This is a genomic window from Sporacetigenium mesophilum DSM 16796 (assembly GCF_059569055.1).
The window spans coordinates 57672-115342 of record NZ_JCANUR010000006.1 but is presented as its reverse complement, the minus strand read 5'-3'; the positions used below and the strand labels follow the sequence as shown (position 1 = coordinate 115342).

General features: G+C 29.3%; 56 protein-coding genes (2 of these 56 cut by a window edge). 19 read left to right on the top strand and 37 right to left on the bottom strand.

The window, feature by feature from the left end:
• The 6 genes from BS62_RS07225 to BS62_RS07200 all read right to left on the bottom strand — a co-directional run.
• Positions 1-1236 carry the 5' portion of a DUF6179 domain-containing protein gene (locus BS62_RS07225; RefSeq protein ID WP_496490588.1) on the bottom strand. It extends 156 nt beyond the left edge of the window, so only the first 1236 of its 1392 coding nucleotides appear in the window; it begins with the start codon at positions 1234-1236; its stop codon lies off the left edge, out of view.
• A complete protein-coding gene (locus BS62_RS07220) occupies positions 1236-1679 on the bottom strand; it encodes a DUF6323 family protein (protein ID WP_496490587.1) in 444 nt (147 codons plus the stop codon). The genes BS62_RS07225 and BS62_RS07220 overlap by 1 nt, the downstream gene beginning before the upstream one ends.
• A 368-nt stretch (positions 1680-2047) precedes the next feature.
• The gene (locus BS62_RS07215; protein WP_496490586.1) at positions 2048-3979 is read right to left on the bottom strand and encodes an alkyl/aryl-sulfatase; all 1932 of its coding nucleotides are present in this window, start codon (positions 3977-3979) and stop codon (positions 2048-2050) included.
• Positions 3980-4176: 197 nt separating this feature from the next.
• Entirely contained in the window at positions 4177-4437 is a 261-nt protein-coding gene (locus BS62_RS07210) for a hypothetical protein (protein WP_496490585.1), read from the bottom strand.
• Between the two features lie 47 nt (positions 4438-4484).
• Positions 4485-4856, bottom strand: coding sequence for an SHOCT-like domain-containing protein (locus BS62_RS07205; RefSeq protein ID WP_496490584.1), 372 nt, complete (start codon positions 4854-4856; stop codon positions 4485-4487).
• 22 nt (positions 4857-4878) lie between these two features.
• Positions 4879-5244, bottom strand: a complete 366-nt coding sequence (locus BS62_RS07200; RefSeq protein ID WP_496490583.1) for a DUF2089 domain-containing protein — start codon at positions 5242-5244, stop codon at positions 4879-4881.
• 285 nt (positions 5245-5529) lie between these two features.
• Between BS62_RS07200 and BS62_RS07195 the strand changes: the two genes are divergently transcribed.
• Together BS62_RS07195 and BS62_RS07190 are read left to right on the top strand one after the other, a co-directional pair.
• On the top strand, positions 5530-5724 hold the full coding sequence (locus BS62_RS07195) for a helix-turn-helix transcriptional regulator (RefSeq protein ID WP_496490582.1): 195 nt from the start codon (positions 5530-5532) through the stop codon (positions 5722-5724).
• A 2-nt stretch (positions 5725-5726) separates the two neighbouring features.
• A complete protein-coding gene (locus tag BS62_RS07190; RefSeq protein ID WP_496490581.1) occupies positions 5727-6212 on the top strand; it encodes a DUF6773 family protein in 486 nt (161 codons plus the stop codon).
• Between the two features lie 127 nt (positions 6213-6339).
• On the opposite strand, the gene BS62_RS07185 is transcribed toward BS62_RS07190, so the two are convergent.
• From BS62_RS07185 to BS62_RS07155, 7 genes are all read right to left on the bottom strand, one after another.
• The gene (locus BS62_RS07185; protein WP_496490580.1) at positions 6340-6828 is read right to left on the bottom strand and encodes a M48 family metallopeptidase; all 489 of its coding nucleotides are present in this window, start codon (positions 6826-6828) and stop codon (positions 6340-6342) included.
• A gap of 93 nt (positions 6829-6921) precedes the next feature.
• Positions 6922-7716, bottom strand: coding sequence for a GNAT family N-acetyltransferase (locus tag BS62_RS07180; RefSeq protein ID WP_496490579.1), 795 nt, complete (start codon positions 7714-7716; stop codon positions 6922-6924).
• A 13-nt stretch (positions 7717-7729) separates the two neighbouring features.
• Positions 7730-10159, bottom strand: a complete 2430-nt coding sequence (locus BS62_RS07175) for an MFS transporter (RefSeq protein ID WP_496490578.1) — start codon at positions 10157-10159, stop codon at positions 7730-7732.
• Positions 10160-10173: 14 nt separating this feature from the next.
• Positions 10174-10701, bottom strand: coding sequence for a TetR/AcrR family transcriptional regulator (locus BS62_RS07170; RefSeq protein WP_496490577.1), 528 nt, complete (start codon positions 10699-10701; stop codon positions 10174-10176).
• Between the two features lie 135 nt (positions 10702-10836).
• Positions 10837-12003 carry an ABC transporter permease gene (locus BS62_RS07165; protein ID WP_496490576.1) on the bottom strand — a complete coding sequence of 389 codons (1167 nt, stop codon included), beginning with the start codon at positions 12001-12003 and terminating at the stop codon, positions 10837-10839.
• Positions 11990-13138 carry an ABC transporter permease gene (locus BS62_RS07160; RefSeq protein WP_496490575.1) on the bottom strand — a complete coding sequence of 383 codons (1149 nt, stop codon included), beginning with the start codon at positions 13136-13138 and terminating at the stop codon, positions 11990-11992. The genes BS62_RS07165 and BS62_RS07160 overlap by 14 nt, the downstream gene beginning before the upstream one ends.
• A 10-nt stretch (positions 13139-13148) precedes the next feature.
• Positions 13149-14081 (bottom strand): ABC transporter ATP-binding protein, encoded by a 933-nt coding sequence (locus BS62_RS07155; RefSeq protein ID WP_496490574.1) that lies wholly within the window; start codon positions 14079-14081, stop codon positions 13149-13151.
• 168 nt (positions 14082-14249) lie between these two features.
• Here BS62_RS07155 and BS62_RS07150 point away from each other — a divergent pair, with 168 nt between their 5' ends.
• The 4 genes from BS62_RS07150 (at position 14250) to BS62_RS07135 (ending at position 18028) form a co-directional block, all read left to right on the top strand.
• Positions 14250-15656, top strand: coding sequence for a PQQ-dependent sugar dehydrogenase (locus BS62_RS07150; RefSeq protein ID WP_496490573.1), 1407 nt, complete (start codon positions 14250-14252; stop codon positions 15654-15656).
• A gap of 106 nt (positions 15657-15762) precedes the next feature.
• The gene (locus BS62_RS07145; protein WP_496490615.1) at positions 15763-16260 is read left to right on the top strand and encodes a hypothetical protein; all 498 of its coding nucleotides are present in this window, start codon (positions 15763-15765) and stop codon (positions 16258-16260) included.
• Between the two features lie 60 nt (positions 16261-16320).
• A complete protein-coding gene (locus BS62_RS07140) occupies positions 16321-17382 on the top strand; it encodes a sensor histidine kinase (RefSeq protein WP_496490572.1) in 1062 nt (353 codons plus the stop codon).
• The gene (locus BS62_RS07135; RefSeq protein WP_496490571.1) at positions 17294-18028 is read left to right on the top strand and encodes a response regulator transcription factor; all 735 of its coding nucleotides are present in this window, start codon (positions 17294-17296) and stop codon (positions 18026-18028) included. The genes BS62_RS07140 and BS62_RS07135 overlap by 89 nt, the downstream gene beginning before the upstream one ends.
• 59 nt (positions 18029-18087) lie before the next feature.
• On the opposite strand, the gene BS62_RS07130 is transcribed toward BS62_RS07135, so the two are convergent.
• The 7 genes from BS62_RS07130 to BS62_RS07100 all read right to left on the bottom strand — a co-directional run bounded on the left by BS62_RS07130 (position 18088) and on the right by BS62_RS07100 (position 22896).
• Positions 18088-18852: an ABC transporter permease gene (locus BS62_RS07130; protein WP_496490570.1), complete on the bottom strand. Its 765-nt coding sequence runs from the start codon at positions 18850-18852 to the stop codon at positions 18088-18090.
• Entirely contained in the window at positions 18853-19614 is a 762-nt protein-coding gene (locus BS62_RS07125) for an ABC transporter ATP-binding protein (RefSeq protein WP_496490569.1), read from the bottom strand. It lies immediately after the preceding gene.
• A 74-nt stretch (positions 19615-19688) separates the two neighbouring features.
• Positions 19689-19877 carry a cysteine-rich KTR domain-containing protein gene (locus tag BS62_RS07120; protein WP_496490568.1) on the bottom strand — a complete coding sequence of 63 codons (189 nt, stop codon included), beginning with the start codon at positions 19875-19877 and terminating at the stop codon, positions 19689-19691.
• Positions 19878-19909: 32 nt separating this feature from the next.
• A complete protein-coding gene (locus BS62_RS07115) occupies positions 19910-20266 on the bottom strand; it encodes a DUF1048 domain-containing protein (RefSeq protein WP_496490567.1) in 357 nt (118 codons plus the stop codon).
• A 9-nt stretch (positions 20267-20275) separates the two neighbouring features.
• The gene (locus BS62_RS07110; protein WP_496490566.1) at positions 20276-20623 is read right to left on the bottom strand and encodes a DUF1048 domain-containing protein; all 348 of its coding nucleotides are present in this window, start codon (positions 20621-20623) and stop codon (positions 20276-20278) included.
• Complete coding sequence (locus tag BS62_RS07105; protein WP_496490565.1) at positions 20623-20946, bottom strand: PadR family transcriptional regulator; 324 nt, start codon at positions 20944-20946, stop codon at positions 20623-20625. Before BS62_RS07105 ends, BS62_RS07110 begins: the two co-directional genes overlap by 1 nt.
• A 147-nt stretch (positions 20947-21093) precedes the next feature.
• Complete coding sequence (locus BS62_RS07100) at positions 21094-22896, bottom strand: DUF2207 domain-containing protein (protein ID WP_496490564.1); 1803 nt, start codon at positions 22894-22896, stop codon at positions 21094-21096.
• Between the two features lie 155 nt (positions 22897-23051).
• On the opposite strand from BS62_RS07100, the gene BS62_RS07095 reads away from it, so the two are divergent.
• Together BS62_RS07095 and BS62_RS07090 are read left to right on the top strand one after the other, a co-directional pair.
• The gene (locus BS62_RS07095; RefSeq protein WP_496490563.1) at positions 23052-23603 is read left to right on the top strand and encodes a cupin domain-containing protein; all 552 of its coding nucleotides are present in this window, start codon (positions 23052-23054) and stop codon (positions 23601-23603) included.
• 89 nt (positions 23604-23692) lie between these two features.
• Entirely contained in the window at positions 23693-25267 is a 1575-nt protein-coding gene (locus BS62_RS07090; protein ID WP_496490562.1) for a hypothetical protein, read from the top strand.
• Positions 25268-25313: 46 nt separating this feature from the next.
• Here BS62_RS07090 and BS62_RS07085 read toward each other — a convergent pair whose 3' ends face one another.
• The 4 genes from BS62_RS07085 to BS62_RS07070 all read right to left on the bottom strand — a co-directional run bounded on the left by BS62_RS07085 (position 25314) and on the right by BS62_RS07070 (position 28019).
• A complete protein-coding gene (locus BS62_RS07085) occupies positions 25314-25577 on the bottom strand; it encodes a hypothetical protein (RefSeq protein WP_496490561.1) in 264 nt (87 codons plus the stop codon).
• 18 nt (positions 25578-25595) lie between these two features.
• Complete coding sequence (locus tag BS62_RS07080) at positions 25596-26846, bottom strand: DNA polymerase Y family protein (RefSeq protein ID WP_496490560.1); 1251 nt, start codon at positions 26844-26846, stop codon at positions 25596-25598.
• A 146-nt stretch (positions 26847-26992) separates the two neighbouring features.
• Positions 26993-27295 carry an AzlD domain-containing protein gene (locus tag BS62_RS07075; protein WP_496490559.1) on the bottom strand — a complete coding sequence of 101 codons (303 nt, stop codon included), beginning with the start codon at positions 27293-27295 and terminating at the stop codon, positions 26993-26995.
• The gene (locus tag BS62_RS07070) at positions 27288-28019 is read right to left on the bottom strand and encodes an AzlC family ABC transporter permease (RefSeq protein WP_496490558.1); all 732 of its coding nucleotides are present in this window, start codon (positions 28017-28019) and stop codon (positions 27288-27290) included. The genes BS62_RS07075 and BS62_RS07070 overlap by 8 nt, the downstream gene beginning before the upstream one ends.
• Before the next feature lie 123 nt (positions 28020-28142).
• Between BS62_RS07070 and BS62_RS07065 the strand changes: the two genes are divergently transcribed.
• On the top strand, positions 28143-28694 hold the full coding sequence (locus tag BS62_RS07065) for a helix-turn-helix domain-containing protein (RefSeq protein ID WP_496490557.1): 552 nt from the start codon (positions 28143-28145) through the stop codon (positions 28692-28694).
• Between the two features lie 49 nt (positions 28695-28743).
• On the opposite strand, the gene BS62_RS07060 is transcribed toward BS62_RS07065, so the two are convergent.
• A complete protein-coding gene (locus BS62_RS07060; protein WP_496490556.1) occupies positions 28744-30177 on the bottom strand; it encodes a DEAD/DEAH box helicase in 1434 nt (477 codons plus the stop codon).
• Positions 30178-30441: 264 nt separating this feature from the next.
• Between BS62_RS07060 and mntA the strand changes: the two genes are divergently transcribed.
• Both mntA and hepT read left to right on the top strand, forming a co-directional pair.
• Positions 30442-30849, top strand: a complete 408-nt coding sequence (gene mntA, locus BS62_RS07055; RefSeq protein ID WP_496490555.1) for a type VII toxin-antitoxin system MntA family adenylyltransferase antitoxin — start codon at positions 30442-30444, stop codon at positions 30847-30849.
• Positions 30839-31255 (top strand): type VII toxin-antitoxin system HepT family RNase toxin, encoded by a 417-nt coding sequence (hepT, locus tag BS62_RS07050; protein WP_496490554.1) that lies wholly within the window; start codon positions 30839-30841, stop codon positions 31253-31255. Before mntA ends, hepT begins: the two co-directional genes overlap by 11 nt.
• A 118-nt stretch (positions 31256-31373) precedes the next feature.
• Here hepT and BS62_RS07045 read toward each other — a convergent pair whose 3' ends face one another.
• Positions 31374-32003 (bottom strand): flavodoxin family protein, encoded by a 630-nt coding sequence (locus BS62_RS07045; protein WP_496490553.1) that lies wholly within the window; start codon positions 32001-32003, stop codon positions 31374-31376.
• Positions 32004-32054: 51 nt separating this feature from the next.
• On the bottom strand, positions 32055-32555 hold the full coding sequence (locus BS62_RS07040; protein WP_496490552.1) for a nitroreductase family protein: 501 nt from the start codon (positions 32553-32555) through the stop codon (positions 32055-32057).
• Positions 32556-32693: 138 nt separating this feature from the next.
• On the opposite strand from BS62_RS07040, the gene BS62_RS07035 reads away from it, so the two are divergent.
• Complete coding sequence (locus BS62_RS07035) at positions 32694-33068, top strand: winged helix-turn-helix transcriptional regulator (protein WP_496490551.1); 375 nt, start codon at positions 32694-32696, stop codon at positions 33066-33068.
• 77 nt (positions 33069-33145) lie between these two features.
• Here BS62_RS07035 and BS62_RS07030 read toward each other — a convergent pair whose 3' ends face one another.
• A complete protein-coding gene (locus tag BS62_RS07030) occupies positions 33146-33691 on the bottom strand; it encodes an NADH peroxidase (RefSeq protein ID WP_496490550.1) in 546 nt (181 codons plus the stop codon).
• A gap of 375 nt (positions 33692-34066) precedes the next feature.
• On the opposite strand from BS62_RS07030, the gene BS62_RS07025 reads away from it, so the two are divergent.
• Positions 34067-34975 carry a multicopper oxidase family protein gene (locus BS62_RS07025; RefSeq protein ID WP_496490549.1) on the top strand — a complete coding sequence of 303 codons (909 nt, stop codon included), beginning with the start codon at positions 34067-34069 and terminating at the stop codon, positions 34973-34975.
• A 352-nt stretch (positions 34976-35327) separates the two neighbouring features.
• On the opposite strand, the gene BS62_RS07020 is transcribed toward BS62_RS07025, so the two are convergent.
• Complete coding sequence (locus BS62_RS07020; protein WP_496490548.1) at positions 35328-36080, bottom strand: creatininase; 753 nt, start codon at positions 36078-36080, stop codon at positions 35328-35330.
• 372 nt (positions 36081-36452) lie between these two features.
• Entirely contained in the window at positions 36453-36581 is a 129-nt protein-coding gene (locus BS62_RS07015; RefSeq protein ID WP_496490547.1) for a hypothetical protein, read from the bottom strand.
• Between the two features lie 217 nt (positions 36582-36798).
• On the opposite strand from BS62_RS07015, the gene BS62_RS07010 reads away from it, so the two are divergent.
• From BS62_RS07010 to BS62_RS06990, 5 genes are all read left to right on the top strand, one after another.
• On the top strand, positions 36799-37449 hold the full coding sequence (locus BS62_RS07010) for an L-fuculose-phosphate aldolase (RefSeq protein WP_496490546.1): 651 nt from the start codon (positions 36799-36801) through the stop codon (positions 37447-37449).
• A gap of 28 nt (positions 37450-37477) precedes the next feature.
• Positions 37478-38791 carry a Na+/H+ antiporter NhaC family protein gene (locus BS62_RS07005; RefSeq protein ID WP_496490545.1) on the top strand — a complete coding sequence of 438 codons (1314 nt, stop codon included), beginning with the start codon at positions 37478-37480 and terminating at the stop codon, positions 38789-38791.
• A 72-nt stretch (positions 38792-38863) separates the two neighbouring features.
• Complete coding sequence (locus BS62_RS07000) at positions 38864-39916, top strand: S-methyl-5-thioribose-1-phosphate isomerase (protein WP_496490544.1); 1053 nt, start codon at positions 38864-38866, stop codon at positions 39914-39916.
• Positions 39917-39935: 19 nt separating this feature from the next.
• Entirely contained in the window at positions 39936-41168 is a 1233-nt protein-coding gene (gene mtnK, locus BS62_RS06995) for an S-methyl-5-thioribose kinase (RefSeq protein WP_496490543.1), read from the top strand.
• Between the two features lies 1 nt (position 41169).
• Entirely contained in the window at positions 41170-42336 is a 1167-nt protein-coding gene (locus tag BS62_RS06990; RefSeq protein WP_496490542.1) for an iron-containing alcohol dehydrogenase, read from the top strand.
• Between the two features lie 108 nt (positions 42337-42444).
• Here BS62_RS06990 and BS62_RS06985 read toward each other — a convergent pair whose 3' ends face one another.
• A complete protein-coding gene (locus BS62_RS06985) occupies positions 42445-42993 on the bottom strand; it encodes a hypothetical protein (protein WP_496490541.1) in 549 nt (182 codons plus the stop codon).
• A gap of 733 nt (positions 42994-43726) precedes the next feature.
• Between BS62_RS06985 and BS62_RS06980 the strand changes: the two genes are divergently transcribed.
• Positions 43727-44203 (top strand): hypothetical protein, encoded by a 477-nt coding sequence (locus BS62_RS06980; RefSeq protein ID WP_496490540.1) that lies wholly within the window; start codon positions 43727-43729, stop codon positions 44201-44203.
• Positions 44204-45066: 863 nt separating this feature from the next.
• On the opposite strand, the gene BS62_RS06975 is transcribed toward BS62_RS06980, so the two are convergent.
• The 6 genes from BS62_RS06975 to BS62_RS06950 all read right to left on the bottom strand — a co-directional run.
• A complete protein-coding gene (locus tag BS62_RS06975; RefSeq protein ID WP_496490539.1) occupies positions 45067-47865 on the bottom strand; it encodes a tetratricopeptide repeat protein in 2799 nt (932 codons plus the stop codon).
• A 329-nt stretch (positions 47866-48194) separates the two neighbouring features.
• Positions 48195-48320 carry a hypothetical protein gene (locus BS62_RS06970; RefSeq protein ID WP_496490538.1) on the bottom strand — a complete coding sequence of 42 codons (126 nt, stop codon included), beginning with the start codon at positions 48318-48320 and terminating at the stop codon, positions 48195-48197.
• A 105-nt stretch (positions 48321-48425) separates the two neighbouring features.
• Positions 48426-50165, bottom strand: a complete 1740-nt coding sequence (locus BS62_RS06965; protein WP_496490537.1) for an RNA-directed DNA polymerase — start codon at positions 50163-50165, stop codon at positions 48426-48428.
• Positions 50166-50912: 747 nt separating this feature from the next.
• On the bottom strand, positions 50913-53642 hold the full coding sequence (locus BS62_RS06960; protein ID WP_496490536.1) for a tetratricopeptide repeat protein: 2730 nt from the start codon (positions 53640-53642) through the stop codon (positions 50913-50915).
• A gap of 639 nt (positions 53643-54281) precedes the next feature.
• Positions 54282-56600 (bottom strand): DUF2357 domain-containing protein, encoded by a 2319-nt coding sequence (locus BS62_RS06955; protein WP_496490535.1) that lies wholly within the window; start codon positions 56598-56600, stop codon positions 54282-54284.
• Positions 56575-57671: the 3' portion of an McrB family protein gene (locus BS62_RS06950; RefSeq protein WP_496490534.1), read on the bottom strand. It continues 799 nt past the right edge of the window; only the last 1097 of its 1896 coding nucleotides appear in the window; the start codon falls outside the window, past its right edge; it ends in the stop codon at positions 56575-56577. The genes BS62_RS06955 and BS62_RS06950 overlap by 26 nt, the downstream gene beginning before the upstream one ends.

The window sequence follows — 57671 nt, the reverse complement described above, 5'->3', positions numbered from 1 at the left end:
AAATACGTACTTGCCTAACATAGATAATTCTATATCACTTAATGACTTAAATAACTCTATAAATTCTTCTTCAAATAGACAATTGCTTCTTAACATATCCATAAAATCTTTTGTAGAGTTTAGATTTTCCCTAATTAGTTCTATCTTTTTAGATATACTTTTAGATTCTGTTATTTCTTCAATAACAAATTTAAATTCTTCATCAGATAACTTATTTTCTTCATCTATTATAAAACTGCTCTTGCCTACTTCTTTTCTTTCAGTTACCACTAATATATTTCTAAGATTATTTATCTCAAGTGCTGATATAGTTGTAGCTATTATACTATTTTTATATTTTTCTATATAAGCTATTTCACATTTATCTTCTATTTTCATATCATATATTAGCTTATCTACACATGAATTTATTAACCTGTCTATATCTTCCCTGTTTAAATTATTAAGGTTTTCTTCTAGGTAATTATATTGAAATTCACTAATGTCCAATCTTCCACTAGGATTTCTTGCCATAATAGAAAATATAGCATTAGTTATAGTTAGTTCAAAAATATTTATAAGCAAATCCCTATAGTTTGTATCATACATATTCCCATAAAAATCTAATATACTCTCTACATTTTCATCTTTAAAATAACTACAAATCTTATTTTCTATATGCATATTCCAAAGATAGTTTTTGATATAACATAGGCCTTGAATATCCCAATCATCAAAAGCTAAGGGATAATCTATACTTCCAGGTATTTCATGGGGTTCAAATTCAATATTATAGTTTCTAAAGAAATCACCTATACCATTAATTAAAGTATCATTATAAGCTATTAGTTGGGTTTTTAATTTGTTATCTACTATAACATTATAAAGATCCTTAGTTTTATCAAACTCATACTGTAAAATAGTCATTCCCTTTAAATACATTTTTTTAACATCTTCATTTTTTATTGCTTCAATGCTATCTCCTAATTTTTCAAAACTATCTATATAAGCATCTATGGTATACCAGATTGCAATAATAAGTTTTTCAGCAGTTTCAATAGTTACAGAACTACTTTGTCCTCTAGTATACTTCATAATAACATCTTTTAATATTTCGGATATTTTAATTTGGATATTGTAAATAGTACGTTCATCTAAAATTTTTGCTCTTACACATTCCTTAATAAGTGAGATAGTATATTGGCTGTTAACCAAATTTCTAGGATTAAATTCAGTGTTTTCAAGTTGTAAATTCATTATCTATCTCTACCCCTTCCCCATTTGTAATCTTGTGCAAATTTCTCTACCATATTTTGTACGTTATCGATTCTGCCACTACATTCATTATAAAATTCATCTATTATTTCTAATATCTCTATATCACTTATTTCATCCAAAGTTTCATTTTTCAAATAATAAAAAATGTCCTGTAAATCATTTATTAGCTCTACATAATCATCCTTGTCAGTATATTGAGATATATACAAATTCTCTATAAGCTGCTTTGTTACGTTTATATTTAGATCTATTCTTCCATAGCTTTGTAATGTATGATTTCGTGATTTTATTATCTCTTCAATATCATCTTGGCTTAAACTTAATCCATACTGTTCTGACTCACTATTCATTTGTAGAATTTCATTTTTTTGTATTGTATTTAAGTTTGAATTTAATGAACTTAATATAATTGATGAAGCCATTTTTTATCATCCCCTTTTTGAAAATATATATTGACTTTATTTTATTTTTATGTTATACTTAAGTTGATACATATTTTAGATTAATTCTTTGCATAACCTTAATTGTATTACGATTATATATATTTGTCAACACACCAAAGGCATAGGAATATGCTTTTTTTTAATTACAAAAATTCGCTTTGCTCATGTCGCCAACGACCTTGAAGATCAGGTCCGTTGCTCAAGTGTATCAGTTGGATATTATAACTTATCCACAGACCGGATAAATTATAATATCCTGGTAATTTAAAAAAGTTGCCTTAATATTAAAAATTTCTTAATACTAAAACAACCCTTCACTATAAACTTTATTTTCTAACATCGACCAACTACTTTGATACAGGTGTCACAATATTAAACCTTTGATTTATGGTATCTTGTAGAGATAAAAATACATTCCACTTATTGATATCTCCCTTTATTATTATATTTGAACTATCTGGTTTTTTATTAGTTGTTGCTAGATCATATAATATATTCTTTGGCATAGTAACGGTAACAGCAGCATCTTCATCTAACTCATCATTTAAATATCTAAATATCCCTCGCTTGACCTCTGTTGAAGCTACTTCTTCTCTATCTGGAATAACAAAGTTAATTTTATAATCCAAATCCCCAGCTTTTAATCCATCTATTTTTATACTAAGTAAATAGATAACATCTCCTAGAGGTAAATTATTTAATACATCATCTGAAATAAACGAACCGCTAATTGGAATAACGCCATATCGTAGTTCCTGAGCACCCATTAAATATGCATTTCTCCAAGGTCCCGATTCAGCAATATATCCTAATTGCTCTAAAGCATCTGCACACAGCAACTTTGCATCTCTATTATTTGGGTTGGCATATATAACTTGTTTCGTAACCTCTGCAACCCATTGATATTCTCCGTCCATGAATGATTTTCTAGCTTTCTCTAAAACACTATACTCTCCACCCATATATTCTACGTATTTCTTTGCTGATTCTTCTGGAAGTAATTTATTTAGATCCACTGGGTTTCCGTTGTACCAGCCAAGATACCTTTGGTAAACTGCCTTTGCATTATGGATTACAGTTCCATAAAACTCACTGTTGTACCATTCATTTGATAGACTATTGGGAAGTTTAACCATTCTTCCAACTTCTTCTATTGTATAACCTTTATTTATTAGTCTTAAAGTTTGATCATTTATGTATTGATATAAATCTCTTTGTTTCTCCAAATACTCAATACATGATTCATTTCCAAAACGAGGCCAATTATGAACTCCAAACACTGAAGTTAGATTGTCTCCCCATAAATCAATTGTACTTTGGATACTTCTTGCCCAGGCAACTGCGTCTCTAACTTTGGCACCTCTTAAAGTTAGTAAATTATGAAGAGTTGCATTACAATCCTCAGCAATACATAGAGATTTTTCACTTGGTATATATACAAACATTTCTGATGGTGCTTCAGTATTTAAAGCTAGTTTAAATTCCATTTTAACTCCATCAACTACTTTTTCTGTATATTCCTCATTAATTTCATTTATGTTTTTTGTGAAAGTTACAGTTCCAGTTGATGTGCCTTTCCCAATACCATTATCTATCTGCCCTTTCTCATCTTTAGGTAATTCTACACCATACATATATATACCACGTCGAGACATTGCAACGCCAACAGTTACATTCTCCTCTAAAGCGGAATTAATAAAATTTTGAGGAGCATAAATCTCAATATCTTCTTTAGCAAAATTATCTACAACACCTAATATTCCTCCATAATGGTCTTCATGAGAATGTGTTATGATAATTGCACTTATTGGAATATCTCCAAAATAATTATTAACAAAACTTATAGCTGCCTCTGCCGTTTCTTTTGAACTCAAACAATCAATTACAATCCAACCTGTATCTCCTTTAATAAAGGTCATATTTGCAAAATCAAAACCTCTAACCTGATATATATTATCTGTAACCTTAAACAGTCCTGTATTTAAATTTAAGTTCCCATGTACCCAAAGTTTTGGATTAACTGTAGAAGGTATATAGTTGTTAAATAGAAAAGAATATCTTCTTAAGTCCCATGCAGGAATTAAAGAATCTTCATTTTTAATTACGGACAATCCTCCATTAACAAGCATTCCCGCTTTCGCCAAGTTATTTTCGTTTTCTATTTTGCTCCAATTCATTTTTTTGTATGTTTCTTGATTTATTAAGGCTGTTTTGCGTGTTGCATTTTTTCTTAAATCTACAGCTATTTTTTCTTGATTCTTTTTATAATTAAAATTCATAATATCCCCCCGATAATGTGCCCTTCTATTTTTTCTATATATAATAATTTATGCGAGCTTTTAAGTATAAATTATTATATATCAAAAAATAAAAAACCGCAGACTAAGCTACTAATTTCACCTTAATCAGCGGTTATGATTTTATATGATTATACTATCTTACCTTTATTAATTTGCAAATCTATGAAATCCGTCTCCTAAATAACTACTTTTACCTCTGTTCCGTCTCCAGATTTTACATCCACCATAGTTAACCCTTTATACTCTTTTAAAACATCAATACCTTTTCTAAGTTCCTTAAAATCAATACTATCAACATATTGTCTTTGCTCTTTGGGGATATATTTTTTAGCAAATGATACTCCAAAGCCTCCAAGACCAAGAATTGCTTTAACAATACTCATCGGTGCTAGTATTTTAAAACTTCTCCCACTGTCAAGCTTTACATAAATCTTCAAATTTATTCTCCCTTTCATTTAATAGATATGCCACCATTGACAGTTTATTATTCTATAGTAACTTCAACTATATCTCCATTGCTACTTTTTACATCCACTATTTTCCCCTCAAGACCTGAATCAATTGCATCCATAATCATTTTTATATCTATTCCCTCTTGATCTGAAATGCCTGGTATCTTAATATTATTAACAGCATTTCCTATTGCCTTCAAAAATTTAATAGGCACATTTACATGTACAGTATCCTCTGTAGACGATAGTACTCTAACTCTAAGCATTTTGTCACAATTTCCTGATACAGTTAGCTGGTGTGATTCAGCAGACTTGTTAATAGCATCAATAAGTTCTACAGCCTTATCAGAATCAATTTTTCCGTCTTCAACCATTTTAAAAATTCTTTTAATTTCTTCTTTCATTTTTTAGCCATCCTTTCCTATTTTAATTTTCTTTCATCATTTTTATAGCCTGCTCAGCTGAAATTTCTCCTTTTTCAAGAAGATCAAGTATCTCTTTATTATTCGTTGTAGGCTTTTTTACCAAGGTATATCCAAGAGCAGAAATAACTTCATCAAGCTTAGCCCTTACAGTTGGATAGGATATACCCAACTCTTTTTCTACGTCCTTAATATTTCCTCTGCACTTTAAGAATACTTCCATAAAGTTAAGATGGTCTTCTCCTAAGTATTCAAACTTTGAAAGTTCAAATTCATTTTCGATTACAGTACTGCATTTATTACATTTAAGTTTAACAACCCTTAGATTAGAATTGCAGACTGGACATTTGCTTATTAATTTATATGCCATAAATTTCCTCTCCTTTGTTATATTTCTATAATAGCATCAATTTTCAGATTAATCAATGTTGAAATTAAATATTTTAATTTTTACTTTTAAATATTTATAAATTATTAATTATTGTATTAAATATCTTAATTTAAATATTTATTTTAAAATATCTAAAGCCTTTTGAACTTTTAGTTGCATCTGCATATTACTTGTCAATCATGCTTTCATATTTTAGTATAATGTAACATATAGTTGACATAATGAATATTATAATATATATTATGTAATATAAGGAGGGATAGCGTGAAAAACAAACGAATGAAAATAGCTCGAATGGAATGTGATATGAAGCAAGAAGATTTGGCAAAAGCTGTTGGTGTTACCCGCCAAACCATCGGAATGATTGAATCGGGAAATTATAATCCCACACTAAATCTTTGCATTGCAATCTGCAAAGCACTTGGTAAAACTTTAAACGAATTATTTTGGGAGGAATAAATATGAAAAAGCAAATAGTACAAGATGAAAGAATTTTAGCTCAAAAACGCAAAATCGGTAGCGATACATGTAGTCTTTTGATGTTTATACTTCTTGCCTCTATACTTGTGCAGCAGTACCTGTTTAATGCTCCTTTTTCACAATACGTTGTAGAATTTATAGCATTTTTTGGGGCATCTATTTATATTTTAATTAGAAATATAGTTACCGGAAATAATCTATTTAGCACATCGGAAAGTGCAAAAAAAATAGTTGTTTTAAACAGCGTGATATGCGGACTTGTAGTAAGCGTTATCAACGGCGTTCTAAAATATCCAACAATTGAGGAATATGTTAGAAATAATTGGGGATTCTTTATATTTACACAAATAATTACATTTGTATCATCAACAGTTTTCGCTTTTGCTGTATTTTTCATTGTCTACCTGTTTAATAACAAAAGACAAAAACAAATCGATAAAATGCTAAATGAAGATGATGAAGAGTAAAAAAATTCGCTTCGCTCATGTCGCCAACGACCTTGAAAAGCAGGTCCGTTGCTCAAGTTTAGCAGTTGGGAATTTAAAAAGGTTCCCTAAAACTAAGGGAACCTCAATTATAATTTAGTTATATCTCCTAAACATCTCTAGTTTTTTCCGTACCTAAAATAGGCATAACTTCTTTAAAATTCGGATAAATTTTGCCTACTAAACGCCAAAACGAACGATCGTGATTTAGATGTATTAGATGGCATAGTTCATGTACAACTACATAATCAATAGCTTCTAGTGGAAACAAAATTAGTTGCCAGTGAAAAGTAAGGTGTTTTTTTGAACTACATGTTCCCCATTTATTTGCGTGATCTTCTATGGAGAACGATTTATATTTTACTTTAAAGTTTGGTTGATATAATTTTAATCTTTCTTCAATTAATTTTTTAATTGCCTTTTTATAAAACCTTTGAAGAGCACTATTAATATCAATGTCATCTTCTTGTGGACTAATACATGTAAAAGCTTTACCATCCCACTCTATAGTAACCTTTTTTATTGATTGATCTACTTTTGTATATAAAGGATAAGTTTTCCCTAGATAATAACACTTGTATTTTGGTTGTTGTTCCATATGTTGCTCCTTATTAACTTAGTCATTGGTTTAATTTCATTTGAATTATATCAATTCAAATTTAAGGTGTCAATGTATGCCACAAATGTTATACTACTTAGTCCAGAAAGAATTAATAAAAACAGTCTTAAATCCTAGCTTTTCCATATTATTATGACTTATGGAACCAAATTCAACATCAGTATATATATTTACTAAATTTTTTTCTTTGGCTTCTTTAATACGATATAATAACAATGCTGTTTGACATCCCATTCCCCTAAACTCCTCAAATGTATAATCATTAGCTATATACCCTTCATTGTCATTAATAAAAAGTGAACCTATTGCCGCAACTTTATCTCCAATATATGCTATATAGTTATGAAAATTTGGGTTATAAAAGTAATGTTTTTTTCTTTGAATTACTTCTTTATCTATATTCGTGATCCCACTTGTAGACACTACTATATCGACGAATTCTTCTGCATTTTCTTTATCTACCTTAACTATCTTTATATCTTGTTTAGGATTTATATCAACATCATCAGCTAACCTCAAAAAAGCTAATTGTTCAGAGTTTATAAATCCTTTACTGGATAATGCCATTGAAACTTTTTCATTTATATTATTAGGCGTCATATCAAAACATGGTACTATACCTTTTTCATTATAAAAATTCAATATTTGGTCAAGGTTATCTATATCATTTATTCCAAAACCTTTGACTCTATTGTAGTAAATAGACTGTAGACTATTGCTATCAAAAATCAGTTTACAGCGTCCAATATCTTTTACCTGTAAATTTTTATCAACTGGTGCAAGTGCTCTTTTAGAATTAAACATAGTTAAATGTAGTTCCATTTCCTCTATCTTACAAACTTGGTCTAGTAAGTTACATTTGAGCATTTACAAACCTCCACTAATTTATATTAATCTTTTTAGTTCTATAAAATATCAGAATTATCATTGCAATTAACCCAGAAATACCTGTAGTTAAATAAACTTGCTTGAATCCTTCATTCATTGTGCTTTGGAACTCTGACTCAATTTGAGGTGCAAGTTTATCTATCTCAGCAAGATAATTTTTATTTGTTTCTTCAAAGTTTTCAGGTACTGCCTCTTTAAGTGCAGTCATCTTTATTATAGTATCATTCATATCAGCTTTTGCTGACTCTATTGATGAAATTGCAGATAACATATCATTACGTTTAGCTTCAGTATCAGCAATTTTCACAAGCATTTCTTTGCGTTGTTTTGTAAGTTTATCAAGTTCTAAACTCAAAGTTTTCTTTGCATTATTCAGTTCATCTATCTTAGATTTTAGGTCTTCTGGAGTTTTCACATCCTTAAGTTGCTGTAGTGCACTTGCAGGAATCTTAGCCTTTACCTCCTGAGGAATCATATCAATAATTGAAGGTGCTTCCATTCCAGTTGGCATTGTTCCTACAGGCTGTGATCCACTTGGACCTTGGTTCATCATTTTTATCATAGTGTCATAAAGATTGTTCATTTGTACAATTGCCACTTCCTGTGATGAAATAGCCTTTTTCATCTCTGCTATACCTGTATCCATTCCAGCAACTGCCTTTTTCATTCCATTTATACCCTGATCTACTCCATCAATGCCTTTGTCAAGGTCTACAATGGCTTTATCCATTTCAGTTATACCAGACTTCATACCATCTATACCCTTTTGAACACCATTTTGAATATCAGCTATAACTTCTGGAGTCATTTCTTCAAACATTCTAGTTGAAAGAATTTTAATTCTCTCAGTAATATTTGTAACGTCAGCAGTTTTAAGTAGCTCAACTAAATCCTCAGGTAACTCATAGCTGCCATCACCAGTCATATCTATTTCTACTTTTGTCATTGAAGAAAGATCAGGGAATTCCAAGTCACCTAACTTATCACTCATATTTGGATCTGACTTAAGCTTATCTAGCTTTTCTGTCAATTCCTGTGCATATGGTAATTGTGGTGCAGTAATCTCTTTAGGTAAAATTGCCATTTCTCTTTCTTGTAAAGAACTTCCTGCATGTGCAACGAAACCTATCATAATCGCAGGTGCTATTGTTGTTCCAATAGATCTTATTAAAGAAAGAGCAGCCAATGCAGAGTTTGCTTCTTCTTCTTTTGTATTCTCTAACATCATGTAATTTAGAGGTGCACCTATAGTAAAGCCCATTCCAAGGCCAAAAAGAAGTAAGCTTATTATTACAGTTACTAATCCTGGATAATTAGCTGTTACAAGAACTAAAAATGCCGATCCAACAACAGAAATCGTAAAGCCAAGTAGAAGTATTTTTTTGGCTCCGAATTTATCAATAAGTTTACCTGACATTGGAGCACCTACTCCTGCAAATAATCCAAGTATTATAACGAAGTATCCACCGCTACCAGTAGAAATTTTCATAGCATTTTCACAAAATTGAGGTATGAATATAACCCCCATTAATACAATTCCTGTAATGAAGCTAATTATAAAAGTTACAACAATACGAGGATTTGTAAAATAACTTAGATTCATAACCGGATCCTCTGCTCTTTTCTCTGCAAATATGAAAAAAGGAAGCAGTATTGTAAATGCTATAATAAAAGGATAAACCGATGTACTTTTTATACTCTCACTAAAGTTAAAGAAATCAATGTTCTTTAGTCCATATAACAGTGATAATATCATAGTAACAAGCAGTAAAATTCCTATTGTATCTATTTTTGTTACACTATCATTTTTATTATTCTTAAGTACCTTTAATCCGGCGATAATTATAAATATTGTTATTGGTATATTTACATAAAATATATACTGCCAGTTATTCTTACCAAATATATCTAGAATCGCACTACCTGCTGATGAACCGAATATATTTGCAATCCCGTATACTCCACCAACAAGGCCTAATGCCATTCCACGTTTTTCAGGTGGAAATGTGGTACCAAATTCTGCTGTGGCAATGGGAACTATTCCCCCTCCACCGATAGCCTGAATAACACGTGCAATAAGAAGCATTTCAAAGCTTCCAAAATTCTGTGAAAGACCACAAAATAATGATCCAATTCCAAATAATAAAATAGCAGTAAGATAGATGTATTTTCTTCCGAATTTATCAGCTAACTTACCCATAACTGGTATACTCGATGCATATGCCAGTGTATAAATTGTTATCATCCAGATACCTGTTTTGTCATCAACCATAAGATTGTTCTGAATAATAGTCCTTGCAGGAGTTACTATACCTGTGTCAATTGCACCCATGAATAGTCCTAAAAGATAAACTGATGCTATAAGCCATAAACTGCCATTACTTTTTGTACTACTACTGTTAATTGGTTTTTCTGTTGACATACTCTTTCTCCTTTTTAAATTTTAATAAAATCCATCATTTCATTAAAGGTTAAATTTTTTAATTTTATATTGTTTAGCATATTGGAGAGAATAAAATGTGATAATTTATCTATATCTATATTTGTATTTATATTGCCGGAGTTTTGTTCATCAAGGAGCATATCTCTTATTTTCTTATGTAATTCATCATAATGGTTATCTGGACAACCTCTCTGACTTCCATCTGACATTTCCCAAAAGATTCTCAGGTATTGGCTTACAAATGTTTCTAGTGATGTGTATATCCTATACAGCTTTTCTCTAATTGGAAGTTTTTCTTTCTTCATTTCATCAGCAAGCTCCATGGTGCTTTCCCAATCACTTAAAAAAATGTTATATATCAAAACCTCCTTATTCTCGAAATAATTATAAAGGGTCCCAATCCCAAGTTCGCAGTTTTTTGCAAGTTTACGGATGTTGAAATCTTTATAGCTTCCCTCAAGAAGCATCTCCTTTCCCTTTATCAGAATAGTTTCTTTTATATTTTCAATTATTTTTGGCATTTTTCCCTCCTACAAAATAATATGAACGTTGTTCATGAACTATGTTCATATTATAATATAAATAAAAAAATACTTCAATACTTTAGAAATATATAAAGGTCGTATGCATATACATACGACCTTTGTCAGTAGAAATTAATTGCTCATTCTTTTTTGTTTTATAACTACAAGAGTCACTGAAAGTACAGCAACAGCGAATCCAATTACTATTAGCATATTCAAAAATATTGGTCTAAGGTTTTCCATATTGAAGTTAACCAAATAAGCTATACTATTGTTAGCTTTTACATACCAATAAGTTGGCGTAAAGCTTGCAATTTTTAATACTGTCTTTCCTAACAAGAACTGCGGTACAAACACTCCCCCTATAAAACAAGTTCCTAAAGAAACACCATTTGCAGCTGCAGACATGACATTTCTGCTTTTTACAATATTTCCTATTAAAAAGCTTATGCTAAGTGCTGCAAGGGTAAATACAAATGAGTTTAATAAAAATAGTAAGCCCTTGCCAGTAAACATATAACCTTTATACATAATAAAACTTGTTAAGGTCATTGCAAACCAGGCAAATATTGCAAAGCTAAGATTTCCAAGTATCATTTGGAAATTCATGCTCTTAAGTTCTACTGGTGAACAAAGATTTCTCTTCTTTAAATCTGTATCATTAAAGACAATCATAACAGAGCAAACACCTAAAATTAATATCGCAAACAATGCATAAGCCATAAAATTAAAATACAATGCAGCCTTTTCATTTTTGGAAGTTTCCTCTACAGAATTAATTAGCTTAACTTCAGTTTTCTTTGACAAATCATTTTCAATATATCTTAAAAGGTCTTCATCTGATAAATCATTCATATTACTAGTATAAGTTTTCGCAGTGTTTAAATATTTATTTATTATACTATCAAGGTATATTCCACTAGTCGATCCCGGTACTGTGGTCTTTTCAATATTCATTGGTTTACCACTTAAAAGCCCTTCTGTAAAGCCATTAGGAACTCTTACTATATATTCTACTTCTCTAAAAAACAAAGCATCTTGAAGCTCTTTTTTATCATCTGATATATTTACTATGTTAGCATTTTTGCTTAGATAATTGTTTAGGCCTTCAACAACCTTTGAATTAGTATCATTATTTATAAATACCATATTTACTTTTGTTTCTGTAAAGTTTGTATTTACAGGTTTGTTGTTAGTACTTGCAAGACCTACTGCTAATAATATAAATACAACAACATAAATCATTAATTGGGATATGTTTTTTAAAATTACTTTAAAAAATGCTTTATAAACTTGCATATTTCTCCCTCCTTAATACAAAGTAGGTAATTATGCTAAAAACTAAAGACAAACCACAAAGTATAGCAATGTCTGTGAAAAATTGAGTGTGATTATCGTAATAATATAGTGAGTAAAAGCTGTCTGCTATTAAGTTTAATGGGTTAAGATATCCTAAAATAGGTACATTTTTGTTAACAATATATTTCATTTTGTCGTACATCATACCTGATAAAAATGACATTGCATTAATAAATATAACTAGGATTGCCATTTTAAGACCTTCACCTTTTTTGATTACTGAGGCAATTAAAGTACCAAAGGTAACCCCTGTAATTGTGCCTATTAAACAAGTTAGCGCTATATAACACATTTGATTCCCAAAGTCTATTTTTAGTATAAAAGCCAAGTAACATATCAAAACAAATATTTGAATTAGCTGAACCGTAGTTGCTGCAACCATAGAAGCCATAAATATTTTTAACTTATGTGTTGGAGCCATATTAACTCTTGCACCCTGTGGAGATAAATCAGCTTGTAGGGCTGCGACTTCTTTTATTCCAAGAAAACTTCCGTATAGACAAGCCATGGCAATTAAGGTATAAAAATAGTTCACAATAGTATCAGGCTCAGATTTACTTATAGAAACTTCTTTAAGGTAATCAGTTCTATTTGAAATACTGTCTAAAAGTCCATTTTGAACTGCCTCAGGATTTTTGCTAATAATTGTTCCCACTGTAGATGTAGTTTGTTTAAAATCGTCTATGAAACTTTTTATTATTGTTTGATTTATACCAGATTGTTTCACAACAAGGTTTATTTTACTGTCAAAATAAATGTACCCTTCAATTTTGCTATCTTTAAGAAGATCTTCTGCTTCTATCTTTGATGTATATTTTATATCAAATAAATTGCTTTCACTTTTATTAGAACTTTTAACAGATTCAATTACGTTAATAAAATCTGTATTTTTCTTATATTCATCATCTTTTACTATTCCAATTTTAATTTCAGAAAACTTTTCTGCACTTGAAATATTAGATAAGGCCATATTGAATAATGTAGCCAAAAGTATTGGAAACATAAAAGTCCAAAATATGGTCTGTTTATCTCTTACAATGCATTTAAGCCTATATAAATAGTTATGGAAAAACATAATATACCCCCTAATCTCTAAGCTCTTTACCTGTTATTTCTAAGAATACATCATTCAATGTAGGTGGCTCAGAATAAATCTTTCCAATAGCTACATCCTTTGACTTTAAATAATCAAGTAAAGCAACAAGGTTATTCTTACCGTTGCTTGATTTTGCAACAAGTAAATTCCCTTCATATTGTGCAGAAACTATATTTGGAAGATTTCTAACACCTTCTAATATGCTATTATCTATTTTAAATATTTCAACAGTTATTTTTTCACCTGAATTTATCATTCCTTTTAGTTCGTCATTAGTCCCAGTGGCTATTATCTTCCCTTTATCCATAATTGCTATTTTTGTACAAATTTGTTCAACCTCTTCCATATAATGAGATGTATAAACAATTGTGGTTCCTTCTTTATTAAGTTTTTGTATCCCCTCTAATATATTGTTTCTACTTTGAGGGTCAACTGCAACCGTTGGTTCATCTAGTATAACTAGCTTTGGCTTATGAGCAATCCCACAGGCAATATTTAATCTACGAAGTAATCCTCCACTTAACTTTTTAGGGTAAAACTTTCTAAAATCATTAAGTCCAACAAAGTCTATAGCTTCTTCTACAAGTTCTTTACGTCTTTTTTTGTCACTAATGTACAGTCCACAGAAATAATCAATATTTTCATAGACATTTAGTTCTTCAAATACTGCAACATTTTGCATTATTATACCTATGTTGCGTTTAATATCATAGGCATCTGGAGACATTGGTTTGTCATAAATTTCTATAGTACCCTTATCATATTTAAGAAGAGATAAAATGCAGTTAATTGCAGTTGTTTTTCCAGAACCATTAGGTCCTAATAATCCAAATATCTCACCTTCATTTACTTCTAGGTTTAGATGATCTAGTGCAATTAAATCACCGTATCTTTTTACTAGATTTTTAACATTTATTATCATAGAGCTCCCTCCAATTATTTATCAATTTCTTTTCTATATATTAATAATATTCTATTTACCATTAATTTGTAAGTGAGGATACTCCAAGTTTGGTATGACAAATGTAACATCGTTAAAACCCCAAACATATACTTATAGTGAATACAATAATAAGGAGTGTAGAAATCATTGAAAAAAGTTAATGTTAGTTTACAACCAATTGTTAGTAATATCAATTTACCTACTGTTTTAAAAACAACTGTACTTCCCGGTGACTCGGTAGAAAGTTTATTTATTGCAACCCAAGTAGGTGAAATTTTTTATATAAGAAATAAAACTATAAGAACTTTTTTAGATATTCGCCAGGGAATCATAAAATTAGGTACTTCTAATGGAGGATATGATGAACGTGGACTATTAGGTTTAGCTTTTCATCCTAATTTTTATTACAACGGTCTTTTTTATCTTCATTATTCATTAGCTGGAACACAAGGTCCAGGAGCTCTTTCCGAGTCTTTTGAGCCTGACCCATGTAATCTCCAAACCTTAAACCTAAAATGGACTAATAGAGAAAATCAATATGATCATATTGATACAGTTGAAGAATGGACTTTGCAATCAAATGGACAACCAAAAAAACGTCGTACATTATTAAATTTAAGAAGACCATTTGCTAATCATAATGGTGTTAACAGCCTAAACTTTTCACCAGAAACAGGAAGACTTGTACTAACTACTGGAGATGGCGGCTTAGGCTACGATCCATTTAATTTAAGTCAGGATATTATGGAAGTCGCAGGTAAAATAATTGAAATAGATGTCTCATTTAATACACCTATTACTAATCCACCTGCAGTAACACGATTTAATGAACTTCCCTCACCTATTCAAAGAATGCTTACAGTAATGGCAAAAGGGGTTAGAAATATTCCTGGTATTTCATTTCAAAAATATTATAATCGATACATTAAATACGTAGGTAATGTTGGTCAAGATCTGGTAGAATCAATTTTTTCATTTATTCATTATAAGCCAATACCAGTAACTGAGATTGTTAAGGCTTCTTTACAAAACCTTGAACCAAACCAGGAAGGATTTATTAATTTTGGTTGGAGAGGATGGGAAGGTTCTTTTCCTACTACCATTATAAGTAGTTGTTCTGCAAATTCTAATTTAGAGGAAAAAACAATTGCTTATTACAATGAAGCATTACAAACTTCTGTTAGTCGTATACAGCCATTAACTTGTTATTATCATAGAGATGAGCGACCTGATAAATTTACTGGTTCAGCACTTACAGGAGTTCAACCATATATGGGAAATAGAATTCCATATTTAACAGGATGCGTTGTGTTTACCGATTTTGCCATAGAGGATGAATCTCCAGGCAGAGGGGTTTTAGCTTATACTAAAGTAAGAAATGATTGCAAACTAAATGACTATGGTGTTATTGAAACGGATTATAATTTTGGGTCTAAATCATCTTATTATGTTAGTTTGGGATCAAATCTTTCTCAAACGAAACTGTATTTAGGGGTTTATGGTTCTGCCAATGTAACTGATTTTAACCAAGGTACTATTTTTGAAATTGTTTAATGATTTTAAAAGTGAAAGTAACTTGCTGAAGGTATATTTAGAAAATATACCTTTAGCACTTATATAGATTAATATCATCTGATGGGAGGTTTTCAAATTGAAAAAAATGAATATAAGTAGATTTATTTCTATTGGAGGCATATTAACAACAATAGCTGTATTATTCCAATCAGCACCTTTGTTTTTACCTGTAATCGGGTTGGCTTTAAGTCCATTAAGCACTCTCCCTATTGCAATAGCTGCTGTTTATAATGTTTCTCTTGGTTTTACAGTGTTTTTTTCATCTGTATTAATTCTAACTATGTTTAGTGTTCAGGAAACAATAATTCTGTTTTTTACAACAGGGCTATTAGGTATGGTTATGGGGGCATTTCTTTATAGGAAGGGAATAATGATTTCTATATTATTTTCAAGCATAGCACTGTCTCTTGGGATTATATCTTTAACTTATGTAATAAGAATTTCGTCATTTGTAGATTTTACTAGCTCATTATCTACTTATTTAATTTTTATAATTTTTTTCATATTTTCATTTGTTTACTCCAGTATCTGGAATATTTGCTTTAGAAAATTCATGGATTATTTTATAAAAATAATTGATTAGACAACTATTATATATTATACTTAAGCGAAATAATATTGACTAAAAGGTTTGGTAGATAAAATGAAAAAATTAATTGATAAACTCGTAATTTTAATTATTTGTTTGGCTTTGTATATACCTAATGTAAATAGCATATACATGATTGTCCCTATATTAATATCTATAGCTTTAAGTGCATTTTTAAGCTATTTAGAAAATGAAAGTATTGAAGTAACAGTATTTGTTACTTATTTAATTACTTGCTTTTTTATGCCGAATCTCGTATTCTTTATTCCCCTTATTTGTTATGAGGTTGTATTTATTAAAATCAAAGGTTTATGGGTATTATCATTTCTAGTGTTAATCACAAATTATATCCAAATACCTTTAACATCAAGGTGGTTAATTGCAACATTTATTCTTGTTTCATATATTTTAAAATATCGAACTGTTTCTCTTATAAATATGGAATTGTATTATCATAACCTTCGTGATAATACTAAGGAAATATCAATACAGCTTGAAAAACGAAATAAAGAACTTTTGGACAAACAAGATTATGAAATAAACCTTGCAACTGTAACTGAGCGAAATAGAATAGCAAGAGATATTCACGATAATGTTGGACATTTACTTTCAAGGTCTATACTTCAAATTGGGGCACTTCTTGTAATAAATAAAGATGAAAATATGAAAGAAAACTTAAAACTTCTAAAAGAAACTCTCTCAGAAGCAATGGATTCAATACGCAATAGCGTACATAATTTACATGAAGAATCAATTTATCTTCAAACTGAAATACAAAAATTAATTGATGCATTTAAATATTGTCCTATTAAATTTGACTATGATGTAAAAACAAACTTAGAAAAAAATATTAAATATTGCTTTATTGCAGTAACAAAAGAAGCTTTGTCAAATATTATAAAGCATTCAAATGCCACAGAGGCTTTAATTAAAATTCATGAACATCCTGCACTTTATCAATTAGTTATACAAGACAATGGCTCTAATTGCCAATATAATGGTGAAAACGGCATAGGAGTTAAAAACATTGAAGATAGAGTTTCCTCAATTGGTGGAAATGTTAATATTAGTACAGACAACGGTTTTAGAATTTTTATTTCAATACCAAAAAAATAAGATTTTGAAAGGATTAGATAAAAATATGAGAGTAGTAGTTGTTGATGATGATAAATTAGTATGTATATCTCTCAAAACCATATTAGAAGTAGAAGAAAATATCTCTGTAGTCGGAATTGGCCACAATGGTGAAGAAGCTATTGACCTTTATAACAATTTAAAGCCTGATATTTTATTAATGGATATAAGAATGGAAACTATGAGTGGAATTGAGGCAGCAGAAGTTATTTTGAAAAATGATAAAAACGCAAAAATATTGTTTTTAACTACTTTTTCTGATGATGAATATATAGTAAAATCATTGAAAATAGGAGCTAAGGGCTATATTATAAAACAAAACTTTGAATGCATTGTACCATCACTAAATGCTGTATATATGGGACAAAGTGTTTTTAACAATGATATTATTTCAAAAATCCCATCTTTAATTAATAACAACGTTAAACATGATTTTTCAGCTTATGGTATAACAGAAAAGGAATTAGACATTATAACACTTGTAGCTGATGGACTTAGTAATAAGGAAATAGCAACTACATTGTACTTAAGCGAAGGTACTGTTAGAAACAATTTAACAAATATTTTGGAAAAGTTACAACTAAGGGATAGAACACAACTTGCTGTGTTTTATTATAAGAATGGATAAAAATAGCCATTAATAAATTTATTAATGGCTATTTTTAAATGTACTTATATAAAGATTGTTTATAATTTTTTATAGATTTTCATTGCAAATATATAAGCAACGACTATTATTGCTATACACCAAGCAAGGGCAACCCAGATATTATTTCCTACTGGTTGATTCGATAATAAATTACGAATAGCTTCTACTATAGGAGTTACAGGTTGATTTTCTGCAAAAGTACGTACTGCAAAAGGCATAGTATCTGTTGGTACAAAGGCAGAACTGATAAACGGTAAAAATATTATTGGATAAGAAAATGCCCCTGCACCATCTGGTGTTTTAGCTACAAGACCAGCTATTACAGCAATCCAAGTTAAAGCAAGTGTAAAAATCCCAAGAATTCCAAATACCGCTAACCATTCTAAGATTCCCGCTGAAGAACGGAAGCCCATTAATAATGCAACAAGTATAATCACTACTACAGAAATTCCATTAGAAATTAATGAAGTTAATACATGCCCCCACAATACTGTAGAACGAGCAATAGGCATAGAGTGAAAACGTTCAAAGATACCACGTTCTTTATCCATAAACAAACGATAAGCCACATATGCAATCCCACTACCAATAGTCATTAACATTATACCTGGTAATAAATAATTAACATAATTTTCTGTACCTGTTTCTATTGCACCACCAAATACATAAACGAATAATAACATCATCGCAATTGGTGTGATACTAACTGTAATAATTGTATCCATACTTCTAAAAATGTGACGCATAGAACGTTCAAACATAACAATCATATCTTTGAAAAAATATTTATTTGTAGATTCCATTTATTTCTCCTCCCCTTTCCCAATAATTGTTAGAAATATTTCTTCTAATGTAGGTTGTTTTTCAACATATTCAACTTTTGCAGGTGGGAATAATTTTTTCAATCCTTCTAATGTGTCTAGAGCAATAATTTTCCCTCCATGAAGAATAGCTATTTTATCTGCAAGTTGTTCTGCTTCCTCTAAATATTGAGTCGTCAAGAACACCGTAGTTCCAGCTGTTGATAGCTCTTTTACAATATTCCAAACTTCTATACGTGCCTCTGGATCTAGACCTGTTGTTGGCTCATCTAGGAAAATAATCTTTGGATTTCCTACAAGGCTCATTGCAATATCAATTCTTCTCTTCATACCTCCAGAGTAAGTACCAACTCTCCTGTTAGCAGCATCATCCATTCCAAAACGATTAATTAACTCATCTGCTACTTTATTTGGATTTTTAAGATGTCTAAGTTTTGCTATCATTTGAAGATTTTCACGTCCAGTCAAAATTTCATCAATAGCAGCAAACTGACCAGTAAGACTAATAGAACTTCTAATCTCCCCTGGATTTTTTTCAACATCAAAACCATTAATCACAACACTTCCAGCATCTGCTTTAAGTAAAGTAGCCATGATTTTAATCATTGTTGTTTTGCCTGCTCCATTGGAACCTAGTAAAGCAAAGATACCGCCTTGCTCTACTTCAAAATCTACTCCTTTGAGTACCTCTACATCTTTGTATGATTTCTTTACACTTTTTACTTGTATGATATTTTTATTCATTTTCTTCTCCTCCTCTACAATATAGTAACCTTACTCAAAAAAGAAAGAGCCGACAACTGTGATTTTACTCACGGTTATCGGCTCTGCGTCTTAGCGTCTGGCTCTTTGATAATTGATATATTCAGTTGTTTTACATTGATTATGGTTTCCTGTTTACACTTAGGACAAAATAGCGGGAAGTTTTCAAGTACCGTATCAACACCTATCTTTACCCGTGTTTTGTTGCTACAGATTGGACATAATATCCACTCGTATTTACACACTCTACCATCCCCTTACTTTATGTTTTTGTTGTTTACCTTTTACTTGATTTGTCTTTAACCTTTTTCATGGCCTTGTTGACTTCTTGGTCAGCAGATTCTTGATAGATGTCAGCGTAAGTTTTTGAATCTTTGATTAAATCGTCACAGAAAGCTGCTACGTCACTGCCTGTCACTTCTAGCACACCTTTCCCCACAGCTGCACTTTCTTCAAAAAGATCTACAATCCCCGAGAGTAAACCTATCCCGTCGGTTAGCTCAACAGGACCCACCTTAAAAAGATATTTTTGAATCTCTTTATAAACAATCTGATAATCCTTCGGAAGCGCTTTGACACGTGCCATATGCGCTTTCCACTCTTTTTTGCCTTCGATAATATCTTGTATTCTCATTTTATCCTCCTATTTACCTAATTTTTTAGCGATATTATTGTTAAGTTGCTCGCGCCACTTGTCGCGAAAAGATTTTGACCCTTCCTCGCCAACTAGGGCTGAACAGAATCCTTTTATATCTTCACCCAAAACCTCTTGTATACTTTGACCATTGGCCGCTGTTTCTTCGAGCATACCAAGGACACCTTCTAAGATTGGCATTAGGTTGCGACCGGTGAAGTCTGAGTGCGGCCAAAGATTTGCTTTAATTTTTTCCCATGCTGCTTGATAATCAGCTGGCAGCTTTTTGGCTCGCGATTCAAAAGTTTTCATTTCTTTAGTCATATCACTACCTGTAATTTTTTCCCAAAAATTCATTATTTTTTCTCCTTTAACTCGTTAATTTTTGATGATATAAATTCCCATTTTTCCCAGAATTTCTTCAATTCCTCACGCCCTGCATCATTAAGGGTGAAAAACTTTCGTGGCGGTCCCATATCTGATTTCTTTTTTGTAATTTCTACCAATTTATTTTTCTCAAGTCGTACCAGGATGGTATAAACTGTTCCATCTACAACATCTGTAAATCCCAGCTCATTTAGCCTCTTAGTAATCTCGTAACCATATGTTTCTTCTTTACTAATGATTTCAAGAACACAGCCTTCCAGTACACCTTTTAACATTTCTGTTATATTTTCCAAATGATTCACCTCTTCAGTATCTAGTACTACTTGTATTCAGTATTACTTAGTACTACTATATAGTATCACCAAGTAGTGGCAGTGTCAATATTATTTAAACAAAAAAATGCAACCAAAACCTGTGTGATTTTGATTGCGTTTATTTATCTAGAAGCCACCTGCGCCGCCACCGCCAGCGCCTCCTCCTCCACCTCCGGAGAATCCGCCTCCTCCAGAAGAGTATGAACCTGTGGTTCCAAATGAGCTATTCATACTTTTATTAAAAGCATTGTTATCGTTATTCATAAATAAGATATACCATATTAACCAACCATTATGAGAGTATAATTGATTAGAGTTATTATCTTTATAACTTAATTCATCTATCTTTTTTCCTGCATCTAAACTTAATGCATAAATTAAAGATGGGTCTGAAGAATGCTTTATTACATCTTCTTTAGTTAAGTCATTATTATTTTTTTTCATATACTTCTTAAAGCTAATCCACTTCTTACGCTGGATGTATCCATAGTCTGAAAGTCTAAATAACAACGAGATTCCATATATAAGGAAGATCATAGAAATAGCCATACTTGCTATTCCAAATAAACTTTCATAAACCAAAGTGAATATACTTAATATGAAAAATATAATTGATGTTATTATGAAAAATACTCCATATTTTGTCTTGCTTTTGTCATAATATCCTTTAAGTAAGGAATCTTCTTTTACTTTACTTTTCCACCCATTATACAAGTTTACAAATTTAGTACTTCTATTTTTACCGAAGTTTTCTATATTCTTAGTACTTACAGAATTTCCATTACCCATTTCGTTAAACATCCAATTCATAAAATATTTTTCATGGTTTAACAATGAGTAATCTTCTTTTTTTAGTTTAGTTATAACAAAGTTTTGATTGGCTGAATTTTGATATTTTTTGCCTTCTTCATCACTTATCTTTAAGTATCCCTTTCTAAAAAGGTCTAATATAGTTGCAAATATTGTATTATTACTTATGATAGTTCCTGTTAAATAAGATGCTACAACAGGTGTACAGTCCTCAGGAATGCTCATATATTCTTCATTTTCATAGGTATTTTTTCTTCTAAATATAGCTAGGAAAATAAGAAATATCACAAATCCAATACTAGGACCCCAAATAGAAATTTGCTCTAATACACCTTTAATTTTTGCATTTCTTATTTTATCTTCTATTATCTTTTTTTGAAAAGCTTCTTCTTCATCTATTATATTAGAATAATTGTTTATATTTTTAACATTATTTGATAAAGGAATGAACTCTCTTGGAAAAAGTACTCTTCCTTCTATAAAAGTATTTGAAGGTACATCTTCTACATACAGTGAGTAAATATTATTGTTTTCTTTATTGATTTCTCCATTTAATGGTCCATGGGCAAAAACCTTTACTATATTATTGTTATCAGATTGAGGAAGTTTAATATTTACTTTAAAAGTTCCTATTGGTGTTTCATTTTCATCTCCCAAAAACTTATAATATAACTCTCCTATGTCATTGTATTTTATAGCTACATCTTTTACTAAATAACTTATTCTAAATGTCTTTTGTATATCTTCTGAAGGAGAAAATATCTGAATAATTATTTTTCCATCTTCTTCTTTTGTTAAGAATACATCTGAATCTCCTTTGTTGGCATCCCTAACATGTGCATATTCCCTACTTTTAGATCCTACAATTTCTTGAACGTTGATATCTGATATTCCTGAAGTTTTATCAAGTACAATTTCCCTGAATACTCCATTGAATTCATCATTAAATTTAAAGGTAATATCTTCTTCAATATTTAAATCTCCAGTTTCAAGAAGATTTGCGTCTACAATCCATTTTGGTATTTCTAAGTCTTCTTCTGCATTTACATTCTTTGGAAAACAAGTTATCATGGCAAATGCAAATAAAAATATAATAATACTTCTAAAAGCTTTTTTCACTTTATCACCCCTTTATTACTATTATATTACAATTTCAGTATATACCATAGCCTATTAATCTGTGATATTATAATATTCTTTTAAATAAAATCACATTTGCAAAAAATATATCATATTATAATCCTGAAAGACTCTATATGAAAGGATTGAATAATATGAATAATTACTATAAGCAATCTCAATGTCCATCCCCTTATTACTTTAATGCACCAATGTTTAACATGCAAAATATGTATGAATTTTATCAATATCCTTACTGGCTTTACCCAACAATGTTTAACCCAGGCCCATTTTCTCAGTTTGAAGATTATGGACCAGATCCATTTGTAGTTAATATTGAAGATGCTACTATAAAAAACAATACATTCCGTACTGCTTTATGGACAGGAGAAAATTTACAAGTTACATTAATGAGCATAGCTGTTGGAGATGATATAGGTTTAGAAGTTCATCCTGATGGCGATCAATTTATACGTGTAGAAGCAGGTCAAGGAATTGTTCAAATGGGTGATAGAAGAGATAGATTAAACTATCAGAAAAGACTATCCGATAACTTTGCCATTATGATACCTGCTGGTAAGTGGCACAACATAATAAATACTGGTAATACACCACTTAAAGTATATGCTATTTATGCACCACCTGAACATCCACGTGGTACAGTTCACAATACTAAAGCAGATGCACTAGCTGCCGAAGAGGATTAGAAACTAATATAAGCAACTTTCTATTTTAAATCAAATTATTATGAAAGATTATTTTTTAAATATATACTCCTATGAAAGGAATGAATAATATGTATAACTTTTACAAACCATTTCCCTATTATAACCCACCAATGTATACACCACAGCATTTCCCAGTTAATAATAAAACTGGAAATATAAATGATTTTATATCTACACTTAATAACAGAGGCTTTATTGTTCAAGAAGGAGAATTAAGATATTTTGACATACTAAAGCTATGTAGTATGGGTTTATTTGAAGATTGTGTTGGAAATCACGCAGGTGCTCCATATGCAATGTGTATGCTTCCACCAGCTCCAAACCAAGATCCAGCAAAAGGACAGAGACCTCCAGTAGGATACAATCCTAATAACCCGAATAATTATCCAGCCAATATAACTTATGGAATACCTGGGCTTACCTATAAACTACGCCCTGATGAGGCTATTGTATTAATTGGAAAGACGCCTCCACCGACATGTTACTTTGGTTTTAGAAGTTATATTGGATTTGCCCAAAATCAACCACAAAAAGAATACACTAAAGATACTACAGTAGCTAGCAAAGCTATTATGATAGGAGATGAATATACTGGTGAATATCATAGGCTTTTTAACAGTTTGGGAGACCAATTGAATAATTTTAATATATGGACTTCTAATACTCCAAAAGGAACATATGGAAATTCTTTTTTAAGCAATACTATTATTATTAGTACTGCAGACAAAGGAATAAATAAACAAATGCGTGACGCCCTTAATGTATCTGGTTTTAGTCCAGATATTATGAATGATGACAACATCCCTATGGGTCTTGTTAATATGGGTCTTGAAAAAGGTAGGGATACCTTTATGTTTGTTATGAGGGCTATAGTTTGGCAAGATCAAAATATGGGATCCCAATATCTTGATGATCTTAGAAAATACTTCAAGGTTCTTCGCATTACCCCAAGACGCCCTGTGACTAATTTGAAGCCTTGGCCAGTACCAGCTCTTAAGCCTAGAGAAACAGGCATTACTGAATTTAAAATTCTTCAAAATGCAAGGAATGAGCTTGCTTATCTAAGAAATGAGATAATTAATAAATATAAAAGTGAAGAATACGATTATGTAGAGCTTAATTTAGATCTTAATAAAAATATGTGGGTACCTGATAACTATGAGTCAACAGTATTAGATTTTGATAGTGTTGGAGATAACAGAGATGCAAATTATGTTAAAACAGAAATTTTCCAATTAAATTCTGATGATGATTTTGTTATATTATATGGGGTTAACCATGTACAAACGGGAAAAGTAGTATTTAATAACGCTAGTTTCTACGGATATGAGCTTTTTAATGGAGTTGCTGTAGCACAGATTTCTCTACAGTTCCAAAATTCTGCAGCTGAGTATTTCCCTGAAGGTTATAAAAACCAAAAATACTATTATGTATCTAAGTTTACAAGAAAGGCTGATGATGATGGAATTGTAGTACCATATAGTACTGGAAATCCATCTGGAAAAGCATTCGGTGTTGACAACAACGAAGACGCTTTTATAGCTTTTAGGATTTATGTTGATAAAGATACTTTAGTTGGCCCTGCCTTATTTGATATTATATGGGACCGTGCAATTTTATTTAAGAAAAAGCAAAGTTCATAAAATTAAGAAAGCCTTCCATAGTTAAATTATTATAGAAGGCTTTTATCTAAATTTTGTATAATATCCATTTACAAGTCCTAAGGTCATACTTTATTTCAAACTGCTTCATTACATTGTCAATTACACTTTGGCATTTGTATACTAACATTGAATTACCTGCTAGCTTTTCATGTTCTTTAATAATAACGTTATCTACTTTCACTACCTTTCCAGTATTATCTTCTCCTTCTATTCTAAATTTCAATGGTTTTATATCACCAGTTTTATTAGTATATGCTATCATTTCGATTGGCTTTGCAATAACTTTCATAATTACTCCCCTTTTCTTTTATAACATAGAACTCATCAAAGGATGGTCTTCATCTTTTGAACCACCAGTCATAGAGCTCAGACCTGAATGTAGAAAACACGACCTAAAAATGGATTTATGTCCATGCTTTAACCTTATATTATCAATTACCTTATTTAACTTATTATCTTTATCATAGTCAAAGGTATCTAACAAAGAATACTGAAAAAAATCATTTGTACAAAAATCAGTTACACTTACTCCTAAATGCCTTATTTTATTATTTTTCCATGCATTATCAAATAAACAAATAACTTCTTCATATATTTTTCTTGTAGAATCTGTAGCTGTACTTAGTTTCTTTTGGCGAGAATATGATATTAAATCATTACCTCTTATGCTCACTGACACTACATTGCAACAGTTTTTAGAATCTCTCAATCTCATGCCAACTGTTTCACACAAAGATAACAAAACCTTATGCGCTGTTTCCCTATCATCTACATCAAATGCTATAGTTGTTGAATTTCCTATACTTTTCATTCCAATATAATTGCTTTTTCTAACTTCTGAATTATCTATACCATTTGCATAGTTATGTATTAATTGACCGTGGCTTTTTAGAATACTTCTTAAAACATTTATATCATAGTTTGCCAAATCTCCTATGGTGTGGATATTTAGCTTATGTAATTTTGGCGCTGTAGCTCTACCTACCATGAATAGTTCTTCAACTGGAAGTGGCCACATCTTTTCTTTTATCTCATTTGGAAATAACGTATGTATTTTATCTGGTTTTGTAAAGTCAGATGCAACTTTTGCAAGTAACTTATTATTTGATATTCCTATGTTTACAGTAAAACCTAATTCATTTTTAATTCTATCTTTTATAGTTTGTGCTAACTTCATATAGTCTGGATATAAATGCTCCATATTGGAAAAATCTAAAAAACTCTCATCTATACTAAATCTTTGAATTTGTGGTGTATACTCCATTAGTATTTCGTGCATTGCCGAACTACATTGGGTATATAACCAATAACTTGGCGGCACAATAGTTAGATTTGGACACTTACTTCTAGCATTGTATAAAGTTTCACCAGTTATAATATTGTACTTCTTAGCAGGAATTGATTTTGCCAGTACTATACCATGTCGACTTAATTCATCTCCCCCGACTACAGAAGGTATATTTCTAAGGTCCACTTGATCACCTTGTTGAATTCTATATGCTGCCTCCCAACTTAGGTATGCACTATTAACGTCTATATGAAAAATTAGTCTACCCATATAACATCACCTTTTTAAATAGTCTTTATTTCTTCTCTATAGAACATATGTTCTATATTAGTATTATATACTACTTTTTACCAATTTATAAGGGGTTTTTGAAAAAAAATAAAAAAAGTTGTATCTTTTTAGATACAACCTTGGTTTTAGAAGAAAATTTGGCTAAGATATACTACACCTACAGTACCAAATACCACAAATGTAGAATTTAAATTAATAAAGGAAAGTATTATTGCTGTTGTTGCTCCGATTATAGAATGTTTAAAATCTCCACTGGCACTAAATACACCAGGAAAAATCAATGCACTTAACATTGTATATGGCAAATAATAAAAAAATCCTTCAAAGAACTTATTAAGTTTTAAATCACCAAACCATAATATAGGAATTATTCTTGGAATAAATGTTACAACTCCCATTAACAATACAAGTAAGTATAAATTATTCATCTTTATTTACCTCCTTGGTATGTAAGTATCCCCCTATTGACGATGCTACAAGTGCTGTAACAATCATAACCCAGCCTGTTGAAATCTTAAAAGGTATATATGTAATACATATAGAAATTGCTATTGATACTAGGCAGATTAAAGCTATTTTTCTTGATTTTTTAATAGAAGGTAGCAATATACTTATGAACATAGCATATATGGAAATCCCTAAGCTATTCATAAGTTCTGGATTTATACTTGATACCACATAAACACCAAGGAATGTTCCAATATTAAAGGATATAAATAAAAAACCCTGTAATCCTAAAAGATAAGAAAATCCAACTTTTTCTTCATCAATAGATGATAATATAGCAAATGTTTCATCAGTAACTGTATATCCAATTATAGCTCTTTTATTTTTTGAAAGATCTTCTTCTGTTTTAATAGACATTGCTGAAGATATTAAAAGATTCCTTATATTAATCATGAAAGTTGTTAATATAATTTCTGGATATGGGGTTCCTAGTGAAATTAGCTTTATTCCCATAAACTGACTGCTACCTGCATAAATAACTGCCGACATCATAACTATTATGATATTTGGGATATCATATGATTTTGCAAGGAGTCCAAATGTAATGGCAACAGGAATATATCCAAATGAAATTGGAATACTATCTTTCACTCCATCTATTATAGATAATGAACTTTTTAATTGTTTTGTTTCATTGTTAGTCATATCTCCACCCTCTCTTTATACTATTCAACTTCTAAGAAATATATTATAATGTAAATAAATACAATATACCATACATTATACGCTATGCCGCATTTACTTACAATATACCATACGGAGGTTTTTATGGAAGATATTAAATATATAGTAGGTCAAAATTTAAATGCTATTAGAAAGGAACGAAATCTTACACTACAAGATTTATCTGATTTAACAGGTGTGAGTAAAAGCATGTTAGGTGAAATTGAAAGAGGCGTCACAAATCCAACAATTACAGTTTTGTGGAAAATTGCCAACGGGTTAAAGGTAGCTTTTGGAGTCCTTGTAAAAGAAAAAAAGCCCCCTGTATCAGTTGTCTACAACAAGTCTCTTAATCCTATTGTAGATACCAATTTCTATAGAGCTTCTACATTGTTTGAATATGACGATGAAAAAAACTTTGAAATTTATTTAAATGAATACAAACCTGGAAGTGTCCATGAATCAGAGCCCCACTACAAAGGCGTTGAAGAATATTCTCTTGTAGCTTCTGGATCTTTGAAGGTCCGTATTAAAGACGATGTATATGAACTATCCCAAGGAGATTCTATAAAGTTTGAAGCTGATCACCCACATGCCTATATTAATGAAAGTAGTGAACCTGCAAAAGTTTTTATGATCCTATATTATAATAAATAACATACAAATAGCCGACTATCACTTAGTCGGCTATTTGTATATAAAACTATTAATTTCCTTTTTTCTTTTTTCTAGAGTAATTTCTATTTGAACCTGTTTTTGTTTCATTATTCTTTGATGAAGCTTTTTCTCTACCTTTCCTATTAGGAGAAGCAGATTTTGGAGTTGAAGGCTTTCTTTTAGGTGCTGTTTTTAATTCACTAGTCTTATCAGTTTTTGCTTCATTACTTTTTGATGAACCTTTTTCTTTGTCTTTTTTATTAGTCGAAGTAGTCTTTGGTGTTGAAGTTCTTGGAGTTGAAGGTCTACGTTTTGGTGCTGCTTTTTTTAACTCCTCAGGCATATCTACTAATGGATATGGATGATCTCCAACTACAGTTATTGATTTTGATATTAACTTTTCAATTTCTTCTAGTAGAGGCTTTTCTTCTTCTGTGCAAAAAGAAATAGCTACTCCTTCATGACCAGCTCTTCCAGTACGACCTATTCTATGAACATAGGTTTCTGGAACTTCTGGTAAATTGAAATTGATTACATATGATAATTCATCTATATCTATTCCACGAGCTGCAATATCTGTTGCAACTAATATTCTTATCTTTCTTTCTTTAAAATTATTTAAAGCTAGCTGTCTTGCATTTTGTGATTTATTCCCATGAATTGCTTGAGCTTCAATTCCAGCAATTTCTAAAGCTCTTACTATATCATTTGCTCCATGCTTTGTTCTAGAGAAAACTAATGCAGAATCTATAGATATATCTTTTAATAAATGAATTAACAAGCGAACCTTATTACTTCTATTCACATAATAAACTGATTGTTTTATTATATCAACAGTAGAAGATACAGGTGTTATCTCTATTTTTACTGGCTTTGTAAGTAGATCATCTGCAAGTTTTGCAATTTCAGCAGGCATAGTAGCAGAGAAAAACATTGTTTGTCTCTTATCTGGAATATGGTTCATTATTCTTCTTACATCTGGAAGCATTCCCATATCAAGCATATGATCTGCTTCATCAAGTACAAAGTATTTTATATTACTTAATGAAACATATTTTTGGTTTATTAAGTCAAGTAATCTACCTGGAGTTGCAACTAAAATATCAACTCCTTTATCTAGCGCTTGTGTCTGAGGATTTTGAGATACCCCACCAAATATAACTAAAGTTCTAAGATTTAGATGTCTTCCATAAGATTCAAAACTATCTCCTATTTGAATTGCAAGTTCTCTTGTTGGAGCTAGTATTAATGCTTTTACTGGTCTTTTTCCTCTTAAGTTCTTTGGCTCATTTGAAAGACCTTGTAATATTGGTATAGCAAATGCTGCTGTCTTTCCAGTGCCTGTTTGAGCACACCCTAATAAATCCATTCCTTCAAGTAATGGTGGAATAGCTTTTGATTGTATAGGTGTAGCGTTAGTATATCCTTCAGTTTTTAAAGCCTTTTGTATTGGCTTAATTATATTTAAATTTTCAAATAACAATGGTATTCTCCTTTTGATTTTTATTTATTTATCTATATAAAGACAGTTGTCTTCATGTATACTGTATAAAGACTCACATTTTAGTATACATCTTATATTTTTTGTTGTCTACTTATACTATTATTTGCAGTTTTATCTATTTTTATAAAACATAAACCTAGGATCAATTTCCTCGGTTTATATATGGAAAATGTAGTTTTATTAAAACTAATATAGTAAAATATATATTAGAAGTCATATACTACGTAATTTGGAGATGAATTTATGTTAAATGAAAATTTATTTAAAAAAGCTATTAATATATTAGTAGAAAACCTTAACCCTCAAATAATATATTTATTTGGATCAGCAGCAAGAGGAGAATTAAGAGAAGATAGCGACATAGATATTGCTTTTTTAACAGACTTGCAGATATCAAATTACGAGCGCTTTATTTTATCTAGTAAAATAGCAGACATATTTAATAGAGATGTTGATTTAATAAATTTAAAGGATGCTTCCAGCGTATTTAAGGCCCAAATAGTTGGAACTGGCGAGAAAATATACTGTATCGATGAAAACATAAGAATGAACTTTGAAATAAGAGTACTTAAGGAATATGCCCTTCTTAATGAAGAGAGAAAGGTTATACTCGATAAGATTAGAGAGGATGGAAGCATATATGGGAAATGATGTTATATATAATAAAATAGCTATAATAGAAAGATGTCTACATAGGATAAATGAAGAGTACGATAATGATTTTAACAATTTAAAAAATTATACAAAACAAGATTCAATAATTTTAAATATCCAAAGGGCTTGTGAAGCTTCTATTGATTTGGCTATGCATATAGTTTCAGAAAAAAAATTAGGAATACCACAAAGTAGTAGAGATGCATTTGATGCCTTAATTGATAATAATATTATTGATGATAAATTAGGCAAGAAACTAAAGTCTATGATCGGATTTAGAAATATAGCTGTTCACAATTATCAAGCAGTAGATACAGACATACTAAAGAATATTTTAGAAAATCATTTAGATGATTTTAGAGATTATATTTATGTTATTAATAAAAAGGGCTCCCTAGAATAGAGTCTGTAAATAGATTTGTGTAAATATTGCATTAGTATTTTGTTTTAAGTAGTGATATTATAGGCTAGGTTATACTTATAACACTAGCCTTAGTTTTGTGAATAATTTTTTTATATAATTATCTAATAAAGTTTGTAAATACTTTCTTTTCTTTTTCTGGTTCTTCAACAGTTCCTTTTCCGTTTTCTACTAATTTCAATAAGTATGCCATGTTTTTTCCAAGTACTCTCATTATTTGTTTTCCTTCTTCATCTTCTAATGCATCACCTGGTTTTGTTCCATGTATTACATTCCAGTAATTTGAACTTGGCATAAGCATTTCAGAATAATTAATATAGTTATTTAATTGATTAAAAGTAGTAACCCCTCCTGAACGTCTAACAGCAACAACAGATGCTCCTACCTTATTCTTAAAAATACCAGAACTTGCAACATAAAATGCTCTATCTAAAAATGACTTCATAGTTCCAGCTATAGCTGAATAATGAACTGGAGAACCTAGTAATATACCATCTGCCTCTTTCATTTTTTGTATCCATTCATTTACTTCATCATTATCAGTTATACATTTATCCTCTTTATTTCTCGCACAATAACCACATGCAAGACAGCCTTTTACAGATTTATTTCCTACATGTATAATTTCAACTTCTATGCCTTCTTTTTCTAATTCATCTGCTACCAATTTTATAGCATGATACGTATTACCTTCTTTTTTAGGACTTCCATTAAATGCAACAACTTTCATGTATTTCTCCTCCAATATTATTAATAAATTATTTAAATTTTATATTTTTAATTACCATCTATCATAATGTATTCTACTTTTATCAAATCTATCTCCTGGTTTTCTATCCTCATCTGGATATCCAACAGGTATTATTGATAAAGGAATTACACTAGATGGTAAATTTAATAATTCCTTTACTGCATTTACTCTATCTTCAATTGGGTAAACCCCTAGCCATACAGCACCTAGTCCTTTATCTTCAGCAGCTATTAATATGTTTTCGGTAGCAGCTGAACAATCTTGAACCCAATATCCTTTATACTTTTCTTTATCTACATCTCCACAAACTACAATTGCAACATCTGCACTTGGTAGCATTTTTGCATATTGATGTATTTCAGTTATTTTTGTCATAATCTCTTTGTCTCTTAAAATTATAAATTCCCAAGGTTGTTCATTTCCAGCAGAAGGTGCTGCCATAGCTGCTTTTAATAATTCTTCAACTATCTCATTATTTACTTCTATATCCTTGTACTTTCTTATACTCTTTCTATTAAATATTGCATCCATTTGTATCCTCCTAGTTTAATACAATATTGATATATTTTTTAAACCATGTTACAATTATAAAAATTAAGTTTAATATTAGCAAGTACGCACTATTTTGTGCTATAGTACCCAAAAGGATACTATGGAAAGGAGACAGCTATGGGATCTAGTTGCCATGATTTAGAACTTAAAAATAAAACTTATACATGTACCTTTGAAATTACAATAGATTTAATCGGTGGAAAGTGGAAGCCTCTTATTATTTGGCATCTAGGCAAAGATGGAACACATCGATTTAATGAATTAAAAAAACAGCTTCCTCAAGTAACTCAAAAGATGCTAACTCAACAGTTAAGAGAATTAGAGGCAGATAATTTAATTAATAGAAAAGTTTATCCTCAGGTTCCTCCAAAGGTTGAATATTCATTAACTGACTTAGGCCAAAGTTTAATGCCTATCCTTAGTATGATGTGCAGTTGGGGAGATGATTATTATAAACAATCACATAAAAAAGAACTATCTCATGTAGAATAAATTTTATTTATATAGATAAATAAAAAAACTGTAGATAAATTTGTTTTTATACAAATCTATCTACAGTTTTATTTAATTTACTTTGTAAAATATCTTTCTAATAATCCTAAGAATGCCCTACCATGTCTAGCTTCATCTTTACACATTTCATGAACAGTATCATGTATTGCATCTAATCCTAATTCTTTAGCACGAGTAGCTAATTTCTTTTTACCATCTGTTGCCCCATATTCTGCATCAACTCTTGCTTTTAAGTTTTCTTTAGTATCAGCTACTACTACTTCACCTAATAATTCAGCAAACTTAGCAGCATGTTCTGCTTCTTCAAAAGCTATTCTCTTATAAGCTTCAGCAACTTCAGGTAATCCATCTCTGTCTGCTTGTCTAGACATAGCTAAGTACATTCCAACTTCTGTACATTCTCCTATAAAGTTAGCTCTTAATCCTTCTATTATTTCTTCATCAACACCTTTAGCTACACCTATTCTATGCTCATCCGCCCATACCATTTCTCCTGTTACTTCATTAAACTTCTCAGCTCCTACTTTACATACAGGACAAGTTTCTGGTGCAATTTCTCCTTCATGTATGTATCCACATACTGTACAAACAAATTTTTTCATAATTATTCTCCTCCTAATTTATGTTTATAATATTTTAATTTTATATTTAAGTTTTTATAAACAGTAATAGTTACTATTACTAACTTATAATCTATATATACCCGGGCATTTTATGTCTAAACATAATTTTAAAATATAGTATTAAATCTGGAGCTTGCAATCATTACAACTATTATTAGTCTTTGGATCAACCGTTCTAATATCAACAGAAATACCGACTTTATTTTTAAGTTTATAATATTGTCTATAAGACTTGCTTCCTTCTATAGCTGAACGTTCAAATTTATCATGCCTGATTTTAGTAACCAAAAAAATAGATTTACATATCATATAATAGATTTTAAAATTCAACAATTTATAAGAAGGTGTTTTTTTATGCTTGTTACCCCTGATATACCATCTCTAAAATATACTATCAATAATGGTATAAAATATTTTGAACTAGTAGCACAACCAGTAAATCAAGAAATCCTTCCTGGAGTTTTTATAAAAGGTTGGGGTTATAACGGAAGTATACCCGGCCCAACAATACAAGTATATCCTGGTGATTATGTTAATATAAGGGTATATAATCATCTTCCTGAAGCTACAAGTATTCACTGGCATGGACTTAATGTTCCTAATGTAATGGATGGTGTCCCAGATGTGGAACCTTCACCTAGAATTGAACCAGGTCATTATTTTGATTATCACTTTAGAATAACTAATGCACCTGGAACCCATATGTATCATTCTCATGTTAATGTAGCAAAGCAAGATATGCTAGGGTTACTAGGTGGCTTTATAATTCTAGATCCACATGAAAGAAGTGCTAATAAGGATTATTTACTTCTAATGCAGGAATGGAGTCTCGTTGGTTTAAAAAAAGGAGAAAAAGTAGAACCTGGTCAATATGATCTCAATCCCTTTACAATGGATTTTAATATGTTTACTATAAATGGTAAGAGTTTTCCCTCTACAAAACCTCTGCCTATTGAATATGGTGATATTGTACGACTAAGATTTGGAGCTATACAAGTAGACCATCATCCTATGCACCTTCATGGACATCAATTTTGGTTAGAAAAATCCGATGGTAATCCTATTTCTCCTAATAATAGATTATTGAAAAATACAGTTTTAGTAGCTACCGGTGAAACATGGGATGTACTATTTAAAGCAGAAAATCCAGGAATTTGGCCTATTCATTGCCATATCTCACATCATATGTCTAATAACCTTACTGATGGAGCAGGTGGCATGTTTACTACTCTAGTATATGAGCAAGATAAACATAAAAAATAATTTGTTTTTTTGTATTTATAGATGTACTATATTAATGATTTCTCATGATTATCATTTTATAGTTAACTGTGCTGATTATGTTTTACCTATTGAAGATAAGACAGTTAGGAAAATGAGCATGCGTAAATTTAGAAAGATGATTTATGCTAATCATTTTGACAAAGACTAATAAATAACCCCCTTAGAATTGACAGATTTGTCAATTTTAAGGGGGTTATTTGTAAATTAAAATCTATAGCTCACTAAATTATACAAGTGCTAGCTCCGTTATTTATGATACGGTTCTCCGTTACTGCCTCAAAGGAGCACGAAATATAATAGGTCTATAATTACTTTATAATTTAAATTCAATTTACATCCCAAATTCCTTATTAAATATTTTTACCATTCCTTCTAAAGCTTCTTCTACTATTAAGTCACCTTTTTCTTTAGAACTAGTTTTACCTATTGATAAAAGTCCTGACTTTGGTACTAAATCAGTTGGTATTGGATACACTTGATAAGTCGGAACTTCTTCTATTTTTTCATCTATTAATCTATCCATATGAACAGTTTCTGGATCAAACTTTAGCATTAAAGATGTTTCTGTAATAGCAGCATGTTCTAGCGCCCATCCTGGGAATTCAACTTCATCAAATACTTTATCAATAGTTTTTTGAGTTATTAAGTCCCACCAACTCATCATTACAATTTTTGTTCCTTCTGGCATAATTCTACTTACTAAGTCTATTGCTTCTAATAAGAATGCTTGATTTTCAAAGTGAGAATTTATTAAAACTATCTTCTTAACACCATCTCTTATCAGTTCTTCTATAATATCTTTTACTAATGCTATTAGTGTTGCTCCATTTAAATCTATTGTACCTGGGAATAATGGTCCTCCTCCAGATGCTGGCTGAGATTTATATCCATAGTTTATAGACGGCATTACTATACCATTTACTCTATCTGCTAGAAGCTTAGAAAATCCTTCTGATATTATTGTATCTGTATAAAGTGGTAAGTGTGGCCCATGTTGCTCTACAGATCCTATCGGTAATATTACTACATCTTTATCTTTTCTTTCATTAAACTCATACCATGTCATACTTTTCATTAAAGTCATTTATATTCCTCCTCAGCAATTTATTATTTATCATCTTTTTCCAGCTACTAAATTAATATTTCTAAAACTATTAAGGCTTAATAAATCATGACAGCTTATCATAAACCGCAAGTTTCCTTTCCAAAATAAAGTTATCCTTATAATTATAACATATAAGAATTCCTCTATCTTGGATATTTTATCTTAAAAATAAGTTATCTGTCTCAACTTGTTCTGGTATATTTTTGAATAAAACTCCTCCATCTCTAACTGAATAGATAACTGACACTCTATAACATTTATATAATGGCTATCATTGGTTCGATGTATTTTAAAGACCCACCCTGGTGCGCATTGTTAAGAGGCATGGTGGGTGTTGTTATACATCTTATATCATATTTTATTTATATGTTCTCTTAACTTATCTAAACGTCTAATCTCGTTATTAAATCTAATATTATTCTTATTGCTTACCTGTACAAAATCATTTCCTATTTTAAACTCTCCATCTTCCTTTTTCAAAGATATACCTTTGCTCTTACTTGCTTATCTAAGTGTTTTATATGTTTAAAAAAGTAACTTATCTGCTAGTTTGTATTAATATTACTACATATTATTTTAGTATATTTATACAATTTTCATCATACTTTAATAATGACATTATAGTTAAAAAATACACAATATTTAGTTACTGACATAATAGTATTAAATCATATTTATTAAGAAAGGAGGGATACATTTGATATTCAAAGAAGAAAGAGAACTCCTTGTCCAGTATGGCAAAAAGTTAATTGAAAGTAACTTGACCACAGGAACTGGAGGAAATATCAGTGTTTTTATGAGAGATGAAAATCTAATGGCTATAACTCCAAGTGGTATTGATTATTTTAAGACTAAACCAGAAGATATACTAATTATGGATCTTAATGGAAATGTAGTTGATGGAAAACAAAAACCATCTAGCGAATATTCAATGCACAAAGTCTTTTATGAAAAAAGAAGTGATATTAACTCAGTAGTTCATGTCCACTCCAAATACTCAACTACTCTATCTTGTATGAACTGGGAGTTACCTGCTGTTCATTACTTAGTTGCAGTATCTGGTGGAAATAACGTGAGATGTGCAGAATATGCAACATTTGGAACCCAAGAACTTGCCGAAAATGCATTTGAAGCAATGAAAGATAGGTATGGTGTCTTTCTAGCTAATCATGGATTATTAACAGGTGCTAAGGATTTACCTAATGCTTTTAACAAAGCTGAAGAAATTGAGTTTTGTGCAGAAATATACTGTAGAGCAAAAGCTTTAGGAGAACCTAAAATACTTTCAGACAAAGAAATGGAAAAAATGCTAGGATTGTTTCAAAGTTATGGGCAAGTAAAAGAATAAAATTATTTATATAATTGGGGGTAATGTAATGAGTAAACTAGATCAAACTAAAAAAAGTAGTTTCATAGGATTATTACCTTTAGTGTTTTTCTTAGTATTGTTTATGGGAACTGGAATTATAACAGGCGACTTTAGTAGTATGCCACTATTATTAGCATTTATTTTTTCTTCTGCTTTTGCCTTATTGTTAGATAGAAAAGGAACAAAAACATCATTAAATGATAAAATAGATATATTTTGTAAAGCTAGTGGAGAATCAACACTTATGCTAATGGTTGTTATTTTCATATTAGCAGGTGCATTTTACTCAATTGCTGATTCAATGGGTGCTGTGACTTCAATGGTTAATTTAGGATTAAGTATATTACCGGCAAATATGATATTACCAGGACTATTTATAGTTGGAAGTATTTTATCATTTGCTATGGGTACTTCAATGGGAACTGTTACTGCTCTTGCTCCTATAGGGGTTGGTATAGCAACACAAACGGGTCTTAGTATGCCTTTAGTTTTAGGAACAGTAGTAGGTAGTGCTATGTTTGGAGATAACCTATCCTTTATTTCAGATACAACAATAGCAGCTACAAGAACTCAAGGTGTAGAATTAAAAGATAAATTCAAAGTAAACGGTTTAATTATTTTACCTGCTTTTATACTTACACTAGTATTCTTGGCATTCCAATCTGGTGGAAATGCTCAACTTGGAACTTATGAATATTCATTAATAAGAATACTTCCATATATAGCAATTATAGTTAGTGCATTAATAGGCTTAAACGTTATGTTAGTTTTAGGAATAGGTATCGGCTCTGGTGCAGTAATAGGTCTTTTTATGGGTGACTTTAATATGGTTGGACTTTTTAAAGTATTACAAACAGGAATGGGTTGGATGGAAGACTTAGCTATAATTGCCATAGTTGTAGGTGGATTAGTTGGACTTATGAATTACTATGGCGGTATCGATTATTTATTGGAAACAGTTACATCTAAAGTAAAAAGTAAAAAAGGTGCTCTACTTAGTATAGCTGCCCTAGTAAGTTTAATAGATATAGCTACAACTAACAATACAATATCTATAATTACAGCTGGACCACTAGCAAAGGATATGTCTGAAGAATATGATATAGATCCAAGAAGAACAGCAAGTATTCTTGATATATTCTCTTCTGCTTTTCAAGGTCTAATCCCATATGGTGGGCAATTATTATTAGCTGCAGGAATGGCTAAAATATCTCCTGTTGAAATAGTACCATTTTCAGTATACTCGATTTTGATGTTTGTTTTTGGAGTATTAGCAATTGTATTTAACTTCCCTAAATTAAAAGCAAAAGCAACTAAATAGATATAAATACTATAGAGCTAGAGATCATGTATGTCTAGCTCTATCTTGATAAATAAGAAAGGTGGGAGAAAAATGAATAGAGTTGATGAAGGCTTAGCATTTATGCTTAGATATGAAAATGTAGCTTGGTATGATAATGGTACAGTAAGAATACTAGATAGAAGAATATATCCTACAGAAGTTAAATTTGTTACATGTAATAACCACATAGAAGTTGCTCAGGCTATTACAGATATGGTAACTCAAAGTGCTGGCCCTTATACTGCAGCAGGTATGGGTATGGCTTTGGCAGCTTATGAATGTAGGAATTTATCTTATAAAGAGCAAATTGACTATTTAAAAAATGCAGCATATACCTTGGCAAATGCAAGACCTACAACAGCAAACAGAATGACACTAATAGTTAATGGTTGCTTAGAAGTTGCAAAATTAGCTTTAGAAAATAATAAAAAAGTTGATGAAGCAATTTTTGAACATACTGTAAATTCTATGAATAATCGCTACTCTAGAATGGGGGTTGTTGCAAAGTATTTAGTAGATATGTTCCCTCATAACGGAAACATTATGACTCAGTGCTTTGGTGAAACAATTGTAGGTATGATGTTAAAAGAAGCAAAAAATCAAAATAAAAATATTAAACTATTTTGTCCAGAAACAAGACCATATTTACAAGGTGCTAGACTTACTGCAAGTGTTGCATATGACCAAGGATTTGATGTTACTGTAATAACTGATAACATGCCAGCTTTTACTATGAAAAATAAAAATATAGATGTATTTACTTCAGCTGCTGACTCTATTTGCTTAGATGGTCATATTGTGAACAAAGTTGGAACACTTCAACTTGCAATTGTATCTAAATATTTTGAGGTACCTTACTTTGTAACAGGTATTCCAGATAAAGATTATACAAGTATTTCTCAAGTTACAATAGAGGAAAGAGATCCTAACCAAGTATTAGAGTTTAGAGGTATAAAAAATACATTAGATGGAGTTAAAGGATACTACCCTTCCTTTGATATTACTCCTCCTCATTTAGTAAGCGGTGTAGTAACAGACAAAGGAATATTTAGTCCTTATGATTTACATAGATATTTTGATTCGGCTGTAGAAAAGTTTTATTAGGTTTAAGGGGGGATATAACTTGTCTAAATTTAACTCACATTTCAAAATGGAAGAAGAGGATGCAATACTTTATGCAAAGGAAAAATTAATTATATTTAATGAAAATGCCAATTTGAAAGCCAAGGAAATTGGAGATGGAAATATAAATTATGTATTTAGAGTTTGGGATGTAGATACTAATGAATCAGTTGTAATAAAACAAGCTGATAAAGTTCTTAGAGCATCAGGGCGACCATTAGATGTTGATAGAAATAGAATAGAATCAGAGGTTTTAATGATGCAAGGGATATTAGCTCCTACTCTAGTTCCTAAAGTATACAAATACGACCCTGTAATGTGCGCTCTTTCAATGGAAGATATATCTGATCATGGTAATTTAAGAAAAGAGTTATTAAATAGAAATACTTTCCCATATCTTGCAGACCATATAACTACATTTATTGTAAACACTCTTCTACCAACTACAGACCTCGTTATGGATTCACACAAAAAGAAAGATAATGTTAAAAGATATATAAATAAAGATCTTTGTAAAATATCTGAAGATCTTGTTTTTACAGAGCCATATATAGATTATAAAGGTAGAAATATTGTATTACCAGAAAATATGGAGTTTGTAATAAATGAGCTATATGAAGACAAAGACTTAGTACTAGAGGCAGGAAAGCTTAAAAATAACTTTATGAACAATGCCCAAGCTCTAATTCACGGTGATTTACATTCTGGCTCTATTTTTGTAAAAAAAGATTCCACTAAAATATTAGATCCTGAGTTTGCATTTTATGGACCTATTGGATACGATTTAGGAAATGTAATAGGAAACTTATTTTTCTCATGGGCAAATGCTTATGTAACTGGGGATTCTAAAGACATAGAAGAATTTACAAGTTGGGTTGAAAAAGCTATAGAAGATACTATAGAAATGTTCAAAGATAAGTTTATAAAATTATATAAAGAAATAGTAACTGATGTAATGGCAAAAGAAGAATATTATATGAATTGGTATTTAGACTCTGTATTATCTGATACTGCAGGCTGTGCTGGCCTTGAAATTATTAGAAGGACTGTAGGAGATTCTAAGGTTATGGATATTACAAGTATTGATGATATAGAATCAAGAATTGCAGCTGAAAGAATTTTAATATTAAGTGCCAAAACATTTATAAAAAATAGAGATAAAATAAAAGATGGAAAAACATATGTAGATATATTCAAAGACAATTGTAATAAAGTTAAAACTCAGGGGGCTTAATATGAATAACTTTTATTATTATAATCCAACAAAATTATTATTTGGAAAAGACTCTGTTTCACAAATAAAAGATTATATCCCTAAAGATATAAATAAGGTACTTCTCCACTATGGAAAAGACAGTATTAAAAAATCTGGCTTATATAATGAAATAATAGAAATATTAAATAATAATAATAATATAGAAGTTGTTGAACTCTCTGGTGTAACTCCAAATCCAAAGCTAAGTTTAGTAAAAAAAGGTATAGAAATTTGCAAATATGAAAATATAGACTATATATTGGCAGTAGGTGGTGGAAGTGTTATAGATTCTGCTAAGGCAATAGCTGCTGGGGTATGTTATGAAAATGATGTTTGGGATTTATTCACTCAAGATATAGAACTTCAAAGAGCACTTCCTTTAGGTGTTATTCTTACCCTTCCGGCAACAGGAAGCGAAAGTAGTTCTGCTACAATAATTACAAATGAAGAAACGCTTCAAAAATTAGGTTTAGAACATGATCTTCTAAGACCTCAATTTGCAGTATTAAACCCAGAACTTACTTTAACACTACCTACTAAACAAACTTTTGCAGGTATAGTAGATATTTTATCTCACGTTATGGAAAGATACTTTACTAACACTAATAATGTAGAGCTTACTGATAATTTATGTGAAGGAACTATGAGAACTGTTATATCTAATGGATATAAGTTACTACAAAATCCTAATGACTATGAAGCAAGGGCTGAAATAATGTTAAGTGGAACTATTGCCCACTCTGGAATCTTAGGTCTTGGTAGAGAGGAAGACTGGGCTAGTCATAGAATAGGTCATGAAATAACAGCATTATATGGAACAACTCACGGAATAACTTTATCAATAGTTCTTCCATCATGGATGAGATACGTTTATATGGAAAATGTAGATAGATTTGCTAGATTTGCAAAAAATGTTTTTGATGTTGATGGCAAAGATAAAAATAGTGAAGAAATTGCATTACTTGGAATAGAAAAATTTGAAGAGTTTTTAAAAGATATTAATGTACCTACAAGTTTAAAAGATGAAAATATTCCTTATGATAATTTCGACCTTATGGCTGAAAAGTGCACTAGATCAGGCTCTGTTGGTAGGTTTGTAAAACTTTATAAAGAAGATGTTGTTAATATATTGGAAATGGCGAAATAATTATAAATTTTAAGGCTAGTGTTGTTAGCAACGCTAGCCATATTTATGTTTTTAAATATTCATTTACAACTTTAAATTCTATTTTATAAACTACTATAATCACTAATACTACTTTTCAGCTATTTCCTTGTTATAATCTATTCCTACCACAATATCTTTATTGTGGGTTACATTGTCTTCATTAAAACCATGAACTAATCCTAATACAAAATTGCCTTTACTAGAGGAATAAACAATATAAGTTTTACCTACTTCTTCGTCATATTTAACTCTTTCTTCTTTTATATCATCTGGCAATACTGAAGATGCAAGTTCCAAAGCTTTTTCATAAGACACTTCTGTTGGATTTTCCTCAGAGTAGTAAGTAAAATCTTCTAATATATGTCCATATGTTTTGTCATCATATCTAGGTATTTCACCTAAAAGAGTTGTACCTACAAAGCTATTTTCTGTCTCATATGTCTTCATATTACTCTCTTCTATTTCATAAGATAGTTCATTTTTATTTACCTCTTCATATCTTTGCTCAATTGTAATCTCAGTAGGTTCACTATTATTTTCTTCTGTGTTATTTGTGCTTTGGCATCCTGTTACTATAAATGATACTATTACTAAACTAGATAATATCATTTTAGATTTTATTTTTAACTTTATCATGCCCTCCCCCAATTATTTTATAGTTTTATACATCTGTGTTAATCTACGATTAAAAACATATTCTACGTTTAAAATTACATACAGAACTATAAATTTGTTTGTAAGTAAGATTCTATATTTTGTTATATTTCATCTGCTATTTCTTTTCTTACCTTACCGCAGCTTCCTTGAACTTGAAGAATGTATATTTAGTATTTTTAGAAACTGATAAAACTTAACATTGTTACTAACTTTGCTCATATAATTTCCCATATTCTCCTTCACAATTTTTAATATTAACTACAGTTCTAATATAATACTTTTTCAAACTATTTTCTATATAATCCATGTACATATTTTGGTACACCATTAAAAAAGCCTAGAGATAAAGCTTCCAGGTATATTATATTTATGTTTAATAGAAAAACTGATATTTTTATAACATTATATTTTGTTTGTGTTTTTTCGTATTAAACCTTTTAAACGCTTTTTAAAAGTTAAAGGTATAAACATTGCATAATGTCTTCAAATCTCCTGTATAGAGTTACCGCTAAGCCATCTTGTACAAATACTCATTAAAATTCAGTCTAACCTTAATATTCATAAATCCAGACTTTTTAGAAACGTTCTTTAATTTAAAATTACAAATAAAAATAAATCTTATTAATCTGATATTCTTTAAATAACACCGATATATACAATTTATGCAATTAAGTTGTATAATGTAAATACTACGTTATATGGAGGATATATCATGAGTTTAATAAGTTTATTTGGAGAAGAATTTAAATCAGAGGTTTTGTCTGATGATGAGAGATTACTAAATAAAATAAAGTACTTAGAACTAAGTCCAATCGATATTGAACATATAAGAAATTTACCTTTTGAAAAGCCTAACGGAAACTTTATAGATGCGAAGCAAAGCAATTTAAATCCTCAAATAATAGATATAAATGATATAAAGGGTACATTGAGGCATGCAGGTGATGCAACTAATTGGTATGAATATATGGATAAATATGTTAATAAGCTTACGACATATGAATCATATAGTAAAAATAAGATTAGTTTTCATAATAAGTTAATAGATCCAAAACAGTATGATTTTCCAACTCTTGTGAAAATAGAGAATAGTTACTATATAAAAGAGTCTGGGGATGGTAATCACAGAATCACAATAGCTAAATGCATAGGCGCATCTAAAGTAGCTGCTATAATATATGAGAAATAAAAAATATCCCTTAAACTAGGGGCTCTTTTTAGTTAGAATTTGAGTTAACCTATGCGAAGTATAAACCTGGCACTAAATTTAGTGCTAACAACACTACTTACTGTACTTTTCTTAAAGTTGAAACATTCACAAATACTAATATTGACTAATTTTATAAGCTTATGTATGTAATATATATGAATAGAGTATATTACAATAGCAGATAGCCACGCATAATGATATTTTAAAAATATAGTCCATAGAGCACATTACACATAGATTCACTCTAAACCTATTGGAAATACTATTTAAAAAATAACAATACATATCTTTAAAAGTTGTACTATTTTTTTAAAAAACGGTACCAAAATATAATGTTGTACATGAAATGCATCTAACACTATATACTAGTGCCCATTTAAAATTTCTATTTTTCTAACCTTTTATTTTTATCAATAGCATTAAACTTACAATATTCATTAGCTAGCTCTTCAATGGAGCAATTATCTTTTAAATCTATAGCGTCAGATTTTTTAAGTTTTTCATTTCTAGTTTTTAATGAAAAACTTTTACATGTTCACTGATACCTATATATAAATTTCCTTAATTTTTATAGACATCTATGCTATTGTATTTTTCTACCAACATTTGTAACTATATGGAAAATAAAACAAGCCAGATGAAGTAGTTTCACCTCATCTAGCCTTCTCATAACTATAATATATATTTAAAATTTTTTTACTACGGTTTCTTTTTTCTTTCTCAATCATTTTACTAATCCTAAGTATTGTTTTTTAATATTTATTAAAATTGTATCTTTCTTATTATTTCAAGATAAACTAAACTAAGTGAAGTATTTTCAACTTATCTAATTTGTTTTTAACTTAATTTTGATGCGCTTCTAGTATTATATCTATTGCTGATAATTTAGTTCCATCTTTTGTTGGTATAAAAGATACATCTCTATTACTAATATCATCTTCTAGCACATGAATAAAGCTTCTAAAATTTGATACATGAGCAAAAAATGTCTCTCCATTGCAATTATTATTTTTTATAATCGCAAACTTTCTAAAAGCATCCCATCTTATTATTTTTCCTGATATTCTATTTTCTTTATTATTTAGCAATAAATAATAAGATTCGTATCTCTCTATTAGATTTGAATTTTTTATGAACTTTGTAATTCTTTCTAAATCTTTATTCATAATCAATCTAGCTTCTTCTATATTATTGGTTTTTAAGTATATTCCTATTATTTCAAGAGATGCTTTTAGTACCATTTCATATTCCTTATATTTTTTGGAGTGTGTAGTTCGTATATCATTAAAGTATTTTAAGGACAATTCGTAATTTTTATCCCTTTTATATAAAAATCCTAGATTTAGAAGTATATCTTTATATAGAATACAACTCTTAGGGTCTTGATTGTCTAATTCTAATACACTTTCCATATTTTCAAGAGCTAATTTTAGTTTGTTTTCAGCTTCTTTAAAATTTCTATCGTCTATAAAGCTCTCAGACCACCTTTTCAAATTCTCTGCGATACAAGTTTTATTTATTATCATATGTTTAGTCTGTATTTGATAATCTTGGCAATTTAATGCTTTTAAATAAACTTCATGAGCTTCTTTGTACTCTCCTAGTCTAGTTAATGCTTGACCTAAAGAGTTTAATACAATATTGTCGTTAGGTGATAATTCATATGCCTTCTTATAATACTGATATGCTTCTTTTATCTTATTATTTTTTCTTTTTATATTCCCCCATACTAACCATATTTGAGTATCTTTTTCACTCAAATTAGATGCTTTACTCATTAAATTATCAGCTTCAACCCAATGTTCTTCGCTAGATTCTACAATTGCCCAATTTCTATAAATTGATGAAAATCTTGGAGCTATATCAACTGCCTTCTTAAAATCTTCTACTGCTTCTAGATAATTTCCGCCTTGGTACTTTTGATATGCAGTCTGGGCTAACATAGCTGCAACTTTTTCCTCCTCAGTAGTCGCTCCTAAGTTTGATAAACTAAATCTATATTGTTTAGTAGCTCTAATCGCTTCTTCCATAGTATTTTCTACTGTCATTACTCTCTCTTGTATTACTCTTTTAAGATTCGTATCTAAATCTAATTGAACTCTAACATATCCTCTTGTAAGAGGTAATAATGAATATGCTGTATTTATTTCTCTATTTTCTTTGTTCAATTTTTGTTCTGGTATAATTAACGATAACAATACTAGGTCACTTATCGAATCTTCAAATATAACTTCATCTATATTACAAATATATTTTATTATTCCTTTTGCTACCGAATCTTCAAAGAAACTTAATGTGCACAGTATAAGTTTAGCTTCCTCAGTAAGACCTTTATATATCTGCTCAAAACAGAACATAGATATATCACTAGTGCTCTCGTTTATATTGTCTATTATACCGTTTATATCTTTTCCAATAGCTACCTGACCTAATACCCATTTTATAGCTAACGGATAGCAATATACCTTATTTACATATTTTTTAATTGTATCATTATCTAGTGATCTGAGCCCCCTAATATTTTTATCTTCTGATATTCTTCTGAAAAGATGAATTGCTTCTTTTTCTTTTAACTCTTTTAATTCATATCTTCGTTCTACTTGCCCTAAACCCTTTCTACTTGTTATCAGTATAGTAGTATTTCTATGTGAATCTAATATAAAGTTTATTATTCTTTCATCAGTTATAGTTTCTAAATTATCTATCACTATTAATACCTTATCACAACAGTCAAATAAAGTGTTTATGTCTTCTTCCTTCTCAGCTATACTTTGATATTTACTGTTATCAAATTCCATAACATTTAGTATAGTATCTAGTAGTTCTTCATAGTTCTTTAAAGTAGGCTCTATATCTTCTATACCTAAGTATGTAAGTTTATTTTCTTTTGCACTTACCCAAATTACACTATCATACTTTATCAAGTCTCTATCTATTATTTCTCTAACTATACTAACAGCTAATGCCGATTTTCCTACACCACCAGCGCCAGATATAGTGACTACTCTATGTGTCCCATTTTGTAACATTTTTATTATTTTACTTTTGTCTTCTTCCCTACCTACAAATCCACCCTCATACTCATAGTCTGCTATCGGTAGATTATTCAGTATTTTTATATCTTCTTTCATATAATGCACAAATTCAACTGGTGTTTTCATGATTAACTCTTCTGGGTTTCTCTCTATCAAATCTATAAATTCAATATATTTCTTGTATTCGAATTTCATATTGATTGCTATTTTTTTACTTTCCTCGATTAAAGCCGTTAAGTCTAGTTTAGAAAAGTATCCTCTTATATGAGCTATCTTACATCTTAGTTCATATAAACTCTCCATTAAATATATAAAATCTTTTTGTGCTAATCTTTCCCTGTCAAAAAATATACTGTAATTATTTTTATATACTATAATTTCCTTTAAATGTATAAAGTCTATACTTTCGAGAATTTCACTTAAATCTGATATTTCTTCATTTCTTTTTTGAGACGATTCTAATACACCTTTAGGTATACATTCTGTGTAATCTCCAAAATTCATGTTAATTATAGTCTTACAATACTCCCTTAAAAATTTTTCAAACCTAGATATAATAGTATATCCATAATCTCTGAATTCAAATTTATCTTGTGTTGAACTCATTCTATTCCCCTCCTTTTTGTAAATACTAATCACTATTATATCAAAATATATGTCCTATTCCAAATATATACAATTTAATACATTAAACAAAAAAAACATATCTTTTTTAGATATGTTTTTTTATCTATTCAAACTTAGCCCCATTACTTATGATACGGTTCTCTGTATCAATACCAACCGATTTTATTCCATTTATTACCATAAATACCTATTGCCCATTCTCTTGAATCTGCATAATTGAATCAAATATTAATAATATCTCATTATTTTTTAAAGCAGATATAGACACTATAACAGATTTCGAACTCTTAAAATCTCCTTTGCTTAACTTAAAATGTAAGGTTCCACTCTATACTAGATTTAAGTTTAATGTCTATATTATTTTGAAAATCATATTTGTCTAATTTTGATCTCTTATTATAAATTAGCGGTACTTCAATCTTATATTTATTCATTATGTATTCTCCTAAATAAATTTAAATCAAAAAAAGATATTGATTATTTATGTAAATTACAAAATATATAAAATTTATATGATTTATATCATCTTCTATATCTTTTTAATTATTAGTTTGTAAAATTAGCTTATCAAAGTTATAATTTACATTTTTACTATTGCAGTTTAAAAAACTAACATTCGCTTGTAACATATTCATATAAAATTTTCTAATATCATTATTTTTAGTATTTTTATTTTGAACTTCAAGTATAATATTACTTTCTAATTTTCTTAAATTTGTTTCATTGAAAAACTCACTTTTAGTAATTCCATTATCATATAATTTATACAAATAGTTTTTATATTCTTTAGTAAATGAACTGCTCTTTTTATTTTTCACCTTGTAAAATAATTCATATTTAAGTAACCAAAACTCAGACTGCCACGAATCAGATTTTTTTAGTTTCAATTCTAAAGTATTAAATAATCGTTCCCAATTAATATGGTTTATTTTCTCACAGAGTTCTATAGCTATTATCGAGTTAAAATCATCCATATTCTCAATAACTTTACATAATATCTCTTCATCAAGTAAATATATATCTAATTTATAGAATATACATAATATAGTTAACATCTCTTCTCCATAATTTAAATCTATGTACCTATATATATTTTCTTTGAATGATTCTAGATTTCTTTCTATTACTTCATTTAAATACCTTATCGTTTTTTCATTCTTTGCATACTCTATTAAATCTAAAAAATATCCCCCTAGGATAGGTCTCATTAGTACTAAATTTAATAACCTTTCTATAATGGTTTTACATATAGTCGTTGGTTTTATTTTTTTATCTTTTATACTTGCATTTAATATCAGGAACATCAGTTTCAAAGCTCCAGGAACGCCAACTTGCTCTTTTTCTAAACTTAAGTTGATAAAAGCATGTACTTTTTTTATTTGATAATCGTCATCCTTTAAATTTAGTTTTTCTTCATTAAAGAAATTCTTTAAATCTACATTATTTTCTTGTAATTTAAAGGGAAAAGAATAAATTTTATTTTTTTCTACTTTTATTTTAAGATGTAATTCTTTTAATTTATTTAATAAATAATTATAAAACTCTTCTCTTTGTTTTTCATTATTATATGCTAACTCAAAATCATCAACATATCTTAAATACCTATATTTTTTAAGTTCATCATCTATTTTACACATATATATTTCTGAAATTAGTCTAGATGCAAAAGTACCCATAGGAATTCCATAAGTTTCTCCATATTGACATTTTTGAATTAGTGAATCTAGCTTATTAAAAAATATATTTTTATCATCTTTGCTGCTTTTAGCTATTTCTTTTCCCACAATAACCCATGGTATGGAATGAGTATATAAACTAGGATAAAATTCTTGAATATCTGTCTCAAATATATATTTCATGCCAAATCGATTTCTCTCACGTAATTTCTTATTCTCAAAAAAATCTTTATCATAAAAATATTTAGATAAAGATTTATCACTGGATTCTATAATTTTTATATATTCTTTTTTTTCAGTTTCTAAATGTTTAGCTAAAGATATATAAGAGTACATATTTGGCATTTTATAAATACGCCTAGATTCATCACTTTTATAAATAGTAAACTCTATAGGAATGGTATCTATGAAAGCGTTAAACTTTACATCGTATAATATATCGTTAATTTTATTGCTGACAGAATTACAATTAAAAACCTTCTTATAAAAAGTGTTACTCATAAAATAATTATTTTTACTATTTCCAGACCCCTTTGAAGGTTTAAAATCAAAATATCCCATTCGAACTAAATAATCTAATGAAAAATATCTATCTAAGCTCATAAGAATTCCCCCTTAATGCAGATATAAAATTAATGTTTTCGTAGATTTGAATATTGGAGGCAATTTTCAAGAATCATATCCTCGATTATATTTAGGTTTCTAAATCTTGTTATTTCCTTCTCTATCTAAATTACATGTCTACATGTACAAGACCAGATAATTCCTGAATTTTTAAATTATTAAACATTCTTTCAATTACTTTCATATCTAACTTTGAACACTAAGTAATTCTAATCGTACCTTCACATGAAGAAATTCATAAATGCCTCCATTGTAGTGGGTTTTTGGAGGGTAACTCGTGACTTGCCTTGCTCATAATTTTCTGTTTTAACATATTAAGTATTATTTTACATATATCAAATCACTTAATTTGAAATAATCTCAACCGATTAATTGAAGCTTTTGAAAATACTTAGGTTGATGATACTGGCCCTCAGGTGCTTATCTATGAAACTAAATAACTTCTTGGTTTACTATAATAATCCCTTCAACTACTTGTCCTGTCTTGTTTCCCTGAAGAACTATATACTATTACTACAATACCCAATACTGTAGTTGTAAATATTAGTGCTAGTCTTTTTAACTTGTCTACATTATCATCAATTTTTTATTATATATCTTTAATTAATTCTAGCACTATAATACTCTATAGCATTTACAGCTTTGTCCATTATTTTTATCATTTTGTGTGCACAAAAGCGAATATAATATAATTATTTTCACTCTTTAATATATATTCTATTTTTATTACTCCTCAATCTGAGATAAACGCCTCTTGCAATCTAAATAAAGTTCACTGCCTTCCTCCGCAAAGTCAATCGCTCTCTCTACATATTCCTTAGTCTTAATCAAATACCGCTTCGTACCTTTAGACTTCTTCCGAATAGAATTAAAAATATATTGATCCCAATAAACACTAGAAATATTATAACAAAATTGTGGATTTCTCGGTTCTAAACGCATTGCTTCTTCAAAATTTTTAATTGCTTCCTTAAATTTAAATGTGCGATTATATGCGATTCCCAAGTTATTAAACAAATACCCCAAACTAGAATCTAATTTTGTAGCCTTTATATAGCACGTTTTCGCTATCTCGTAATACTCATTTTGGTAGTGTCCTATCTCAATACATATATTACCTAATTGATCTAAGTATCCAAGATTCTCTGGTTCAAGCCTTACCATCTCTCTTAAATGTCTTGCTCCATTTATTAGATCATTCTTGTGACATATATAAATATCACGCAACTGGATATGAGTCAGAATTTCATCTGGATTCATCATATGGGCCTTTTCATAGTATGGAATAGCCTCTTGAAATTCTCCATTTTCATAATAAGCATTACCTAAACAATGGTAATAGTTGCTTTTGCTTGAGTTCAGCTCAATGGCATCTAAATAATTATTCTTTGCATCTTCATAATATCCAAGATTTCTATTAACATGTCCTAAATAATAATAACTAATAGATTTATTTTTATCTAAATCTATAGATTCTACTAGGCATTTTTTAGACTTTTCACTTTTGTCACTTTTGTAATAAGCTACTCCTAAATTGTATAAAAATGTTGATAGTTGCAATGTATCTTTATTTTTTCTAGCTATATCTGTTGCTTCTTCTAGATATTTAATGGCTAGCTCATACTCTTCTTTTTTCATATAAACCATTCCTAGCTGATATTTATACATTTCGTTATTCTTATCTAAATCTATAGCTTTTTGTATGTTATCTATTGATTTTTCGAATTTATTTAGATACATATAGTTTATACCTATATAATAAAAATAATTTCCATCCTCACCTTCGCTCTTGATTTGTTTTTCTAGCAAATCAGTTGATTTTTTTAGATACTTAGTATATTTTTTAGGCAACTGTAGTTTGAAGTATAAAGCTCCAACTAGCGAAACATCTATCCCTTCACCATATGAAGACATTAAAATAGATATATCTTCATCTAAATCATTTTCCGTTATTGTTTTCGAATATTGTAACTCATCATTTAATATTTCTAACTCATCGACTTTCCCTATTTTATCATTATCTAAATTTCTGTTTTTACTTTCTTCTTTTAATTTACTTATTCTTTCCTTATCTATAATATCAATCATCTTATCTTCAGAAACAACTATCGCTACAGCTTCATCCTGTCGTTTATCTATATACTTTATTGCAGAGTTAAATCTTGCTCCCCTACTTTTGTCTCCTATCTCGCAGGCAACTCCATCAATAATTACTCCAATTGCGTGACAGGTTGTATTTTCATCTATAATAATACTTCCATCAATTTTTGAAATACTCTTTATTATATCTTCTGATATTTCCTTCGGTTTAATTAATGTAGATTGGTATTTCAATCTATCTGCTTCTTTTACTGCATTATTTGAAACTATAAGCATAGAGCCTTTCTCTTGTTGCTTTATTTTTTCAATAACATTTGTTAGCTTTTTCTTTTGTTCGTCGGTTAAGTTTGTGAACAATTTTTCAATTGATTCAATTGCTTTATCTGTTGAATTTTCCTTAACTTTAGATGTATTAATTATATTTCCGTACTTGAATTTTATGTTTTTTCCACCTGTATTTATAGAAATTGAAGAATATCCGTTAAATCTAACAATAGTAGCAATTTTCTCAATTTCCTCAGTTAAAAACGCTATTCCGTAAATATATACTCCATCACTAACTATAACTAAATTTTCATCGGACATTTCTATAATTTTCCTAACTGCTTTGTAGTCCTTTATTTCTACTCTTAATTCTTTAGGAAATTCTATAACTAGATCTTCAACGTCATTTATGTAGTTATTTATAGAATTGCCACTTCTAAATATAGCTAACTTACCATTCTTAATGTATTTACTTTCGTATGGAGTCGATGCAATATAATTAAGATGGTCGATGATTTTGCTTTTTTCATCTTTTCCAGTTATCATATATGTATATAGTTCTATATATTTATTTTGTATATAATCTTTATAATACTTTTCATGATTTGTAATGTCCTTACAGTAAGATATATATTTTGTAAAATCATGGTTATATAAATTCTTTAATATTTCCTTGCATCTTTCTCTATTTTCTATGTCTTCTAGCAACCCCTTAATATCTAGTTCTATGTATCTTTTACTTTGTTTAATAATGTATTTTATTATGCTACTTATACACTCTAGTACTGCGTAATTTTTAATATTTTTGTTTTCTATTGATACTATAATATAGAAGTCGCCTATATCAGAATTTACTTCTTCAAAGTATAATAGGAAATCCTTGATTTCAAGTAATTTTGTGTTACTTATATTTGTATCAACTTGTTTAATGTACTTTAGCTTTTTTGGAAAACTTTGTTTGTTATTTTTATTGTAAATATACAAAGTAGGGCATAAACTTTCTTCTATTCTATTTAAACTTTCTTCCAATAGGTTATTAAATTTATATTGTATATTTTCTGTAATTTGTTTTATTTCAGTTTCTTTAATCATGTTTCCCCCTAAGTTGATTTATCTTATGATATTTAATTTACATTAATATTATACTTAGTTTGGTAAATTATTCAAGTAGATTTACTCTATATAAAAATAAACATTACATTGATTTTCTTGTTATCACCTAAAAATTGTTAGTTTTTTTATACTCTAACTTTACTCTACAATTAGAATATACTAGTTATAGCATTAGTGCATCTTCGATACAAAGTCAGACAACATGCGTTGTGTAAATTCTTCTATTAAAAACTCTGTAACTCTTTTTTTCAAGTCCACATGATTTTCATCCTATTCCCATTCCATATAGTTCTTTTAACATATTCTATTAAATATTAATCTTTATATTAGAATATACATAATCTTCTAATATAAAGATTAATATTTTTTTATTAAAAGCAGTTTAGAAAATTTTTCATAGTTATATAATTTATACAAAGAGGTGATTTTATGATTAATAGTTTTGATATCGAATTTACTAAAAAAGAATTTGTAAAATGAATTATAGGTGGTTTCATTGGTTTGATTATAACTTGCCTATATCTTTATTATATAATAGCTATTATCCTTTCAATGTATTTCTAATTTGTTTCCAACTATCTTTACCTATAAAACAAAAGACTCACCCTGGGATGAAATCTATATAATCTTTCTTAATTCATCTAGGTATATAATCTCATTATTAAATCTAATATTGCTTTTATCACTTACTTGCACAAAATCACTTCCTATTTTAAACTTACTATCTTCTTTTATTAAAGATAGTCCTTTTCTTTTACTTGATTCTCTAAGTATCTTATATACATTTATCTCTAGCCTGTTTTTAAGCTTTAGCTCATGCATTGTGTCTGCATTATTTAATAGATACATAGTAGTATAACTTACATTCCTTGTACCATATTCAACAGGAGCTATAGGTCCTACTACTTGCCACTCGTCCGTTTCAAATCTATAATAGTCTTTGTCTTCCTTATTTTTATCACAAGGTAATTCTCTGCATTCTTTTCTTTTGTACTTATAATAATCTTTTATCTTAGCATAATAATATATACCGCTATAATCACCAAAAGATTTTTTAGATTGATAAAACGCCAAATACTCTATTCCTACTCGAATTTTTGATAGTGTAGACGTTGGAATATGATAAAATCTATTGTTTTTGTATATTTCAAGATGATTCATATCCTTTGCATTTACTATCATTACATTTTCATTTTTGAATTTATAATAATCTTCACTTTCATCAAATATAGGATTTGCGTTTTTTGCTTCTATATATGATAGATCTAATATTTCACATAAATGCTTTTTAATAAGAGATGTACTTCCTGGAAGCATAGGAAATGCACCTATATTTACCTTATCTATACTTTTATAAAACTTATGATCTTTAAACTTTGCTTCATCAGAATAAGGAAACATAACATAAGCTCCAAATGTATTGTACCTAAACTGCATACTGTCTTTCATATCACTAACTATTGCATCTCTATATCTATGCATAACATTTATATCTTCTTCCATAGGTCCAATTACATTATCATTATCTATATGTAATCTATATTTAGCATCAAATATATAAACCCTATCTTTTTTAGAATTATCTCTTAAACAAAGTACAGTATCTGGTCTTTGATTAGTAGTTGGATTAGAATAAGACTTATTGTACCAAAGCTCTATTTTCTTCCCATCTTTATTTTCATAAATCCCCTTAGCTTGTTTGTTTTGCATTAAAGATAAAGTTATTCCATTTGAAGTTGTTTGTATAATAGACGATGTATAAGTGTTATAACCTAATTCCTTTAAAATACTGTGTAACTTAATATAGCACCATATCTCATACAAATTCCAAAGCTTCTTAGGAGTAATATTATATAGTCCTTCATATATATCAAGACCTTTTTGAAGTAAAGTATAATAAAAATAAACTTCCTTGTATCCACTGGCCATTTTAAATACCAAAGTCATAGATTTATTATTATTTATATCAGATATATCTCTAAAGAAAGTATTTAAATGATTGTACAACCTAGATTCAAAGTTATCTAATTTTTTATAATAGTTATCTTCAGATTTATAGTTTTTTGATATATCTTTTTTTACTTCATTAATTCTCTTAATTATATTCTTTAGCATATACTTTACATATTGATTTTCATATATATCCAAAGTAGTTATCTTCTTAACTTCAATAGCTTGAGATGAACTTGGATTTTTTCTCAAATGCTTTATAGTTTCCTTAGTAGATACTCTTTTGCATTTATCTTTGTCCTTTATATAGTAATTATTAAGAACACCATGTTTAGGCTGCTTTTCAATTCTCTTTATAGCTCTTTCCAATTTTTCATATATATTACTTAATATTGATATAAACTCTACATTAGTCTGATTTTTAGTTTCCTTAAAATCCACACTTCTAAAAGTCTTTCCTAAAAAATCAAACACCAGTGAGGTAACTTCTTCATTAACTTCTCTCAATATTTCTTTATAGTCTTTTATGTAATCTAACTTTGATGGAAAAACTTCTATAACAAAACTCATTACTTCTTTGTTTTCTTTTTTTATCTTAAACTCACAGTAACCTATATCTCCGTTAAACTTAACATTTCCTATTATGTTTTTCCCGTATAAAACCATACTTTCTCTTATTTCTTTGTCACTGTGATAAATCTCAAATATTTCATTAGTTCTATTTTCTAAATATATATTGTATATACCATCTTCAAAAAAACTAGGTCTCATATATGCGGTGTTGTTTTCTATTAACCGATGACTATCATCTATAGTTTTTATATTAGGATTGTATATATTTGATATAACACTTAAATGAGCACTTATGTTTAAATTAGAGTTTATAGCTTTGAACTTTTTGTTTTCTGTATTTCCTGATATGTATATAGAAAAATCATCAGTATCTATTTGAAGTATTGTTTTAGTACCAGTAGCTAACATAACCATCGTTTGTATATCCTTTTAACATATATAATATTTTGTTTGCAGATTTTTTGTATTTTATATTATCATTATCACTTAAATAGCTTTCTGCTTTTTCTATATAATCCATATCGCTATTTATTATGTAACTATCACAAACAAAGTTAAATAAATCTATTAACACTTCTCTCACACTTCCTTCACTACCATTTATAGCTGGAAGTATCTTTTGCATAATTTGATAATCAAATGCTACATCTTCACTTAATAAATTAGCTTTTTTGTTTTCTATCATATAAAATAAGATCTCATCTCTTACCCTATAAGCAAATTGCTTTTGAGATTTTTTAAGAATATTATTTAAATCTATTATTTTCTCATTTACCACCTTTGCATAATCTCTATGCTCTTCTTCTATATCTGTAGTTTTTAGATATGTTGTTTTTAAAAAGCTATTATCTAAATCAATAGAATCTATTTCTTCATCTTCTACTTCACCAAATAAATTAGATAAGTCAACGTCAGAAAACTCTATTGTATTTGCTCTATCTAATACCTTTCTACTAAATTGGAATGTACTATCATCCATATTTACAGTTCCAATTACATATAGGTTATGTGGTATATGAAGATCATTTATTATTTTGTCTGTACTTATTTCATCTCCTACTTTTTTTCTGCTTTCTATAACACTTAGGTAGTCACTAAGGTAATATTCAACCCTTGCTAAGTTCATCTCGTCTAAACATATAAAATACGGCTTGTCCTTATTTTCATTTGCCATTTTTATTATCTTAGTCAAACTACCTTCTATAAACTTATCTTCTAAGTTCTTGTACCCTATTAAATCTGTACTATCATTCCAGTCTGGTCTTACACTTATCATATTAAATCTATTGTTATCTGTATAAGCTCCTATTGCCTCACTAAATAATCTAACTATCTTTGATTTACCCGTTCCACTTATTCCCGCTAGTATTACAAATGGTTTTGTTTTTAGTGAAAGGTATAAATTTGATATGTCGTTTAATGAATAAGTATATCCTTGATTTTGTATGTAGGTTTTGATATTTGATATAACTGAACTAATTTCAA

What these genes read in the sequence shown, in the direction of transcription:
- BS62_RS07170 (WP_496490577.1), bottom strand. Translation starts at nt 10,701, where the DNA reads ATGCCAAAAATAATTGAAAATATAAAAGAAACTATTCTGATAAAGGGA.
- BS62_RS07200 (WP_496490583.1), bottom strand. Translation starts at nt 5,244, where the DNA reads ATGGCATATAAATTAATAAGCAAATGTCCAGTCTGCAATTCTAATCTA.
- BS62_RS07175 (WP_496490578.1), bottom strand. Translation starts at nt 10,159, where the DNA reads ATGTCAACAGAAAAACCAATTAACAGTAGTAGTACAAAAAGTAATGGC.
- BS62_RS07115 (WP_496490567.1), bottom strand. Translation starts at nt 20,266, where the DNA reads ATGAGAATACAAGATATTATCGAAGGCAAAAAAGAGTGGAAAGCGCAT.
- BS62_RS07035 (WP_496490551.1), top strand. Translation starts at nt 32,694, where the DNA reads ATGGGATCTAGTTGCCATGATTTAGAACTTAAAAATAAAACTTATACA.
- BS62_RS07160 (WP_496490575.1), bottom strand. Translation starts at nt 13,138, where the DNA reads ATGTTTTTCCATAACTATTTATATAGGCTTAAATGCATTGTAAGAGAT.
- BS62_RS07080 (WP_496490560.1), bottom strand. Translation starts at nt 26,846, where the DNA reads ATGGGTAGACTAATTTTTCATATAGACGTTAATAGTGCATACCTAAGT.
- BS62_RS07085 (WP_496490561.1), bottom strand. Translation starts at nt 25,577, where the DNA reads ATGAAAGTTATTGCAAAGCCAATCGAAATGATAGCATATACTAATAAA.
- BS62_RS07140 (WP_496490572.1), top strand. Translation starts at nt 16,321, where the DNA reads ATGAAAAAATTAATTGATAAACTCGTAATTTTAATTATTTGTTTGGCT.
- BS62_RS07180 (WP_496490579.1), bottom strand. Translation starts at nt 7,716, where the DNA reads ATGCTCAAATGTAACTTACTAGACCAAGTTTGTAAGATAGAGGAAATG.
- BS62_RS07130 (WP_496490570.1), bottom strand. Translation starts at nt 18,852, where the DNA reads ATGGAATCTACAAATAAATATTTTTTCAAAGATATGATTGTTATGTTT.
- BS62_RS06985 (WP_496490541.1), bottom strand. Translation starts at nt 42,993, where the DNA reads ATGATAAAGTTAAAAATAAAATCTAAAATGATATTATCTAGTTTAGTA.
- BS62_RS07125 (WP_496490569.1), bottom strand. Translation starts at nt 19,614, where the DNA reads ATGAATAAAAATATCATACAAGTAAAAAGTGTAAAGAAATCATACAAA.
- BS62_RS07190 (WP_496490581.1), top strand. Translation starts at nt 5,727, where the DNA reads ATGAAAAAGCAAATAGTACAAGATGAAAGAATTTTAGCTCAAAAACGC.
- BS62_RS07215 (WP_496490586.1), bottom strand. Translation starts at nt 3,979, where the DNA reads ATGAATTTTAATTATAAAAAGAATCAAGAAAAAATAGCTGTAGATTTA.
- BS62_RS07020 (WP_496490548.1), bottom strand. Translation starts at nt 36,080, where the DNA reads ATGACTTTAATGAAAAGTATGACATGGTATGAGTTTAATGAAAGAAAA.
- mntA (WP_496490555.1), top strand. Translation starts at nt 30,442, where the DNA reads ATGTTAAATGAAAATTTATTTAAAAAAGCTATTAATATATTAGTAGAA.
- hepT (WP_496490554.1), top strand. Translation starts at nt 30,839, where the DNA reads ATGGGAAATGATGTTATATATAATAAAATAGCTATAATAGAAAGATGT.
- BS62_RS07075 (WP_496490559.1), bottom strand. Translation starts at nt 27,295, where the DNA reads ATGAATAATTTATACTTACTTGTATTGTTAATGGGAGTTGTAACATTT.
- BS62_RS07090 (WP_496490562.1), top strand. Translation starts at nt 23,693, where the DNA reads ATGTATAACTTTTACAAACCATTTCCCTATTATAACCCACCAATGTAT.
- BS62_RS06980 (WP_496490540.1), top strand. Translation starts at nt 43,727, where the DNA reads ATGAGTTTAATAAGTTTATTTGGAGAAGAATTTAAATCAGAGGTTTTG.
- BS62_RS07095 (WP_496490563.1), top strand. Translation starts at nt 23,052, where the DNA reads ATGAATAATTACTATAAGCAATCTCAATGTCCATCCCCTTATTACTTT.
- BS62_RS06975 (WP_496490539.1), bottom strand. Translation starts at nt 47,865, where the DNA reads ATGAGTTCAACACAAGATAAATTTGAATTCAGAGATTATGGATATACT.
- BS62_RS07145 (WP_496490615.1), top strand. Translation starts at nt 15,763, where the DNA reads ATGAATATAAGTAGATTTATTTCTATTGGAGGCATATTAACAACAATA.
- BS62_RS07110 (WP_496490566.1), bottom strand. Translation starts at nt 20,623, where the DNA reads ATGAATTTTTGGGAAAAAATTACAGGTAGTGATATGACTAAAGAAATG.
- BS62_RS06965 (WP_496490537.1), bottom strand. Translation starts at nt 50,165, where the DNA reads ATGAGCTTAGATAGATATTTTTCATTAGATTATTTAGTTCGAATGGGA.
- BS62_RS07165 (WP_496490576.1), bottom strand. Translation starts at nt 12,003, where the DNA reads ATGCAAGTTTATAAAGCATTTTTTAAAGTAATTTTAAAAAACATATCC.
- BS62_RS06990 (WP_496490542.1), top strand. Translation starts at nt 41,170, where the DNA reads ATGAATAACTTTTATTATTATAATCCAACAAAATTATTATTTGGAAAA.
- BS62_RS07185 (WP_496490580.1), bottom strand. Translation starts at nt 6,828, where the DNA reads ATGGAACAACAACCAAAATACAAGTGTTATTATCTAGGGAAAACTTAT.
- BS62_RS07070 (WP_496490558.1), bottom strand. Translation starts at nt 28,019, where the DNA reads ATGACTAACAATGAAACAAAACAATTAAAAAGTTCATTATCTATAATA.
- BS62_RS06955 (WP_496490535.1), bottom strand. Translation starts at nt 56,600, where the DNA reads ATGGTTATGTTAGCTACTGGTACTAAAACAATACTTCAAATAGATACT.
- BS62_RS07065 (WP_496490557.1), top strand. Translation starts at nt 28,143, where the DNA reads ATGGAAGATATTAAATATATAGTAGGTCAAAATTTAAATGCTATTAGA.
- BS62_RS07040 (WP_496490552.1), bottom strand. Translation starts at nt 32,555, where the DNA reads ATGGATGCAATATTTAATAGAAAGAGTATAAGAAAGTACAAGGATATA.
- BS62_RS07025 (WP_496490549.1), top strand. Translation starts at nt 34,067, where the DNA reads ATGCTTGTTACCCCTGATATACCATCTCTAAAATATACTATCAATAAT.
- BS62_RS07155 (WP_496490574.1), bottom strand. Translation starts at nt 14,081, where the DNA reads ATGATAATAAATGTTAAAAATCTAGTAAAAAGATACGGTGATTTAATT.
- BS62_RS07220 (WP_496490587.1), bottom strand. Translation starts at nt 1,679, where the DNA reads ATGGCTTCATCAATTATATTAAGTTCATTAAATTCAAACTTAAATACA.
- BS62_RS06970 (WP_496490538.1), bottom strand. Translation starts at nt 48,320, where the DNA reads ATGAATAAATATAAGATTGAAGTACCGCTAATTTATAATAAGAGATCA.
- BS62_RS07045 (WP_496490553.1), bottom strand. Translation starts at nt 32,003, where the DNA reads ATGAAAGTTGTTGCATTTAATGGAAGTCCTAAAAAAGAAGGTAATACG.
- BS62_RS07030 (WP_496490550.1), bottom strand. Translation starts at nt 33,691, where the DNA reads ATGAAAAAATTTGTTTGTACAGTATGTGGATACATACATGAAGGAGAA.
- BS62_RS07205 (WP_496490584.1), bottom strand. Translation starts at nt 4,856, where the DNA reads ATGAAAGAAGAAATTAAAAGAATTTTTAAAATGGTTGAAGACGGAAAA.
- BS62_RS06960 (WP_496490536.1), bottom strand. Translation starts at nt 53,642, where the DNA reads ATGATTAAAGAAACTGAAATAAAACAAATTACAGAAAATATACAATAT.
- BS62_RS07005 (WP_496490545.1), top strand. Translation starts at nt 37,478, where the DNA reads ATGAGTAAACTAGATCAAACTAAAAAAAGTAGTTTCATAGGATTATTA.
- BS62_RS07000 (WP_496490544.1), top strand. Translation starts at nt 38,864, where the DNA reads ATGAATAGAGTTGATGAAGGCTTAGCATTTATGCTTAGATATGAAAAT.